The sequence below is a fragment of the Paenibacillus helianthi genome (assembly GCF_001909055.1).
Taxonomy (GTDB): Bacteria; Bacillota; Bacilli; order Paenibacillales; family Paenibacillaceae; genus Paenibacillus_AQ; species Paenibacillus_AQ helianthi.
The window spans coordinates 57,672-115,342 of sequence record NZ_LVWI01000030.1 but is presented as its reverse complement, the minus strand read 5'-3'; the positions used below and the strand labels follow the sequence as shown (position 1 = coordinate 115,342).

Here is a 57,671-nt window from a genome sequence, read left to right as displayed (position 1 = left end):
CGTACATTACATCAAGCATAATGCTCTCAATAATGGCGCGCAGTCCACGGGCTCCCGTGTTGCGTTTGATGGCTTCCTTGGCGATAGCTTCCAGAGCGAGCGGCTCAAACTTGAGTGCTACATTGTCCATCTCCAGGAGCTTGATATACTGCTTGGTGAGAGCATTCTTCGGTTCAGACAGAATACGAACCAATGTGTTCTCGTCAAGCGGTTCCAAAGTCGAGATAACCGGCAAACGGCCGACAAACTCAGGAATCAGACCGAACTTAAGCAAATCTTCCGGCAATACCATAGACAGATATTCGCCCGTCTTCAGATCTTTCTGACCTTCAACTGCTGCGTTGAAGCCGATGACTTTTTTGCCGATACGGCGTTTGATCATTTGTTCCAGGCCGTCAAAAGCACCGCCCACGATGAACAGAATGTTCGTGGTATCGATCTGGATAAATTCCTGATGCGGATGCTTGCGTCCGCCTTGCGGAGGAACAGAAGCTACAGTACCTTCAAGAATCTTCAGCAAAGCCTGCTGTACACCTTCACCGGAAACGTCACGGGTAATGGACGGATTCTCGGATTTACGTGCTACTTTATCAATTTCATCAATATAGATAATGCCTCGTTCCGCTTTTTCCACATCATAATCGGCAGCCTGAATCAGCTTGAGCAGGATATTCTCGACATCCTCACCGACATACCCCGCTTCCGTGAGGGAAGTGGCATCTGCGATAGCAAAAGGAACGTTAATAATCTTAGCCATAGTCTGCGCCAAAAGTGTCTTACCGGAGCCTGTTGGACCAAGAAGCAGAATATTGCTCTTCGTCAGTTCAACATCTTCGATCTTGCTCTGGCTGTTGACACGCTTGTAGTGATTATACACGGCAACGGAGAGAGATTTCTTCGCTTGCTCCTGGCCAATAACGTATTGATCAAGAATGTCGCGGATTTCCTTCGGTTTTGGAATATCCTTCAGATCCAGCTCTTCCTCATGACCGAGCTCCTCTTCCACGATTTCCGTGCACAGCTCGATGCATTCGTCACATATATAAACGCCCGGTCCAGCTACAAGCTTGCGAACCTGCTCTTGAGATTTGCCGCAAAAAGAACATTTCAATTGCCCTTTTTCATCATTAAATTTAAACATCTAAACACCCCTTTAAGATTTGATCGGTGAAGAGAGCACCTGGTCAATAAGCCCGTATTCCTTCGCTTCTTCCGCGCTCATAAAGTTATCGCGGTCTGTATCCCGTTCGATTTTTTCAAGGGGTTGACCTGTGCGATCCACATATATTTGATTCAATTTCTGTCTCGTCTTGAGAATCCAGTCGGTATGAATCCAGATATCGGATGCCTGCCCTTGAACGCCGCCGAGTGGTTGATGAATCATCACTTCGCTGTTAGTCAGCGCATATCTCTTGCCTGGAGCCCCTGCCGTAAGCAGCAACGATCCCATACTTGCCGCCATGCCCACGCAGATCGTCGAGACATCCGGTTTGATGTATTGCATCGTATCATATATACCCATGCCGGCTGTCACAGAACCACCGGGCGAGTTGAGGTACAGGTGAATGTCTTTTTCGGGGTCATCTGCTGCCAGGAACAGTAATTGGGCAATGACCAGATTGGCGACATCATCGTCAATCGCACTGCTTAGGAAGATAATGCGGTCCTTCAGCAATCTGGAATAGATATCGTATGACCGTTCTCCCCGACTTGTTGATTCCACAACCATTGGTACCAGACTCATGCCACCAACCTCTTTTCTCTGTACAGATTAGTCTTTCCGTTTCAGAAATATTTTAACACGTTCAAGGCGCTATGTCATTTTTTCACTGCTGCAGATATCGCATTGTTCATGTGCATGCCATTATAGCGCAAATCCCATGAGAATGCCAATTCCTATGACTGTGATTATGTATTTGATATCTACCTCCGCCGATAAAAATAAGGCACGTAACAGAAATTACGCGCCTTATCTATGTTTATGGAGGCCGCCTTGCTTGGCCGTTCTAGTTGGAATGCAGTTCTCGAAAATGATTACTCAGCGCTAGCTTCTTCTTTTGCAGCTTCTTCAACTGCCGGAGCTTCAACTTCAATACTGTTCTCTACGAGGAAATCAATAGTCTTGCGCAGCGAAATTTCATCGTTCAGGCTGCTCAGGGAACCATTGGCCGCCAAGATGCTGCGGATTTCTTCAGGAGTACGTTTGAAGGATTCTGCCATGGAAGCGAGTTCCGCTGTTACTTCTTCTTCAGAAACCTCAATGTTCTCAGCCTTGGCGATTACTTCCAGCACCAGGTTGTTGCGTACGCGTTTTTCGGCGTCGCCCTTCATCTGAAGCTCAAGATCTTCACGAGTCTGGCCGGAGAAGCTAAGGAACATGTCCATGTTCATACCTTGCTGGCGAAGACGGTTATCAAAATCGCGAACCATGTTCGCTACTTCACTTGCGATCATAGCATCAGGAATTTCAACATCAGCATTTGCTGCTGCTGCGTCAACTACCGCAGTTTCACGAACGCCTTTGAGTTCTTCCTGTTTGCGGGATTCCAGCTGTGCCTTCAGATCTGCCTTGTATTCTTCAAGGGTATCGAATTCACTTACATCCTTAGCGAATTCATCGTCCAGGGCAGGAAGCTGTTTGCGTTTGATTTCATGCAGCTTCACTTTGAATACTGCTGCTTTGCCTGCAAGGTTCTCAGCATGGTAAGCCTCAGGGAACGTTACTTCAACATCCTTGAAATCTCCAGTGGACATGCCTACTACCTGTTCTTCGAATCCTGGAATGAAGGAATTGCTTCCCAGTTCCAGCGAATGACGCTCAGCCTGGCCGCCTTCGAATTGCACGCCGTCTACAGATCCGTCAAAGTCGATCACAGTGATATCGCCGTTAGCTGCTGGTGCGTCTTCCACAACAACAAGCTCAGCATGACGCTCTTGCAGACGTTTCAGTTCAGCATCCAGCTCTTCTTCAGTAACTTCTGCTTTCTGAACTGGAACTTCTACGCCTTTGTACTGGCCCAAAGTCACTTCTGGCTTCACTGTAACTTTTGCTTTGAAGATGAACGGCTGGCCTTTGGCGAACTGCTCGATATCCACTTCAGGACGGTCTACAGGGAAGATGTCGGTTTCTTCAACCGCTTCACCGTAAGCTTCAGGAAGAAGAATGTCGATGGCATCCTGATACAGGCTTTCTACACCGAAACGGGATTCAAAAATCGGCCGTGGCACTTTACCTTTACGGAAACCAGGTACGTTCGCTTTCTTAACTACTTTATTAAAAGCTTTGTCGAGCGCTGCAGCTACACGTTCTGCTTCTACTTCGACTTCAAGAACTCCAAGGTTCTTCTCTATTTTTTCCCAGGTTGCTTTCATATTATACTTTTCCCTCCAAAAATAGGTTACATGTTTTCTTAAAAATAATCACGTAATTCACGCACAGAATAACCATTATATTATATACAACATTGATCTATTTATCAAGTAGAGAACTCTTAACAAATCCTTTGAGAGAGCGGTATGCCCCTTCGAATTGAAAGCGCATGCTGCCTGTGATTCCGTACATGGCCCGCGTTTCCTCCTCCTGACGGGTTCCGTTCAGGCTCTCAGACACCATCTGATGCAGCGCACCTGCCCATATATCTAGCTGCGCGTCCTCTCCCTCAAGAAGCTTGCGGTATTCATCCGAACCATAAATTGACATCATGAACTGACCCCACAGCTCCTGGGCAAAATAATACAGTGTCGGCTCATGCACCTCCGCCTGCTCAGCTACCCGTTCCAGCACCTGGGTCACCTGAGGCGGAAATTCTTCATTGGCCAGCGGTACCGTTTCGATCTCAATATAGGACAGCTCACCGGAGCGCAGCAACCCGACGGTACCTTGAGCTCCGCGTCGGCGGAGTGTCTGCAGGGTCCTGAACTGCAAGAGCGGATGAACCGCGGTCTGCTCCAGCCAGCCGGTAAGCGACTCGTCAATGTGACCACCTTCGAGATAGGACAACTGCTCCAGCGCTAGAATCGTCGCCTCCGACAAAGGCTCGTGCATTACCTTGTGCAGCAGCTTGTTAGGATAATCCGCGTCCTCTTCAAGCTTGGATTTAGCCAGTATCCGGGCCATGTCTTCTTCCTTCAGATCCTGCTCGCCCGTAGAGTTCTCCGAATTGTCATCTCCGTTATGAGCCGCATAGGGGAAGGCTGCCTCCAGCCATTCCAAAAGTGACTGCCATTCCTCGTAGTGCCGCTCTTCCTGTCCCTGGCATTGCAGCAGAAACCGCAGCAGTTCCATCGCTTCCCCGTAACGTTCACTCTCCAGCATTACCGTCAACTGAATCTGATAATAATCCAGCGTCTTCGGAAACAGTACGATATTCTCTTTGGCGGGGGAATTCGAATGATTAATGAGGGCACCTCCTTTTCTCCGAACCATGATCAATTGTAGATTATAGCATATCCCACCGCTGTTTCAAAAAAAAAAGTTGAAAAAGTTATCTATATATGATAACATAATTTTTGCTTGCTTTTCAGTGTCACATCATGTCCCGGTAGCTCAGCCGGATAGAGCATGCGCCTTCTAAGCGCACGGTCGGGGGTTCGAATCCCTTCCGGGACGTCATAGAACAGCCTCCCTTCGGGGAGGCTGTTCGTGCGTCCGGGGATGAGAACCCCAAGGTTGGTTCGTTGGAGCCTATGCCCCGTGAGCACACGCTTCGCAATCAGCCGGGTTTTGGCTGCATCCTTTCCGGGACATTACACAACAGCCTCCCTTCGGGGAGGCTATTTGTACGTGTTCCCAATTTATGTGTTATGCGGACTCCAGAGTCGCTATTTGCACAATAGCACTGTTTTCGGGGTGGTTGCGGACTGGAGAGACGTTAATCTGGCTGAGGCAGCACAAAACGGGGGAATTCCGCTCCAATAACGCCTTCTCTGTCCGCAAGTGTCTGCCAAAGGGTTTTCCCAGTAAATAGTGTCTACTGTGTCCGTAACATTGGAGATTGGAAAATTCTTGTACCCATATAGTTGAACCGGGGGATTTCGGGGTCAAAATCCAGAAACAGATGCTCAGAGCCGTTAGCAGCCTTGAGCACCTGTTGTGTAAGCCGCGAGCACCTAAGGAAAGGCCAGCTTGCCCATAATAGTCTGCCGCTCAGCACCTGTAGCGGACGGGAGATTATTCGCCACTCCGTGCATAAAATCATTGCCCAGCAAAGCGAAAATAATAGCTTCCTTCGCATCATCGTTGTAGCCTAGTTGGCCTGAGGTGAGTACCTTTTGATCCGGCAGCATTGCTTGCAGCATGTCCAGCAGCGCAGCATTATGCGCGCCGCCACCGCTGACAATGACCTCGTCTATCCGGCATAACGGGAACACGTACCGGTTGTAGCCTTCTGCTATCGTCCGCGCGGTAAAGGCTGTAGCCGTTGCTACAATATCCGCATCGGCTAAACTTCGTTCTCTCGCCTTGGCGGCAAATTCCTCGGCGTAGGCTTTGCCGAATACCTCACGGCCTGTAGACTTCGGAGGCTGCAGCCCAAAGTACGGATGCTGTATCACTTCCTCTACAAGTATCCAGTCTACTGTCCCCTGCATTGCCCAGGTTCCGCCATCATCGTAAGACCGTTCACCGCCGCTCAGCAGGTATACGACCTGATCGATGACCATATTGCCGGGTCCGGTATCAAAAGCGAACACATCTTCCGGCCCCGCTGCCGGTGGCAACGCCGTACAGTTGCCGATACCCCCAATGTTCTGTAATAATCTCCCCTTGCCGGGATCGCGGTACAGAATCAGGTCTCCGTAAGGAGCCAGCGGTGCCCCCTGCCCTCCCACCGCCATATCTGCCGGACGGAAATCTCCGACAACCATGCATCCGGTCCGTTTCGCAAGCACGGACAAATCGCCGAGCTGCAGTGTGGATCTTATAAGATAGGGGTCCTGAATATCCGGCTGCGGAATATGCCATACGGTCTGCCCATGCGAACTAATCAGGTCGATCTCCTTCATCTCCATTCCGGCATTGCGAACGGCCTCAATGGCTGCCTCAGCGAAACGTTCCGCCAGATACACGTTCATGCCGCACACCAGATCAACCGATGAATGCTGCACTGTGCACAGCTCCTTAAGCCGCTCCCTGAGTTCATCATCATATGGGGTGCTGAAATAATGCAGCAGCTTAACCTCAGCCTGTAGACCGCTTCCTTCTATAGAAACGATCGCGGCATCTATGCCGTCCAGCGAAGTGCCGGACATCAGTCCAACAACCACAGAGCTCGGCTTGTGGTTCCAGAGCGGGCTAATCATGATCCCATCCCCCAGCCAGCAGGATATTCCCCGCCAAGTGAAACGGGCAATTTGCCCTGGAACGCAATGTGTCCGAGGAGCGCTTGGGCTGCGCTCTCCAGCGCAAGCGGGCGGCTCTCATAAGTTGCGGCGTAAGCCTGAACACCCGGCATAGCCAGCAGATCGTATGGATTGCGCAGGGCTACAATCACGAGCGGCTTTCCAAGACCAAGCAGCAGCTCCACCAGCTCAATCTGCCCGGCATGAAACTGGGCATTGTACGTGCCAACGACAATCTGCACGACTTCCTCTGTACGTGCTTCCTCCAGCAGCTTTGCCGCATAAGTCCCGATTTCAGCAGCAGGAACCACACGGTCAATACTGTCCAGCCCGTGTCTTGCGAGCATTGCCCCCAGCCCGGGTGCGGCTGAGAACGACTCATCGACCAGCGTTGCCACCACAGGGGCAGCCGTAATCACCAATGTCCTCCCAGTCTTCTTCAGGGGAAGGATAGAACTGTTATTGCGAACCAGCGTTATGCTGGCTTCACTGATACGCCGTGCCACTTCAAGATGAGCCGCAGCTCCAAGATCAGCAAGCTCCCCGCTGAAATCCGAGTTTCCTGAAGCAGCCGTAGCTCCCCCAACGGCACCAGCCTCTAGTCCGACAACCACTCCTGCACCAGGATTATCGCCGGCTGCACCCATAGAACCGTCCATCCCCACGTTCTCCTTGCCTTCGGCAATCACTCCCCGCTTTACCTTCAGCGCCAGCAGCCGCAGGACGGATTCATCAATCCGCTCTTCACTGATGCGGCCAACCGTTACCGCACTGCGGATCGCCTCCATCGCTGCGAGCTGTCGGTCGGCACGGTGGCTGACCAGAACCATATCCGCGCCTGCTTCAACAGCCAGCACCGATGCCTCCACCGTTCCGTAGTGCTCAGCAATAGCATTCATCTCCATACAATCGGTCATAATGATCCCCTGGTACCCCAGCTCTTCACGCAGCAGCCCGGTCAGAACCGTCTTGGACAGTGTAACCGGCAGCTTCTCGCGCTCAAGTGCCGGAAAGTAAATATGTGCCGACATCATGGCATCCACACCTTCGGCGATGGCTCTGCGGAACGGCACCAGTTCCACCTGATCCATCCGCTCCCGGCCGTGCGGGATCATTGGAAGGTCAAGATGTGAGTCAACGTCAGTATCGCCGTGACCCGGAAAATGCTTTGCTGTAGCGGCAACGCCCGCTTCTTGATAGCCGCGAATCATCGCCGCGCCATAATCAGCCGCCAATTCCGGCGACTCTCCGAAAGAACGGACTCCAATCACCGGATTCTGCGGGTTGTTGTTGACATCCAGCACAGGGGCATAGTTCAAATTAATGCCCATCGCGGCCAGCTCGCGGCCACTGATAAGTGCCGCCTGGTAGGCATCTTCCAGTGATCCGGCAGCGGCGATCGCCATCCCGCCAGGCATAAGGGCGATGCCGCCGGTAATCCGGGCAACCATCCCGCCTTCCTGGTCCATCGAAATCCAGAGTGGAGCCTTGCCCCCTTCGGCTGCAGCCTTCTGCAGATCCGCAGTCAGCAAGGCAACCTGCTCCGGCGACTCCACATTGCGGGCAAAATAAATCACACCGCCAATCCCGTTGTCAGCCACAAGCTTAAGCACTTCATCCGATGCCGCAGTTCCATCGAATCCGCACATCAGCATCTGGCCGATTTTATCGTTCAGACTCATTGCGGCGACCGCCGCATCAAGACCGGTTTCCAGCCTTGCCACTTCACGCCAAACGATTGCCATCACTGCGCCTCCCCAAATTCAGTTATCTGGTTACGATTTAAGAATATAAAAGATAAGGCTGACGCATAGCCAGCCACTTAGCACTGTCACTTCGCCATTCCTCAGCAATTGCCTGCAATCCTTCCACTGTGCCGATAGAGCGGCGTACCTCCTCTCCGCCAGTCAGCAAATCAATGAAATATCTCGTCCTGCCCTCCGGCGGAGTGAGCCATTCAAAATACTCAGGATACAGCGTGCTCACCTCATGCAGCAGAGTAAGCCCTGTGTGCACCGGCTCATACCTCTGCGGGTCTGTCACGAACAAGCGCACCCCACCGCATAATTCACCCTGATGCTTCGAGAACGCCGGTGTTGCATGCAGGGGATGGAAATGCACACCGGGAAGTTCATGCTTCCGCATCGCTCCAGCAAGACAGGCGCCATCCAGCCAAGGTGCTCCAATCCACTGGAACGGAATCGTCGTCCCGCGTCCTTCCGACAGATTGGTCCCCTCAAAAAAGCAAGTGCCGCCATACACCCGCACCGTCTCGATAGTCGGCATGTTGGGCGAAGGCAGCATCCAGGGCAGCCCCGTATCCGTAAATTCCATTTCCCGGGTCCAGCCCTCCAGCGGAATCACATCCAGATCACAGTGAAGACCTTTCCTGTCATTAGCCATCCGCGCGAATTCGCCAATCGTCATTCCGGTACGGATAGGCATGGTCCATGCGCCAACCATAGATTCATAGCCTTCCTGTAAAAGCCCTCCCTCGCAGCCAATGCCGCCAAGCGGGGACGGCCGGTCCAGCACAAGCAGGCTTATGCCATGCTCTGCACAGGCCTCCATAACATACAGAAGTGTCGACAGATACGTATAGAACCGTACCCCCAAATCCTGGACATCAAAAACAATGGTGTCCAAGCCCTCCAGCATATAAGAAACCGGCTTCTTATGCTCCCCATACAAGCTATAGACGGGAATGCCCAGCACAGCATCGAATTCATCCCCGAACCTTACTCCAGCCTGATGCTGGCCGTAAATACCATGTTCACAGGCAAAAAGAGCGGTAAGCCTGGAGGAAGCAAGCCCTCTGCAAACCTCCACCGTAGAATGAAAATCCGCTGTGATGCCTGTTGGATTCGTCACCAGCCCAATCCGCCGTCCGTCCAGCAGGGGATGAGAAAAGCCTGCGGCAAGCCGGTCCGCTCCGCTGCGGACAGCCCTCCTTACAGGAGCCTGCCTTCCGCGTAAAACCTGGCCGTCACCGGAACGCTGGTCCGCTCCATTGCTTCCCTTTCCGGTCATATCAGCCTGCCTTCCGCATAGGCCGCATTTGTCTCGGGAACACCATCAGCTCCGGCATCCTCGTCAGGGTGAAGCACATTATAAGCCGCTTTATGCAGATAAACGGCAAGCATGCCATTAAACAGCGAGGCAAAACCGACAACCGTAACCACGAGCATTACACCAACGACCAGCGCTTGAAAGAAGGCACCGATGGTATAGGCAGGATAGCGGAGAAAGAGCTTAACACTCTCCCCCATGGCCTTGAAGATACCCAGCTTATTCTGGAGCACCAGCTCCAGCGTATAGAATTGGGAGACAAAGGCCATTGCTACAAAATAAGTCTGAAAAATGGCTATCGTCCAGTTCACCACTCCGTCGCGGCCGCCGTAGAACCACCAGGTGGACCCTAAAACCAGCACCAGCAAGGAGCAGAACAGGCCGAACACGACGGCTGGGACAAAGCCCTTGCGGGCACCCGACAACATCTCTTTGACCGACAGCTTCTTTCCTTCCGTTCTCCGGTGATACGCATAGAATACGCCATAGAACAAAGGCATATATAGAAGCGGAATTAGGATAAACGCCAGCGCCATAGGCGTGAAAATCACCACCGGCACCAGCATGGCTGAGCTGGCCAGACTAAGCAGTGTGATAGGCACAATCTCCCTAAATGACTCCACTCCCGTGCTGACTAATACCTGATTCAGTTTCTGCATGACTTGTCTCCTCCTTCTGTGATTTGATCCGCTGCTTTACCAATCGATTCTCTCTTCCGTTGCCGGATCGAAATAACGCGCTTTGTTCAGATCGAAGATGAATTGCTTGCTGAGATTGCTGTATGCCTTGGTTTCCGGATGGACCTTCGCGGTAACGGTTCTGCTGCCTATTCTGAAGTAGACCAGATTCTCCGAGCCGAGATGCTCGACAACCTTGATATGTGCCTGCATCTGATGTTCTGTGGATACACCTGGTGCGAAATCTTCGCCATAAATATGCTCCGGGCGGATGCCAAGAATAATTTCACGCCCGTTGTAGCTCTTCAGCCCTTCCGCAGCATCTTGTGACAGAACGAATTCCGCTCCGTCAATCCGGATACGTTCTTCTTCCACCCGTGCATCAATGAAATTCATGGCCGGAGAACCAATAAAACCGGCCACGAACATATTCCGGGGGTTCGCATACAGCTCGGTTGGAGAAGCCACTTGCTGAATGACTCCTTTATTCATGACCACAATCCGTTCACCGAGCGTCATCGCCTCCACCTGATCGTGGGTCACATACACAATGGTGGCGCCGAGGCGTTTGTGCAGTTCACCCAGCTCAACCCGCATCTGAATGCGGAGCTTGGCATCCAGATTGGACAGCGGCTCGTCGAAGAGGAATACCTGCGGATCCCGCACAATAGCCCGGCCCAGCGCCACACGCTGACGCTGGCCTCCGGACAGCTCGCGCGGCTTGCGTTCCAGCATGTCGTCAAGTCCGAGAATCGATGCGGCCTCCTGGACCTTTTGCTCAATATAAGCCTTCGGCTTCTTCAGATTCTTCAGGCCAAACGACAAATTCTCACGGATCGTCATATGGGGATACAGCGCGTAATCCTGAAAAACCATTGCGATATCGCGGTCCTTGGGATGAAGATTATTGACGATGCGTTCGCCGATCACAATATCCCCGCTAGTCTGCTGCTCCAGTCCTGCGATCATCCGTAGCGAGGTGGTTTTGCCGCAGCCTGAGGGGCCTACGAACACAACAAATTCTTTATCGTTAATCACAAAATCGGAACCCGCCACCGCCGTAAAGGTCTGCTTGTTCTGATCGTCAAATTGTTTGCGCACATTCCGGAATTCAACTCGTGCCATTGCTCTTCCCCTCCAAAAATAGAATTTCTGCTATAACTCAGCCTTTGACGGCTCCGATAGTAATGCCTTGCAGGAAGTAGCGCTGCAGAGAGAAGAATAAAATCAGCATCGGCAAAGCTCCTACGCTCGCCCCCGCCATAATGGCCCCAAAATCCGTCGATTCCGCGAACACGAAGGATGCCAGGCCCACCTGTATGGTCCGCATCTCGGTAGAGTTCGTAATCAGAAACGGCCAGAAGAATTCGTTCCAGGAAGCGACGAATGTGAAAATGGCCAGTACGGCAAGCCCCGGCTTCGCCAGCGGAAGGATCACCTTCCAGAAGATCCCGAATTCACTGCAGGCATCGATCCGCGCCGCATGAATCAGCGAGGTCGGCAGCGAAGACATGTACTGCTTCATAAGAAAAATGTTGCCGACCGTAATAGCCGTAGGCAGGATAATTGCGGTATAGCTGTCTCCGAGATTGAACACATTGACGATCAGAATATAGAGCGGAATCAGCGTGACCTGGGCCGGGATCATCATCGTACTGAGCAGCACCCAGAAAATCGCGTTGCTACCGGGAAATTTCAATTTCGCAAAAGCATAGCCCGCAAGGGAAGCAAAAAACACATTGGTAATTGTCAGCACCGAGGAAATGAACAAAGAGTTGAGCAGCCAGCGCCAGGCCGCTGTTTTGGCGAAAAAACGTTCATACGGCGCAAATGAGAAGGCCTCCGGCAGCATGCTGGGACGGAAACTGGCGGTGGCCGCCGAGTCCTGCACAGAGCCGACAAGCATCCAGTACAGCGGAATAATGGTCACAATGCTCCACACGATAAGACACGCAGCCGCGATCAGCAGAAAGATGGTCTTTGATCTGGTTTTCATAACAGGTTTGCTCCTTCCGCCCTAATACTCGACGTCACTCGAGAAGTATTTAAATTGAATGACAGAGACCAGGATAATCAGAAAGGCCAGCACAAACGACTGCGCGGAAGCCAGGCCAAATTCATAGAACTGGAACGCCGTCTGGTAGATCAGATAAGCAATCGTTGTTGTCGCAAAGTTAGGTCCGCCCTGGGTCATCATATACACGGAGATAAACACCTGGAAGGAAGTAATAACTCCCGTTACGAGCAGATACAGCGTGGTCGGTTTGAGCAAAGGCCAGGTAATCCGGGTGAATTTGGTCCAGCCGCTGGCATGGTCAATGTCCGCCGCCTCATACAGCGATTTCGGAACTCCGCCCATCGAGGCCAGATACAGGATGATTCCGGCTCCGTGCGAGCCCAGCCAGTTCATGAGGATCAGCGAGAACAGCGCGGTTTTGGACTGCCCCAGCCAGATCACCGGGTCCAGGCCAAACCATTCCAGAAACCGGTTCAACAGCCCGACATTCGTCGGATCAAAAATCGCCAGCCACACGATGGATATCGTTACGCCCGAGGCGACTGCAGGCAGGTACAAGGTGGCCTTGAAGAAGGTCTGCCATTTGGTTTTCATCTGATAAATCAAATAAGACAGCACAAAGGTGATGATGATATTGACGGGAACCGTGCACACCGTAAAAATGACAGTATTGCGCATCGATTTCCAGAAGGTTGCATCCTGAAACAGCCGTTCATAATTATCGAAGCCGATCCAGGTCGAGTTCATAATGTTGTACTGCTGAAAGCTCATGATCAAAGCCGATACCACCGGATATAGTGTAAACACCAGAAACAGCAGGACCGGTGCCAGGATAAACAGGTAGGCCCAGCCGTATTCACGCCATAATCTGCCGGCGGAACTGCGCACCCGGTTTGGCGCGATTGTCGTCATCCCTTATCCCTCCTCTATTCAGAGAGGACGCCCTATCCGTAATCTGAAGGACGCCCCCGATAAAAGAACTATTTGCCCAGCATTTGGCTGCCTTTACTCTTGAAATCTTCAGCAACAGCTTCCGGTGTTTTCTCTCCGGAATACAGCGCCTGCATGTTAGGAGTGACTACCTGCTCTTTAAATTGCTTCATTTTGGCGGCAATGGCTGTATCGAGCTTCAGGGTTACAGGCATCGCCATATTCTTGGCCATGATCTCCGATGCCTTAATGGTCTCTTCTGTGCCAAGTGCTTTGCCTGCATACTGCTCTGCCTGGGATTTGCGTACAAATGGCAGCACCAATTCATTGGAGGAGTTTCCGGCTTTCGCTCCGCTCAGGTAATCCAGGACAAGGAAGGTATTTTTGGCATGCTGCTCGCCTTTGTCGTTCTTTTGTTTAAAAGCAATGTAGCCTTCTGCTCCCATAGTCGTTTTCGCAGGAGCATCATCCTTATGGGGAACCGGGAGCAGGACAAAGTCGATCTTCTCGCCTTTGACCGTACCGGCGTCAATATCCTTGTTGCGGTTCTGAATCATGACATCATAGTAGGGAATAGCCTTGGAGATTATAGCCGCTTGTCCGGCATAGAACATATCGGAACGTTTGGCTGGAGCAATTGCTGAAGTCTCTTTGGGCAAATAACCTTTATCCAGCAGGCCTTTGATGAAGCTCAGCGTACCCAGGATACGGTCATCGTTCCACTGGAAAGCACCTGATTCGTCCAGGACATCCGGCATATTATTGTTGCGGGACAGCATCTCAATGAAATCGAGCGAGGTTCCGTCTGTGACCAGCGGGTATTGGGTGGAGCCGTCCGGGAGTTTCTTGGTCAGCTTGGCAGCCGCCGTTTCAAACTCAGACCAGGTCCAGCCGTTCTGCTGGATGGCCGCCCAGTCAATTCCGGCTTCTTCGAGAATGCGCTTATTCCCGCCCCAGCCCCATTGGAACTGGTACAGCGGAAGGCCATACTGTTTACCGCCTATTTGCGCAAGCGCAAGTGTTCCCGGCAGGTAGTCATTTTTGATCTCATTGGTCATGAACGGGTCGAGATCCAATGCCAGTCCGGTGTTGACATAAGTGCCATCTACACTGTGAAAATACAGATCAGGAGGACTGCCGGCGTTCAGGGCAACATCGAATTTCTTCGGACCCTCTGCCCAAGACAACACTTCCGTCTTAACGGTGATGTTCGGATGTTCCTTCTGGAAATCAGCAACCAGTCCTTTGAGCTCATCCTCGTAGGTACCATGAACCGGATAGGTCCAGACCGTAATGGTGTCCTTGGCATCCGGACGGTTTGCTGCCTCCTTGCCTCCGGAGTTGCTGCAAGCGCTAATCAGCATCATGACCAGAACCAAACCCAAGCATAAACGTTTCTTCATTATTGTCTCCCCTTTGTTTTCCAGGCTATAGCCGTTTGATATGTTGTCTGCTTCTCTCCAAATAAGTAACGGACTGCTCATAATTCCGGCTCGCAACAGCAAGATATAGAATATCAATCAGATTAAGCTGGGTGATCCGGGAAGCCATCGCTCCGCTGCGGATTTCATTCTCGGTAGCGGAGGTGCATAGCGGGATGTCTGCGCTCCTGCTCAAGGTAGAGCTGCCATACTTGGCAATACTGATGACAGTCCCTCCATTTTCTTTGACAATAGAAGCGGCCCGGATGACCTCTTTGGTTTCTCCGGAGTATGAAATACACACAGCCACATCTTCTTCCGAAGCTGTGATCGCGCTCGTAAGCTGAACATGAGGGTCGGCAAAGGAAAAGCTGGTCTTATTAATCCGCAGAAACTTCTGCTGGGCATCCATCGCAATCAGATTGGAAGCGCCCACGCCGAAAAAATAGATTCGCTTGGCGCGGTCAATGGCCTCCACGGCCCGTTCTACCATGTCTTCATCCAGAATCGTCAGCGTGTCCCGGATCGATTGAATATTATTATTGGATACGTTCTGCATGATCGCCGCAATGGTATCATTCGGGCGGATTTCCTGATAGCCGATGATTGCCGGATCTCTGCCCTGCAGATCCCCCGCCACCTTGATCTTCAGATCCTGATAACCCTTGAAACCAATAGTCTTGCACAACCTTACGATGGCCGCCTGACTTGAACCACTCTTCGCTGCCAAATCCGCAATTGAGAGTTGAATCATCTCATCCGGGTTCTGCAGGATATAAGCAGCAATCTTGTGTTCAGAAGGACTTAATGCATCATACATTTCCCTTAGTCGAATTAATCCGCCGTTCATTAAATCCAAGCACCCCCTCATGTAATGGCCGACCTTACACAAACACTGCACAAATTGATGTTAGATAATATAACTTGTTCCGTTTGCTATTCTCCCAATTACTTGGAATGAATTCATTATATGAGCTGTGAAATAAAATTTCAACAACTTTTTTATTTGTGAAATTTTGTTTTACTTTACGGGCCGATTCTCATATAATTAGGAAAAAATCAAAGTGGTGAGTGATCGATGAAAGTGTACTTAGGCCTTGATGGTGGCGGCACAAAGACCGATGCATCCGCTTTGAATGAGGCGGGAGAGCTACTTGCACGCTATATCGGCGGCCCCTCCAATCCTCATAGCGCGACCTTAGGTGTAGCGCTTACAAGAGTCATGTCAGCTATTGACGGATTGCTGGAACGTTTGCAGACAGACGTAGCTGACATGACTTCGATCTGTCTTGCAGTGTCAGGTTTTTCGACAAAGGAGGAACAAGCCTGCTTAAAGAACGCTGTTCTTCAGCATTTGTTGAAGCGCGGAATATCCATCCCGGTATTCATCCAATCTGAAGGACAAATATCATTGATGGCTGCGCTGGGCAACAGCTTCGGAACACTGATTATTTCGGGGACAGGCTCGATCTGCTATGGCTACAGCCCGGATGGCTCCTGCCATCGTACAGGCGGATGGGGGCATCTTCTTGGGGATGAAGGCAGCGGCTACCGGATTGGACTCCGTGCAGTCCAGACCGTAATGCGCAGCCATGACGCTGCTCAGCCTCCTACCGTAATGACCGGTATGATTATGGAAGAATACTGTTTACAGCAGATCACTGATTTGAAGGAATATATTTATCATCCTTCTCATACCAAAGCTGAGATTGCCGCCTTCTCGAAGCTCTGTATCGGAGCGGCTGAAGCCGGGGACCCCGCCGCAACTGCCATTCTCTCTGAAGAGGCGGAAGCTCTTAGCGATACGGCGGCTGCGCTGTTGCGCCAAAACCCGGTGCTGATGACGCTTCCTGTAGTCCTCAGCGGTTCGGTCTTCAGGTATTCTCGCGTTTTTTATAGACTCTTCTGCCAGCGTCTGCTGAAATTCAGCAGTGCCCTGGAGATTGTGGATGGGAGCCACGGAGCTCCGCCGTCCACGGGGGCGGCAAGGCTGGGGAAGCTGCTGCTGGACGAAACGGACGGGAAATCGAAACATCACCACAGACAACAATAGACAGACAGGAGGACGAAACCTCATGAACGATATTTTAGCGAATTTGATGACAGAGCAGCCCAACGATAAGACCACGGATATCGACAGCCTCAGCTCTGCTGAAATTATGCAGTTGATTAACAATGAAGACCGCCTCGTCGCGGAGTGCATCCAGGGCCTGATCCCGCAAATTGCCAGAGCGGCGGATTATATTGTATACGCCTTTCGGACGGGCGGCAGACTGTTCTATGTCGGTGCCGGAACCAGCGGGAGAATCGGTATTCTGGATGCTTCGGAGTGCCCGCCCACCTACGGCACCCCTCCCTCCATGGTGCAGGGACTTATTGCCGGCGGTTTCCGGGCGGTTAAAGATCCGGTGGAAGGTGCGGAAGACAGCTTGGAATTGGGCGCACAGGACATCGACGAATGTGTCGTCACCGATAAGGATGTAGTGGTCGGAATCGCTGCCAGCGGACGCACCCCCTATGTACTGGGAGCGATGAAACGGGCTGGGGAGCTAGGAGCCGTCGTCATTGGGCTATGCAATAACACGGGTACACCGATGGCCGGGGTCGGCAAGCTGACGATTGAAGCCGTAGTAGGACCAGAGGTTGTTATGGGCTCCACGCGGATGAAATCAGGCACAGCACAAAAAATGATCCTGAACATGCTGACGACAACCGCCATGATTAGAATCGGAAAAGTCTACCGGAATCTGATGGTCGACCTGAACCCCTCCAATGAGAAGCTGGTCTACAGGGCAAAGCGTATTATTGAGCTGGCGACCCATGCTTCTGAGGAGCAGATTGAGGCCGCGTTTACGCTTGCTGAAGGTCATGTGAAAACAGCCATTATTATGATTCTAAGTGATGTTGATGCTGGCGAAGCACGGCGGCGGCTTGCAAAAGCGGATGGATTCGTGCGTGAAGCATTGCAGTAGAAGCGCAGACGGGGGAATTACAGCAGATTGTATAGTGAACTTCTGGCGCAGCAATAAACAACCTTCCTTCCGGAGGGCTGTTTATTTGTCGGAAAGTGGAACTGGCAGAGCGAGGCGAGGTGCGCGGCTCCCCTCTGCCAGCATTCACTTGGATTCCATCTGTAATTTCAGCATACGCACCGTTTCGGCGTCAAAATTCATATTCTCTACAGGCTCGGTGATTTCGGTCGTATACCGGTCTACGGTAATTTTACCATGATACATTTTGCGTACGGTAATGCTGTGCTTGGCCTTAAGCAGGGATTGCGCGCCGCTCTCACCTCCGACGTAATAAGCAGAAATACTGCCTCCCGACTCCAGCTTGGAGCCGCGGCAGACGGAAAATGTCTTCAGAAACGTAATATTTCCTGAGGAAAACAACTCGCTCTGCACAATTCCATCTCTATGAATCAGAATGTCTCCATTCGATTTCAGTGTGCTGTTCTGGCATTTGCCGATATTGACCTCTACTTTGGACTCCTGCATCCGGGCCACACCGGAATGCAATTCTTCCAGCATCACGATCACTCCGCTCAGCGAAGCTTCCGTCAGGAAATCCACCAGTTGAACCGGCTTCAAAAACAGATTCAGGAAATGCAGTGTCTGGCCCAAATCCTGATGATAATTGGCCTGAACGGTTGTCAGTACCGAGAGCAGTTCCTTAATAATCTGCGGAATCTTTTGAAACTTGCTCTCTAGCAGCAGCAGCACTGCTTGTCCGAAATTCACACTTTGATTGCGGCTCTGCACCGCCTGGTTCAGCAACCAGACCGCCTTTTGCAAATTTCTGCCCTCATCAATCAGCTGTTTGGAACAGTTATAGATCCGGTTGTACATTACGCCAAAGTACCCCGAATACAGGTTACTATTGACCACATTCCCTTTAACCACAATACTGCCGGTAGCTGTAATTGTAGAATTATAAATACTTCCGGCTACATACACATTACCCAGGGACTCAATAATCATATTGTCTTCGACATCCCCGCGAATCACCACATCTCCTGAGAATACGATATTGCCTGATTTGATATTCACGTTGCCGGGAACGAGGTAGGAGGTACAGATATCGAAACTTTTGATTTTGTCACCTGTGACTCTTGGCCTTCCTTCATACAGTGCCCGCACCTCGTTATTAATCAGCAGCACAGTGTTATTCCTAGCGAGCACAGTAATGTCATTCGGGGGAGGCGGGTAGAGAATTTCTCCATAGACATCATAGCCGGGAATCCCTTCGGCAATCGGAATCTTGCGGGCGATAACCTGCCCTCTGATCGCTGACGGAATACGAAGGTGGCTGCGGTAGTCTACCTGGCCTTCGATTTCATTAAATTCATTCTCAATGGTTTCGGAAAAAAACAAATCCAAACGTGCATTCTCCCCGGGTACAGCCGCTCTTCCTTTGGATGCGGGAATGGGCTGATAGGTGGGATTCTGCAGTTCTCCATGTATGCCGGAAATGTTCAGATTCTGAATGATTCCCCGCTGCTCAAAATCGACAATAATCTGATTCAGCCCCAGTTGACCGGTTACCGTCTCCAAATCAATGGAAGCATCGACTTTAAGCACACTCGAAGAATATTGATTGTTTAGCCGCCAGCGAAATTTCTTTGGGGAATATAGAGTAAAAAAAGCCATCAGCCGGTCTTCTGAAATGGTAATTGCATACAAGGGAGGCTCAGACAGCTCCCAATCGATAATATCCTGCGACGTAACAGGGGTCGGCTCTTCAATGGCTTGTCCATTGACATGGATCACGACGGGAAGAACGGCCGAGATCACGGCTGGCGCTCCGCCCGGGAGGGGGTCCTGAACGAATATCTTGTCTGCTCTTACTAACAGACGCCCCGATAGTTCATCATCAGGAGTCCCCTCACTAATGAACGATTCTTTAACAAGAAACTCATGTTCACCATCATTAGGTGTAAGCTCCAGCGTATTGATCAACTTGTTCAGATCCTGCTCGGACATACGTTTGGGCATCTTACGCACCTCCTTATAAGGTACAACTGATGAAAGGGGGATTCGTATGGAAATGGGATTGCTTTCATTTTAGTATTATTTACAATTTTAAGCAATTAACAATTGAGCATAAACAGAAACGGATGCCCCCTTTACCCAGGTCGGCATCCGTTTCTGTATTCATTAGAACGTATAAATGAGAGATCTGCTGCCGCTTAGCGTCCCCGGCGGCGTCCGAGCCACAGCGGGAACCGGAAGATGAAATTAATCAGCAGTACCACGAACACAAGCACGGCTGCGGACTTGTCGGCAATCTGCCGCGCATCCTCAACGATGGCCTCTGACTGTACATACCACAGATGAACAGCCAGTGTCTCGCCTGGCGAGAACAGATTGAAATCCCACATCTCGCCGGAAGTGCTGAGGCCCGCAGTCAGAATAATAACAGCCGACTCCCCGAAGGCGCGTCCTGCCACCAGACAGACACCGGTCACGATAGCTGGCATGGCTACCGGCAGCACCACCTTGCGGATAACATGGAACTTGGTCATTCCCAGGGCATAGCCTGCTTCACGGATCTCTCCGGGAACGGCGCGTACCGCTTCTTCCGTAACGCGGGCCAGCATCGGCAGATTGAGCAGTGCCAGGCTGACACCGCCGCCGAGAATGGTCAGTCCGACGTTAAAGTATTCGGCAAAGATCGCGAGACCCAGCAGCCCGAATACGATGGAAGGAACCGAGGATAGCGACTCCACGCAGATGCGCAGCGCTCCGGTGAACTTATTATCCGGCGCATATTCCGCCATATAAATTCCGGCCCCGACACCAATCGGAATCGAAATCAGCAGCGAAATGAACAAAATATAGAAGGAGTTGAACAGCACCGGGCCAATACCGCCGCCAGCGTCCATTTCCTCCGGCTGCTTGATCAAGAAGTCTGGTCTGAGCGATGGCACGCCTTTGCTTAGAATGGTGAAGAGCAGCCAGAAAATCAGCAGCATGACCAGAGCGCCCAGGGTGTAAAAAGCAATGGTTGCCAATTTGTTGTTACGTTGTGAACGGGCCGAATGGCGTGTTCGGGTAAAATTCATGCTGCATCCCTCCTTTTCCGGCCTAATATGCGGATGATAAGGATCAGCACAAACGAAATCAACAGCAGCAGAAAGGCCATCATGTGCAGCGCATAGTTCCAGGTGGAGTCAAATTCCACATTAGAAATCTGCATTACGATGTTACTGGTCAGCACGGATGAGGGAGTGAACAGGGTTTTGGCCAGCTGCGGCGTATTACCGATAACCATCACAACTGCCATTGTCTCTCCAACCGCACGGGTCATGCCCAGAATAATTGCCGAGATAATGCCTCTATTGGCTGCGGGCAGAACTACACGCATAATCACCTGCAGACGCGTGGAACCAAGGGCATAAGCGGCATCCCGGTATTTGCGCGGAACGGCAATGATGGCATCATCACTGATCCGGCAAATAGTAGGTAACACCATCAAAGCCAGGACAAGCGCTGCCGCAAGCAGGCCGTCTCCCAGCCCTTCCCCGCTGACTCTGCGCAGAAAAGGCAATAGCACGGTCAACCCCAGATAACCATAGACTATCGAAGGAATCCCGACAAGCAAATCCAGCACCGGCCGGATAAAACCCTTGAGCCATTTCGGAGCAATCTCCGCACACAGCACAGCCATTCCTACCGACACGGGAACCGCAATGAGCAGTGTCAGGGCCGTCAGTGATAATGTATTAACAATAAAGGCAGCGGCGCCAAAGGCTTCCTCTTCCGGGCTCCAGTTGAATGAGAAGAAGAACTCAAGCGGCGAGAGATGAGCGAACAGAAGCAGCGCCGTTTTGCCGATGAATACAATGACAAGTCCAAGCACCAGACAAAGTGCAAGGATACTGAACAGAAAATAATAACGGAACATGGTGTTGCTGAATAAATGCCTGTTGTGGCGTTTGGTGCTTATACTGCTTTCTGCAAGACTGCTCTTCTGTGCCCGCGATGCCAGGTTCTGGACCGGTGCCCCCATACTTTCCCTCCTGTAAGCGGCCACCCCCGCATGAACTCCGGAGCTGGCCGCTGTTACCGTTCAATATATGTTCATGATTCTAAAAGACTTACCATTAACCCTTCATTGCGGAAATCGGAATGAATTTCAGCTTCTTCAGGGAACCCTGCTGGAACTTCTTGCTTTGTACATAATCGATGAATTCTTTGGTAACGCCGCTTGGCTGGCCTTTGGTCATATAATATCCGTAAGCCCAAATCTTGTAAGATCCATTGATAACATTATCTGAAGTTGCTTCAACACCGTTGAATTTCACAGCCTTAATGTCGCCGCCACTTACATAGACAAGGTCGATATAGCCGATAGCGTTAGGGGTTGTAGCAACAGCAGTTTTCATGTCGCCGCTTGATCCGGTTTCTTTATAGTTTTTCTCTTTCTTCGTGATATCCCCGCCAGCCAGTGCCTTAGCCTGATAGTTAACACGTGTACCGGAACCGAAGGCACGGGTAACGACTACAATGTTGGCATCCGATCCGCCGACATCTTTCCAGTTGGTGATTTTCCCAGAGAAAATGCCTTGCAGCTGTTCGGTAGTGAGGTTATCTACACCTACATTTTTGTTAACAATGGTGGCAAAAGGAATAACGGCTACTTTGTTAGCTACTTGTCCTTCAAAAGCCTTGAAGCCGGGAACGTCCATGCTTGCATCCCAGTCGCATGCACCGATATCGGCAATCCCTTTCTTCACAGCTTGTGGTCCAGTGACAGAACCTTTACCGGAAGCAGCGATTTTGACTTTCGGATGAAGCTTCTGGAATTCCTTGGCTGCCTGCAGCGTCAGCGGAAGCAATGCGGTGGAGCCGTTGACTGTAATTTTCCCCTTAAGTGAATCTGCAGCAGCCGCGATTCCGGCAAAAGATGCAGTTACCGCGATAACCGCGGTCAAAGCTGTAACTGTGAATTTTTTGAAAATCTTCATGAATAATTTCTCCTCTCGGCGATTCCGCCGTTATATGATGTGGGTGTTGCCTCAGTCGTTTATTTGGAGAGCTGAAGTGCTTTGCCGCCCTGGATTAGGAGCACTTTGCCGTCGCTGACAACAGCAAGCTTGCTGCCATCTTTAGATACGGATACTTCTGATACATCTTCGGACGTATGGAACAGCACTGTTTTGCTGCCGCTGGCATCAATGGAATAGATAGAAGTGCTTCCGTCCGCTGCTGTACCGGAGACGATCAGACCTGTGGATACCCCAGTTGACCATGAAGGTTCAACATCAAGAGCGATGTTCGTAATAGTACCGTCCACTGCGATGGATTTCAGGGTGTTGGCTGCATTGCCATCCGGATCTGCACTCAGGTACACGACTCCGCCATTAGCCAGAATTTCCGGATACAACTTATTGTCCAGCGCTGTAGTCAGAGCTACAGGCTTCGCATCTTTGGTAGCGAGATCCAGCTTATACAGCTGTTCTCCGGCTTTGCTGAAATCTACAGTAAGCGAATCTTCTGTACTGTCAGCATCATTTTTGGCGACCCCGGTTACGTTAACAATGTAGACAACACTCTTGGCATCAGCAGACAGACGCAGTTCTGATTTATTCTCCACTTTATCTTCAAGCAGTGCTTTAACGGCACCAGTCTCTACCGAGATTTGAGCGATCTTCTCCTGCTTGTCACCCTGGATGAAGTAGATGGTCTTGCCATCTTGCGACCAGACCAGATCCGTCTTCACGCTGGTATCCGTTCCAAGTGCAGAGATGGCTCCGCTGGCAAGGTTGATCAGCTTCAGCTGGCCTGTCTCATCGGTGAACGCGCCCCAGTTCTGATCTGTGGAAACTGCGAAATCCAGTGCGCTTTCATTGGAAGAGAAAACCTCGTAGTCGCCAGGGTATGTGCGGAATTTGAACAGCTGCGCTGTTTCGGAATCGCTTTTGTTCGCAATAATGCTCCCATTGGCACTCCAGTGCAGCGTATCAAACTGACCTTCCGGACGGGCAAAGCTCAGAATCGTCTGACCTTCAGCCTGCAGTTCTCCGCCAAGCGAAGTAACCAGCTTCGTCAGCTCTACATACGTTTTACCGTTATAATCGACAGGTGCGATGGTGAATTGTTGTGCCACACCATCTACTTGATAGCTTTTTGAGCCTGCTTGAATGACTACATTATGTAATCCCTTGCTGTCGTTCAATTGAAAGCCTCCGCTGCCTAAGATCAGCTTGGCGCCAAGCTCCCCTGCCACTTGACTTAGCGAATACAGCTTATAGCCTTTGCTGTCAATAGTGCTAAGGGTCACTGGCGTTCCGTTCACAGTCCAGGTGGTGCTGCCTTCTTTGACTGCTGAGGTCTTAACGGCGGCAGCATTAGCACTGCTGCTTGTTGCCAAAATACTTCCCGCTCCTCCTGTTACGAGAAGTGCTGAAGCCAAAGCCGCGCTGAACCATTTTCTATTTCTCAATTAGATTCACCCTTTTCCTATAGGTAACTGCTAATGTTATTTTCATCTACGAGTGTCAATTCTGTTCGAGAGGAATGTTATGGAAATATTAACTGCACAAATAAGACCGCACCTGAGCAATCAAGGTCGGCCTTAAGGTAAATTTTAGGTTAAATACGTTAATTCTCAATCCATGTTACGATAATTTCGGTACTGCCGGGATTCGAAGCCGAGCTGGTGCCTATAATAGAATAGGAATATGCATTAGGGACCTTGCCACTAATAATCATGTTTTTCCTGTCCACAATCTGTGTCCCGAGTTTCAGCGATTTGTCATTCACATACTTTTGATAAGTGCTGCCGAGTTCATCCATGCTTTCCCGGGTTTCATAGATCAGCATGGAGGACTTTTTTCCGTGGGCTGCCTCACCCTCAGTAAATGTAATACCCGCACCGGCTGGAATCGGCAAATCCCCGGGAAGATACTGTGACTTGTCTACGCCTTCTTGCGCCAAAGTGCGAAAATGCCCTTCACCCGTCTCACTTCCGGGATTGCTGCATGCACCAAGTCCTGCCGCGGCCACCCATACCAGCAAGCCCAGCACAACCTTTCTGTAGGTCATTTTCCAGCCCCTCTTCTATGGAAAGTTTATTATTAGTATATTTACTGATACCCATAATTACCCTAAACTTCCACAGATTAAAACTCCTTTTTGGTTAAACTTTAAAAAAATCTTTTCATTAGGGTTTCACTGCTGAAAAAGCAATTTACATCTGTAACGGATTGATTTAGAATAATGAGTGAGTACTCACTCATATCCATGGAATCGAGGAGATTGACATGAACCAAGTGAATCCTGTGATTGCTGTAACCCATGTCCACCGCGCATTTGGCAGCAGAGAGGTGCTGAAGGATATTACACTTCAGGTGGAGCAGGCCGAAACCTTCGGTATCCTTGGCCCTTCCGGCTCAGGTAAAACTACGCTCGTGAAGCTGCTGACCGGCATTGATGAAGTTACCTCAGGGGAAGTGAAGGTGCTGGGAACCCTTGTGCCCAAGCTCTCCCTGCTGCAGCAAATCGGCTATATGGCGCAGTCGGATGCACTTTACACCGAGCTAAGCGCCAAAGAAAATCTGGAATTCTTCGCGTCCCTTTATGGACTAAAGGGCGGAAACCGTGTCCGGCGGATCGCCGATGTGATGGAGATTGTAAATCTGCAGGAGCATCTGCGTAAACGCGTGGATCAATATTCCGGCGGAATGAAGCGGCGCCTGTCGCTGGCGATCGCCTTGTTGCATGAACCCCCGCTGCTCATTCTTGACGAGCCTACGGTGGGCATTGATCCGGTATTACGCCAGTCTATCTGGAAAGAGCTGCGTGCATTGAACGGAAAGGGTACCACTATTGTGCTGACTACCCATGTGATGGACGAAGCGGAAAAATGTGACCGGCTCGCGATGATCCGGGACGGGCAGTTGCTGGCTGTGGATTCTCCGAAGGGTCTGCTGCAATCTGCAGGCGTTGCTTCGATGGAAGACGCTTTTCTATATTATGGAGGTGCCCGGCGATGAGAGTACGCGCAATTACCCTGCGGATCCTGCAGCAATTCATTCATGATAAAAGAACCATGGCGCTCATGTTCATCGCCCCACTTCTCGTGCTCAGCCTGATGAGTCTGGTATTCAATGGAAATGCCTATGAGCCAAAGATCGGGGTCTCCGGCGGTGCGATCCCTTTCACCAGCGCACTTGAAGCGCAGAACGCGAAGGTTGTTCCATACAAATCAGCGGACCTCGGCAAAGCCGACCTTCAGGAAAGTGAGCTGGATGCCCTCGTTACTCTAAACGGAACTTCACCCGAGGTTATTCTTGAGGGCAGCAATCCGACCGCAAACCGGGCGGTGATGATGGCTGTGTCTGCAGCCATCCAGAATTTTCATCCGGCAAATGCGGGACAAGGCCAGATGAAACCGCAGATCAGCTATCTGTACGGCGCTGAGGATATGAAGACCATTGACCGCTTTGGTCCGATTATGATTGGTGTATTTATCTTTTTCTTCGTCTTCCTGATTGCCGGTGTTTCCTTCCTGCGGGAGCGGACTACCGGAACACTGGAGCGTCTGCTCTCCACGCCCCTGAAGCGCTGGGAGATTGTGCTTGGCTACGTCTGCGGGTTCGGTATCTTCACCGTGTTCCAGGCGCTGCTGATCTCCTGGTTCTCTATCCAGGTGCTCGGCATTATGATGGCGGGGAGCTTCGGCTATGTGCTGCTGCTGACCCTCCTGCTCTCGATGTCGGCTCTGACTTTGGGCACGCTGCTCTCGGCATATGCCGCCAATGAGCTACAGATGATCCAGTTCATTCCGCTGATTATTGTTCCGCAGATTTTTCTGAGCGGGCTGTTCCCGCTGGATACCCTTCCCCTGTGGCTGCAGCGTGTGGGACTGGCAACGCCGATCTATTACGGCTCGGAAGCGCTGACGAATATCATGATCCGCGGCAAAGGCTGGAACGCCATTGACCTTGATGTCTACGCGCTGATTGGCTTCTCCCTCCTGTTCATGCTGCTCAATGTGCTGGCTCTGCGCAAGCATCGTAAAATGTAAACTTTAATTTTCCTGTGATAGACTATATTGAAGGAAAAGTTTTGGGAGGACAACCGCATGCAAAAGAACAAAGCGGCAGAGCAGCAAGGTCAGGAAGAGTGGATCGCGGAGCTGCTGACCCTCAGTGAAGAACAAAAGATGACACCCAAGCAGCTGGCCATTCTGCAGGCGGGAATTGAGATTTTTTCCGAGAAGGGCTACGCCGCTGCCTCCACCAGTGAAATTGCCCAAAGGGCGGGAGTGGCAGAAGGTACCATATTCCGCTACTACAAGACCAAAAAAGAGCTGCTGCTGTCTATTGTAAGCCCGGCTATGGCCAAGATGATCGCACCTTTCGTGCTTCGCAATTTCGGCGGAGTGCTGGATGTTCCTTTTGAGAGCTATGAAGCGTTCCTGCGGGCCTTTATGGTGAACCGCCTGGAGTTCGCCCGCAAAAATTTTAAGATCCTGAGAATATTCGTACAGGAAATCCCCTTCCAGCCGGTTCTCCGGGAACAGTTCATTGAAAATGTTATGAACAATATACTGGAGCGGGTAACGAATATCACCGATCATTTCAAAGAAAAGGGCGAGGTGGCAGGTGTTCCCACCCCTTCGATTATACGCTTCACTATCTCCTCCGTAATCGGGTATCTGTTGGCACGCCTGCTGCTGATGCCGGACAAAGACTGGGATGATGAAGCTGAGATCAACCTGACTATTGAGTTCATGCTGCATGGGATCAGCGGTCCGGCAATACGGCGTGAGAATCAATGAACAGAAAATATTGTTAAAACCAATTTCATCAAATATCCGTCCTATTTTTTGGCACCTGTCGGCCAATCGAATTAAGCATATCGCCCGCGACCCACGGCCATCCTCTACCTGCAGAACTGCGGGCCCAGGATGGCTTTTTGTATTCCTGCTTTGAAGGCGTACGCATGTTCTGCTAATATGGAAGCTATAGTAATTCAGCATTTAAGGATATGTTAGAAGGAAGTGATCATGCGGTGAGTTTTTATGTGCCGGAACGGGTAATCCGGCTGCTGTGCGGCAAGGCAGCTTTTGAACGGGGCTCAGAGGATTATGAAGCTGGAAAGGTCCGGCTGGCCGCCGTAGAGAATAATGAGGGACTGGAATATTCGAAATATCAGGCTACTGTCTACGGACTGGAGCCTTACGATATCACGCTTACCATAGACAGCGACGGAGACGTGAACGGCAAATGCTCCTGTCCCGCGTATTCCCACGGTGGACCGTTTTGCAAGCATATTGCCGCAGTTCTGGTATCTGTCCTCTATGCCGAAGAAGACGTGGATGGACAATCATCTGGAATGGAGCCGGATGAAGACCACAGGAATCCACAAAACGTAGCTGATGACTCAAATGACCGGTTTCTTGTAAGCAGTATGCTGGGGTTGTTCGAGAACAACCGCCAACGCCCGAGCGGCGCTGGAGCTTATGTAGATGTTAGAATCCCGCTGGAGATGGAATTTATCTGCAAACCCTTTGCCTATAACTTTGGCAACCGCATGCTCGGCCTTGAACTGAAAGTGGGCCCCAAACGCCTTTACATTGTCCAGAAAATAAGAGCGTTTCTGGAACGCGTCCACCGCGGCGAACCCTTTGAATTCTCCAAGCATTTCATGTATGACCCTGCCCTGCACTGCTTCAAGAAGGAAGACAATGCCGTGCTGCTGAAGCTGATCGAGATTCTTCTGAATGAACGGATCTACCAGGGCAATGCCGCGCCTTATTCCTCTTATTCAGGAAGTATGGGCGGAGAGCGGGTGCTGGCCATTCCGCCTTTTTTCTGGGAGTCACTTCTGCCTGTTCTAGGGGCATCCTCTTCTGTTCATTGGCAGGCAAGCGACACGGTCACCGCAGGCATTCCCATTGAGAACGGGCTCCCTAAGCTTAGTTTTCAATTTGATGAGGCTGAAGAAAAGGGCTACCGGCTGGACATTACAGGACTGGCACAACTTACGGTCATGGAGGATTACGGGCTTGTGCTGTCTGAAAGCAAGCTGCTGAAGCTGCCGGTGCAGGAATGCATACGTCTGTCTGAACTGAAGAGAATGCTGGCCGAGTCCAGAACCAACGGGATCGTTATCGCTCCAGGACAGATGGAAACTTTTATGGACAAAGTGATTCCCGGCCTCAAGAAGCTGGGGCAGGTTCATATCGCTGCTGCCATTGCTGACCGGATTGTACAGACTCAGCTGCAAGCCAGGCTCTATCTGGACCGGGTGCGGGATCGGCTGCTGGCCGGGCTTGAATTCCAGTACGGAACGATTGTTGTCAATCCGCTGGAGGAGCAGATGCGTGACCGCGGCGATGAAGTCATCCTCATGCGGGATAGTGAAACCGAGCAGCGGATTCTGGATCTGATGGCCCATGAGTCTTTTGCCCGAACGGACAGCGGCTATATTATGAACGACGAGGAAGGGGAATATGACTTCCTGTACCATACGATTCCATTGCTGGAGCCCTTGCTGCAGGTATACGCGACCACCGCCGTCAAGTTGAGGGTGCCTACCGGCACGTACGTCCCCAAGGCCAGCTTAACGTGGAATGAAAAAACCGACTGGCTTGATTTCAAATTCGGTATGGACGGCATTCCCGAATCAGATATAGTACTGGTGCTGAAGTCCCTGCAGGAGAAGCGCAAATATTACCGCCTGCCGGACGGGGCGCTGCTGCCGCTGGAAACCGCCGAGTTCCAGGAAATTATCGCACTCATTAATGAGCTTGGAATGGGGACTGCCGATATCCCTGGCGCAGAATTCTCTCTGCCTTTAATCCAGGGGCTTCATTTGGATGCCGATACCGGCAAAGGAGGTACCGATGCTATCCGCATTGGACGCTCCTTCCGCCGTCTTCTGGCTAACATGCACAGTCCGGAGAATCTTGACTTTCCGCTTCCGGAGACACTGGCTCCGGTGCTGCGGGATTACCAGCAGTATGGCTTCCAGTGGCTGAAGACGCTGGCTCACTACCGTTTCGGGGGCATCCTCGCAGATGATATGGGGCTGGGCAAAACGCTGCAAAGCATCGCTTTCCTGCTCTCAGAGCTGGAAGATATCCGCAAGACCGGGCTGCCTGCGCTTATTGTTGCACCTGCCTCGCTGCTCTACAACTGGCAGAATGAACTGAAGCGCTTCGCTCCGCAGATCCAAGCGGCTATCGCCGACGGGAACCTGACCGAACGGAGCCGGACGCTGCGGAATGCGGCAGGCTGTGATGTTGTAATCACCTCCTATCCGCTGCTGCGCCGTGATGTCGAGCTGTATGTTAAGCATTCTTTCCATACACTCGTTCTGGATGAAGCGCAGGTCATCAAGAACCATGCCACCCAGACGGCACAGGCGGTAAAAGCATTGCAGGCGCGCTACCGCTTCGCCCTCACCGGAACGCCGGTCGAAAATGCGCTGGAGGATCTCTGGTCGATCTACGGCGTCGTGTTTCCCGGATTGTTCCCGGGCAAAAAAGCCTTTCACGATTTGCCCCGGGAGACTGTCGCCAGGCGGATCCGCCCGTTTCTGCTGCGCCGCCTGAAAAGTGATGTACTTAAAGAACTGCCGGAAAAGATCGAGTCCCTTCAGGCCTCCGAGCTGCTGCCGGAACAGAAAAAGCTGTATGTTGCCTATCTCGCCAAGCTGCGGAAGGAAGCGCTCAAGCATCTGGACAGCGATGAGTTCGGCAATGGGTTCGGCAATGGGCGAATCAAGGTGCTTGCCGGACTTACCCGTCTGCGCCAGCTGTGCTGCCACCCTGCACTTTTTGTGGATGGCTATACGGGAGGATCGGGCAAATTCGAGCAACTGCTGGAGATTATCGAGGAATGCCGCAGCTCTGGCAAGCGTATGTTGATTTTCTCGCAATTCACCGAGATGCTTGGGATGATCAGCCGCGAAATGGGCTTGCAGGGGATTTCACATTTCTACCTGGACGGCCATACTCCTGCTTCTAAGAGGGTTGAACTGTGTGGACTTTTTAATGAAGGAGAAAGGGACCTGTTCCTCATCTCGCTCAAAGCCGGGGGGACAGGCCTGAATCTGACCGGAGCAGACACCGTCATCCTCTATGATCTGTGGTGGAATCCCGCTGTCGAGCAGCAGGCCGCAGACCGGGCACACCGGATCGGACAAAAGAAAGTAGTGCAGGTGATCCGGCTGATTGCTCAGGGCACGGTAGAAGATAAAATGTACGAGCTGCAGCAGAAGAAGAAAAATCTGATCGATGAAGTCATCGAGCCGGGTCAGGAAGCCTTATCTTCCCTAACGGAGCAGGATATCCGCGAAATTCTGATGATCTGATCCACATCAGGAACTAATCATCATTTCCTAAATAACAAAGCAGGGACCTCCTCTCGTATACCGCCGGAAGGTCCCTGTTTCTGTTCTCATTTTCTAATTTGATTTCGTATTATGCCTCCTGACTTGTTTTCTCGTGTTCCACTACACGATGTGCTCCGACCAGCTGACCAGACGATTGTTTGCCCCACACGGATATTCCAACAGTCTCCACATCTCCAGAACCGGTTGTAAACACAAACTCGAAGGCATCCAAATCAGCAAAATAATTTCTCGTCACAACTTCATCGGGTCCGATATTAATCACTTCATTTACATACAACGTTCTTGTTGTGCCAAGCACATACCCTTGAATGGTTACAGTGACAGCACCTACTGTATTTCTGCATACCATTTTCACCGTCACCAGCTGTGTGGGTCTAACCCCCAGAACCGCATTGTTCTCCAGGGGTCCAGTTGATAAAATAGCCATCTTGTCCCACTCCTCCTTTCTTGTATTCACCATTCAGTCTATGAAGCTAAGACTCTTGCAGTGTTTGATCCTAGTCGCACAATATATTCATATTCGAGCAAGCGGCTAACCGTGTGGACAGAAGACAGGCTCCATTCACCGATAGCAGCGCAAGAGCATAGAGTGTATAAATAGATTGTTTTATGGAAGAAGGGAGATTCCATGCCCCCTCCTGGAAAGGGGAAAAAGACCGGTGCCAAAAAACAACCGGCTAATCCCAACAAACAAATTCCAAAAGGATTGGAATACACAGTGGCTGTACTGCTGCTGACCGGTAAACTGCGGGTAGATTCTATCCAGATGTATACCGATGCTTCCCTGTTCGTCAGTTTGACGGGAAAGTATAAATCCTTGGGCGATTTAAGCTCCGGCAATGCTAACAATGTTGATAAGCTGCTCAGCTTCCTGGATGATAATAGCAGCTTGACCTTGAACGAAATCATGACCGCCCTGAAGAAAAAAACCGATAACTCCTGAAGCCCGGAAAAATGACGAAAGGGAGGCGCATTGACGGATGGACAGCTTTGACGGAGAGGACTTTGCCGGCGGTATTCTGCTTGTAATCGTAATTGCCCTGCTGATTTACGGCTCGACAGACATTAAAAATCTAACGGGTGCACCCGCTGCGGATTGATCGGTTATTCTCCGGCGCCCTGATGCCTGGTTTGGCCTCACCACAAAATGGCTATTGCTTTCTTCCAAAAATTCGCTATACTGATAAAAATCAATCCACATTCGATGAACGGGAAAGTAGTGATCCAGGACCCTAGTCCCCAGCGAGCCGGGAGAGTGTAAGCCGGTACAGATCCTGTCATGAAGCGCACCCGGGAGATGGACTTCTGAACTGGCAGTAGGAAGCCCCGGCTGAAGGCCGTTAACCTGTGAGGTGGCTGAACCCGGTGTTCGGCAACGAGAGTGGTACCGCGAGCGCTTATGCCCTCGTCTCTTTTAGAGACGGGGCTTTTTTGTGTTTGCCGGACCCCTGGATTTGCAGCTGTAGTGCATTTTTTAAGGAGGGAATCCCATGTTAAGTCAACTGATTAGCAACCATTTGGAACAAAGTGTAAACCAAGTAATCCGTAGTCTCGGGGCAGAATCTGCAGAACCGGTAACCGTTGCCCTGGAGCAGCCTGCGAATGCCGATTTCGGTGATTATTCAAGCAACATTGCCATGCAATTGGCCAAAAAACTGCGCAAAGCTCCCATGACCATCGCCGGACTGATCACGGCAGAGCTTAAGCAAATGAGCATTACCGGAGGATTGTTCGAACGCATCGAGATCGCCGCTCCGGGATTTATAAATATGTACATCAACTGGCAGGAATGGGCGGGCTATTCCTTTGAGCTGCCTACGGGCAGCGGGGAAAAAGTGATTGTCGAGCATACCAGCGTCAATCCGAATAAGTCTATGCATATAGGCCACCTGAGAAACTCCTGTATCGGGGATGCGCTGGTAAGAATTTTACGGAAAACAGGGTACAACGTGGAGGTCCACAACTATGTGGATGATCTGGGCAATCAACTGGCGGATACGGTAGTGGGCTTGCTTCATGTGCCGCTGGCCGGTGAGCATGTCCGTTTCGGGGATTACTGCTGGGATATCTATGCCGCCATCAACAAGGAGTATGCACTGCAGCCGGAGAGAGTCCATAAACGGACGGACATTCTCCATGAACTGGAGGAAGGCCACGGTAATACAGCCTGGCTCGGCCAACTGGTTGCTGAACGGATCGTAAAAGAGCATGTCGCAGAGATGGACAACTTCGGCATCGGGTATGATCTTCTGGTCTGGGAGAGCAGTATTTTAAAGGAGGGCTTCTGGTCATCCGCCTTCAGTCTGCTGAAAGAGACCGCAGTATTCGTCCAAGAAACAGAGGGTAAGCTAGCAGGGTGCTGGATTCTGAAACAACCGGGGGCTGACGGGACGGAGAGCGATTCGGAGGATCATCAAAAGGACAAGGTGCTGGTGCGTTCTAACGGAATTTTGACCTACACTGCCAAGGATATTGCCTATCATCTCTGGAAATTCGGATTGCTGGACAAGGATTTCAGCTATAGCGAATTCAACTCGGGACTGTGGACAACTGGTTTAACTGGAGGTCCTATGGCTTTTGGCAAGGCGGACAGAGTGGTCAATATCATCGACTACCGGCAGGAGTACCCGCAGGCGATGGTGAAGCAGGCACTTGAAGTACTGGGGTATGGGGAGCAAGCAGAGAAGCTGAATCATGTCAGCTACGGTGTAGTTTCACTCAGTCCGGCTTCCGCCGCTGAGCTTGGCATCGATACTTCAGAGGGCAAAAGCTCCTACGCCATGTCCGGCCGCCAAGGGATTGGCGTCAAGGTGAGCGATCTGGTCCAGCTCATGGAGAGCAGCATCGAAGCCGCCCGCTCCGACAAAACCGGCCTCTCCAGCCGGCTCATCGCCACCGCCGCAATCCGTTATTACTTGCTGCGCTTCAATCTGGGCACGGAGATTGTGTTCGATTTCAAGCAGGCCACAGAGATTTCCGGTAATACCGGGGTCTACCTGATGTACACCTTCGCGCGGGCGGGCCGTGTGCTCAGCAAAGCAGATTCCCCCGCGGAACAGGAAGCGGTTCCCCAGTTCCCGGCACAGCTGGAGAAAGCTGAGCTAGCGTTGCTTAGACAGCTCAGCACCTGGGAGGACACTCTTTATACGGCGAGCCGCGAGCTGACGCCTGGTAGTATTTGCAACTACGCTCATACCCTGGCCTCGCTGTTCAACAACTTTTATTCTAACTGTCCGATCCTTAAGGGAGAGGATACCTCCATCCGATTCCGGATCTGGCTGACTCTGCGCTTCCAGAACACCCTCGGCGAAGTCTTGGATGTACTCGGACTGCCGAAACCCGACCGGATGTAATAAGAACGGGCTGATTGCGAAGAGAATGCTCTCGATGCTGATGCTTCAACGAACCATCCGGGCTTCTCATCCCCCGGACGCACAAACAGCCTTCCCGAAGGAAGGCTGTCCAGTGACGTCCCGGAAGGGATACAGCCCATTCGGGCTGATTGCGAAGAGAATGCTCTCGATGCTTATGCTCCAACGAACCATCCGGGCTTCTCATCCCCCGGACGCACAAACAGCCTCCCCGAGGGAAGGCTGTCCAGTGACGTCCCGGAAGGGATTCGAACCCCTGACCGTGCGCTTAGAAGGCGCATGCTCTATCCAGCTGAGCTACCGGGACACATGTGAAAATGCAAAGCTTATAAGACATATGTATTAACGCAACGTTATCTATTATACCTTATTCAGCAAATTTTTCAAGAGGCCGTTTAAAAGTTTGCCACTCCTTCTCTTCTTACCGGCATTTCTGCCCCCGGAGCGAATATAGAGGAAGTCTATCTGCTTCATCCTCAAAACACCGCTGCCGGGGCAGGTTCAGCGGCATGAATTCCGCTGCCGCTGCTCTTTAGCCTACTCTTTAGGACAGCTTATGGAAATGTGCCTCCAGCTGTTTTTTCAGATCTCCAAAAATGAGCAGCTCCTGCTGAAACTTCGACCGTTCATCCTCCGGAGTCATAATGGTGCTGCCGGTGAAACCGCTGAACGTTACGTCCTGAAATGCATCATGCAAATTGTTATCAAACCAGTCGGTTGCGGTATCGGCATCATTCGTCAGAATGCGTACAATTTCATAGCCTTCCTCGCGCTGGTCTTCCACAATGTACACCAAAAGGGCAGAATCGCCCACAGCCCCCGGCAATACGCCAACCTCTGCACATGGTGCGCCGTCGTATTCGGTCATTCTGCGGATTTTGGCGTCTTTAATATAATACACTGGTCATCATCCCTCCTGGCAAATTTTCCTCTTCTCTAGTGTTCGGATAAGGACATACATTTTATGCCTTCCTTCGGCATATATCTGTATTACTTGGCAAAAAAGAAACAAGTGGAAACGGCTCCGCCGACCCAAAGAAGCCTATACTTCCGAAGGAGCGATACTTTGTATCGCATTGAGGAAGCCGTTTCAGCGAGAAATATAAGGATCATTTATTGCGTAAAGCATATAAATTCTTATATTTGGACAACAATCGCACAAAAGAGAGGATGAAACATCATGTGCGGAATAACCGGATTTATCCAGTGGCGCGGCGACCTCACACAGCACTCGCAACTGCTCGTAAAAATGACTGAAACCCTGGAGAACCGCGGACCGGATGCAGCCGGAACCTGGATCTCTGGCCCATGCGCTTTCGGACACCGGAGACTTAGTGTGATCGATCCCGAGAATGGCGCCCAGCCGATGATCGCCCGCCATGACGACAAGGTGTACGCGATTGTGTATAACGGCGAATTATATAATGCCCCTGAGCTCAAAATCGAACTCAAGCAGCGCGGGCATCATTTTCTCACGGAATGTGATACAGAGGTTCTGCTCCAAGCCTATATCGAGTGGGGACCGGACTGCACAGAGAAGCTGAATGGTATTTTTGCTTTTGCCGTGTGGGACAGTTTGCGCGATCAGTTGTTTTTGGCACGCGACCGTCTGGGGGTAAAGCCGCTGTTCTACAGTCAGGTCGACGATGTGTTTGTCTTTGGCTCTGAGCCCAAAGCGCTGCTGCAGCATCCGAAAGTGAAGCCCAATGTCGGACCGGAGGGGCTTGCGGAAATTTTCATCATCGGACCGGCCCGTACACCGGGACAGGGGATATATAAAGATATATTCGAGCTTCGTCCAGGTCATGCCATGATTTATAGCCGGAATGGAATCCGCAAATATGCCTATTGGGAGCTTACCAGCTACGAACACACTGACAATGTGGATGAAACGGCGGCCAGGGTCCGCGAGCTGCTGCAGGATACTTTGGAGCGCCAGCTGGTTTCCGATGTTCCGGTCTGTTCCCTGCTCTCCGGAGGGCTGGATTCAAGCGCGCTGACCGCACTCGCCGTAGACTATTACAACCGGACCGGCCAGGGCCAGGTAGATACCTATTCCGTAGATTATGTCGATAATGACAAGCATTTCAAAAGCCACACCTTCCAGCCCGGTGCAGACGGCCCCTGGATTAAGCGGATGGTCGATGAACTGAAGACGAATCACCACTATGTGGCGTTTGATACCCCCGAGCTGGTGGCAGCGCTGGATAACGCCCTCTATTCGCGGGATTTGCCAGGGATGACCGATGTGGATTCTTCCCTTTATTTATTTTGCCAGGAGATCAAAAAGAATGCGACCGTCGCCATTTCCGGCGAAGCAGCCGATGAGATCTTTGGCGGTTACCCGTGGTTCCACCGTGAAGAAATGCTGTCTTCAGGCACTTTCCCTTGGGCGGTCGCACCAAAAATGCGTTCAGAGCTCCTGTCACAGGAGATCCGTGAATGGATACGTCCGCTGGAATATCTGGGTGACAGATACAGCGACGCGGTAGCAGAGGTGCCAAAACTTGACGGCGAGACCGGCAAACAGGCGCAAATGCGCGTGATGTCCTACCTCAACATTACCCGCTTCATGCCTACCCTGCTGGATCGCAAGGACCGGATGAGCATGGGCGTAGGCCTGGAGGTCCGCGTGCCTTATTGCGATCACCGTCTCGTGCAATATGTATTCAACATTCCCTGGGAGATCAAGACTGTAGGCAACCGGGAAAAAGGCATTCTCCGCAAAGCCTTGGAAGGCATTCTCCCGGACGATGTGCTCTACCGTAAAAAAAGCCCATACCCCAAAACACATAATCCGGCTTACTTAAATGCTGTCCGGACGCAGATGCTGAACATTCTGGATGACTCTTCCTCCCCTATTCTTCCATTAATAGACGCCGCCAAAATCCGTGAAATCGCCGCATCACCGGAATCTTCCAGCAATCTTCCCTGGTTCGGCCAATTGATGTCTGGTCCGCAGCTGTTTGCTTATCTATCCCAAGTCAATCTCTGGCTGCGCAAGTATAACGTTTCGATCGGGTAAAACATCTGCCGGGTTAGCATTCACGCAGATCTATCGCTCTGCAGGTCTGCCCCTAGCCTACGGGGCAGCGGCCATTCTAGCTCATACCCTGATTACCGGCAGTGCGCCGGATATGCGCCAGTTCGGCTTAACCTCTGATCTGCCGCCGCAGTTTGGTGGCTGGATGACCGCACTCGTGTGGATGCTTACCTTGATTACCGCCAGCACAGTAAAGGGCGGAATTGCCCTGCCCGAAAGGCAGCTGTTCTGCCGCGTTCACCTAACCGTAGCCTGTGCGCTCCCGCTCAGTCTATTAAGCGGCAGAGCCTGGTGCTGCCTGCATCATTTCCGGCAGAGCTGCCGCTAATCCATCCTCTTAAGCCAAAGAGCAAGTCCCACGAAGGAGACTTGCTCTTTGGCTTTCAATATTGTACCCAATGCCTTTTATGTGCTTAAAAGTTGAAATTATCCGGGTCCGGACCGAAGCGGTGATTCTGATTCAGATCTTCAATCGCTTTGACATCCTCATCGCTGAGGGTGAAATCGAAGAATCCCGCATTCTCCACGATGCGCTCGGCATGTACGGATTTTGGAATCGTGACGACACCTTGCTGCAGATCCCAACGGAGCACAATCTGCGCTACGGTCTTGTTGTATCTACCGGCTAGTTCTTTCAACAGCGGCAAATCCAGATTCCCCTGCATGAGCGGGCTCCAGGCTTCTACCTGAATATCATGCGACTTCGCATACTTCAGCAGCTCGCGCTGGGTCAGAAGCGGATGGAATTCCACCTGATCCACCGCAGGCACCACTCCCGTATCGTCGATGATATCCTGCAGATGATGCGGCTGGAAGTTGCTCACGCCAATGGATTTGACAAGCCCCTCCTTTTGCAGATGCACCAGAGCTTTCCAGGAATCGCGGTACTTACCGGCCACAGGCCAATGGATCAGGTACAGATCCACAACATCCAGGCCAAGCTTCTTGCGGCTGACCTCAAAAGCCTTCAGTGTCGACTCATACCCCTGGTCACCGTTCCACAGCTTGGTCGTAATAAACAGCTCATCCCTGTCCGCTCCACATTCACGGATGGCTTGCCCGACACCCTCTTCATTCTTGTATCCGGCAGCCGTATCGATACTTCGATAACCGGTCTCCACCGCCGACTTCACCGCCTGAATCACTTCTTCCCCGTTCTTGGTCTGCCATACTCCAAGCCCCAGCCAAGGCATGGTTGCCCCGTCATTTAACGTAGGCCCCCCGGAAAAGGGTCCGTTTGCTTCTGTCATGATTAGCCCTCCAGTCGTAATGGTATTAAGCGGAAACGGCCCGCCATCCTATCCTCGGCTAGTGTCCGTCTCAGCGAGAAATATAAGGATAATGTAAACCGCTGCATTTCAGCGTGCTTATCCCTGAACAAACTTCCTTTAACCTTATAATCGGCATAGTAATCAGCCATTATCAAAATCAGTATAGCAGTTCATGCCTTAGATACAAAAAATGGAGTGCAGCTGCAAACACAGCCACACTCCATTTGCCGTTCATTTTATTTCCCGATCAGCTTGAAATCATCGAAATGGAACTCGGGAGAGACGATGCAGGAGACCAGCACCGGCTCTTCGCCGAGCGGCCGGGCGGCCTGCCATACGCCTGGCGGAATAACTACCTGCGGCTGCTGGCCGGCTGCAATGTCAAGGCCCAGAACGACCTCAGTCACATTCTCCGGCTTGTCACCGCTCCCTCCCAGACTCAGAACTATCGGGCTGCCGGAATGCCACAGCCAGATTTCAGACGAGAGCACCGTGTGCCATTCTGAGGCTTCGTCCGCATGCAGCAGAAAATAAATGGAAGAGGCCGATGCCCTTGGCCCGGAGTAGCTCTCACCCAGGGTGTCCTGCGGAATTTCAAAAGGGGCATTCCATAGTCTTTTATACCAGCCGCCTTCCACGTGAGGCTGCAGCCCCAGCGCTTCCACCAGTGGCGAAATTTCTTTTTGCGTCACCATATTCTCTCCTTAAAGTTTTGCCAAGCAAAACTGGCTTCGTAAGCACACACCTTAAGTTTTGCCCAGCAAAACTGACTTCGTAAGCATGCGCTTCGTTTTGCTTTTACTTTAACGGAATGTGACGCAATTGTAAAATATCCCTCTTACTTGCTCTCCTTGCTCGCCTTGAACACCTCAGCCATAGCGCCGAGCGTGCCCAGCGTATCCACAGCACTGGTAGGCAGGAACACCTTGTTAGCCGCTCCCTTGGAAATTTCGGTCAATGCCTCAAAAGATTGATATGCGAGCACCCGTTCATCGAGTCCAGCGCTGCTGATCAGCTGAATACGGGCCTTCTCGGCCTCGGCTACCGCTTGAATCGCTTTGGCCTGACCAAGTGCTTCCAGCTCCTGTGCCTGGCCTAAGCCCTCAGCCTGACGGATACGCGCTTCCTTATCGCCTTCTGCCTTCAGGATCTTACTCTGCTTATCACCTTCGGCACGCAGGATCATATCCTGCTTAGCGGCTTCGGCCTCCAGCACAATCGCACGTTTGCTTCGCTCCGCCTTCATCTGCTTATCCATCGCTTCCTGGATATCGAGCGGAGGCTTAATATCAATAACCTCTACGCGTTCAATCCGCACGCCCCATTTCTCCGTAGCCTCATCCAGCGCAAGGCGGATATCCGAAGAAATTTTTTCCCGGCCGGATAAGGTTTCATCCAGCTCCAGCTTACCGATGATCTGCCGCATGGTGGCTGTGGAAATGTTGCGCACCCCGTATACATAATCAGAAATGCCATAGGTTGCCTCTTCCGGGCCTACCACCTGATAGAAAATAATTGTATCGATCTGTACCTGTACATTATCCTTGGTAATCACGGTCTGCGGCGGCACATTGGCCTGTTGAATCCGCAAATCATGATACGTCCGTACCTGATCGATAATCGGAATAAGGATATTCAGCCCCGGTGTAAGCAGCCGGTGGAATTTACCGAGACGCTCTACAACCCCTACACGCTGCTGCGGTACGATTTTGATGGTCAGCGCGATAAATACGACAACAACAAAAATAATAATCCCAATAATAGCCCATTGCATTAGTACATATCCCCCCATTTTACTACTTCAATAATTGTGGAGCTTCTTCCGACTACTTTGACCACTTCATCCTTGCCCAGCGCCTCTATTGAGGTTGCGCTCCAGGTGTCTCCGCCTACCTTAACCTGACCGAATTGCCCCGGCTCAATCGGTTCTACAACGAGCCCCTGCCTGCCGACAATTTCAGTCCCTGTATCCTTGAACCCCCGCGAATTGCGGAATCTCGCTACCAGCGGCTTGGAGCAAATCGTCAGCCCCAGCGCAACGATCGAGCCTGCCAAGACCTGCAGCAATACCGCGTCAGGCAGCATAAGGGAAACAAGACAAGCTGCAAGAGCACCAATGCTTAACCAGAGCAGGTAAAACGTAAGCGTCATCATTTCAACGACAAACAGGACACCGGCTGCAATTAACCAAAATACCCAGACCACCATCGGTGAACCCACCACCTTCCGCTATATACTACTATAACGAAATAAACCGTATGACGTTGCATAAATTTTATTAGCCCGGACACAGGCATTACATATCAATATATTACAGCGCGTGGAACTTATGAGCGGCTATTTCTTTTCTTGTACAAAAATCCGTATGTATGGTTCGATCGCCAAGTGATCCGCTGGAAATTCCAACTGAACAAAAAGCTTGCAGAGTCGGCTCAGCCTTCTCTGCAAGCTTTTTGCTGTTGAAGATAAGCTGTTAATTCAACAGCCAGAGAGCAGGCGTCAAAACCGGCTCCCAGCCTGGCAGCGAGGTATGGGCCTGGCGGCAGGTGTACACATTACCACCATAGCTCACTTTATCGCCCACTTTGTAGGCGACTCCTGCTGCCCAGGCGGTTACTCCTGGAGTCGCTGTTGGAGTTGGGGTAACCGTAGCAGTAGGCGTTGGCGTAGCGGTTGGTGTCACTGTAGCAGTAGGCGTTGGCGTAGCGGTTGGTTTCACTGTAGCGGTCGGGGTTGGTGTCGGTGTCGGCACCACTCCGCCGCCCAGATCGGTACTCAGCTTGTTCTGCAATGTTTTGTTGCGGTCGCCGCTGGTCTCCCAGAACATCGCTCCTGCCAGGCCTTTGGTTTTGATATAGCTCGTTTTATAACTGAAGGATTCCACGTCATCATAGCTGATGAATGTTTGTGCAGACGGATTATAGAGATAGGGCACTTTTGAGGTGTTGTTCCAATAGCGGGTATAGCCGTTTTTGTTAATATAATTGGCTTCGAGATCGTAGAAGTCATAGCTCCCCTTTTCCCATGTGCCTGTGGACGAAATACCGGCTGACACCTGATATTGCCCGTTTCCTGTACTCGGCGCACCGCCCCAGCCGCGTCCATAGAACGGCATGCCCAGAACGAGCTTATTCGCCGGGACTCCGCTTGCGAGATAGCTTGTGACGGCTTTGTCTATATTATAGTTCGCCGGCTCAGTCAGACCTGTTGAGGCTGCCGCCGGATCGTAGTAGAGCGGAGCATTGTGCCCTGTAGTCGTATTCCAGCTGCCGTTGAAGTCATAGGTCATAATGTTGATCCAATCGACAACGGCAGCAATGCCGCTAAGGTTATTGTTCTGAATGTATGCCGGGCCTGCGCCGGAGGCAATGGTCAGCAGGTAGGTTCTACCGTCGGCAGTTCCGGCGGCATTCAGCTTTTCACGGATTTTCTGCAGCAGCAGCACGTAATTCTGCTTATCCTCCGGGCGGTAACTGTTGCCTGCAAGACCGCTGCTAACCGGATATTCCCAATCCAGATCGACACCGTCCATTTGATACTTGCGAATGAAATCGACTGCAGAATTCGCAAATACTTCACGGGTCGCCGCTGTAGCGGCAACATCGGAGAACCGGTTCGACCAAGTCCAGCCACCGACGGAGATCACTGTCTTGAGGTTCGGATTCTTCGCTTTCAGTTTCCAGAGCTGCTTCAGATTCCCTTTAATCGGATCATCCCATTTGTCATCTCCGAAACTTTTCTGGGCATCGATCCAGGGATCACCCAGCACAATCGTGCCATTCGGGACGCTGATCGGCTGGCCTTGTTCATTCTGGCAGGTCCAGGTGACCGGATTCGGTCCGGCCGGGTCGGGATTGCCGTGAATCCCGTTCCAGCAAATATCGGCAAAAGCATAGTTGATCACATTCATCTTACTGGGATCAATATCTGTAACGTTGTAAGCCCGTCCGTAGGCAGCCCACGAAGCATAATAACCGACGAGCTTGTAGCCCGCAGCCGCATTTGCAGTTTTGACATGGGTACCTATCGTTGAAAAGAGTGCAATCACAAGAGCAACAGCCATCCCAAGCGCAAAGGTTTTACGAAATCTGCTGTTTGCCAACCTCATTTTCATTTACCTCCCTAGGTTCTATGCATAGCTTGTAATCCTGTTTCACAGACAAGGCTCCTTGTGTCACCTCCAGATTGGAATGTACCTTCATCCATTGTCTCTATTAGATTCACGAGATCCGGATACTAGATGAGTACACAAAAAAAGCGCACGAAAAATGATCATCTGTGCTCTTAATCTTGTAATGCTCTCATAGCCTGCAATTTCGGTAACGTTGTCTGGTGTGCGAAGCTGGTCTTGTGCTTGAGAAGTTTGTTCTATGCGTTGTTGTCGGGCAATACCTGCCTACAAAACGATTGAGAGGGATGTTGTACATAGAATAAGAGGATTCTTAACAAAGGAAAGGATGAAGGTAATTCTTATTTTCATACAAAGCACCGGATTAAGCTAGGGAGAAATTTCCATACTTAGGGGATAATATCATCTAGTTTCCATTTATCACTGCATAAAAAAAGTCTGCCGCAGCTCTCGCGGACAGACTTTCTGAAGGGGACAGGCGAGGCATAAAAAGCTGGGATAGAGCAAGATGCCCGCCTGTTTTTTCTTTTGTTATTGGCCTTGAAGTTCCTGCTGCGCCGCAAGCTTCCCAGTTAATAACCGCAATGCCTTGCCCCGGTGGCTGATGGCCTGCTTTTCTTCCAGCGTCAGTTCGGCCATGGTTTTTTCGTACTCTGCCAGGTAAAAGAGGGGATCATAGCCGAAGCCGCCGGCCCCCGCCTGCTCGGAGGTAATCCAGCCCTCCACAGTTCCCTCAGCGGTCAATTCTTTGCCCGTAGAAGGATCGTACAGGGATAAGGCGCAGACGAAGCGGGCCGTACTAAGCAGCGGCTGTCCGGTGTCCTCGCCCTGTTTCAGCTTCTCCAGCTCGTTCAGCAGCTTCAGATTATTCTCAGGATCACTTGCACCTTCACCTGCATAACGGGCCGAGTAGACCCCCGGTCTTCCCTCCAAGGCATCCACACACAGACCGGAGTCATCTGCCAGAACAGGGAGGCCGAGGGCATCCCCGACGGCTTGGGACTTCTTCAGCGCATTCTCGGCAAAAGTCGCCCCATCCTCCACCACATCGGGCAAATCCGGGTAATCGAACATGCTTTTAACGGTTAGGCCGAGCGGAGCAAATGCATGCTGAAACTCCCGCACCTTGCCCTTATTCTTCGTCGCGACAATCAGAATACCGCCCCCGGAATCCATTGCTATACCTCTTGTCCAGGCTGGCCTGTGGGGATCTTGAGCGCGATCGCTCCGAGCACTTCCTTTTGTACGGCAATCAGTTCGTAGATCCCTTTCTCACCCAGACCCAGCAGTTGATCCAGCTCCTGACGGGTAAAAGGACGCTCTTCTCCGGTACCCTGGACTTCTACAAACGCCCCGCCTCCGGTCATGACCACGTTCATATCGACTTTCGCTTTGGAATCCTCTTCATAATTCAGATCAAGCAGAGTCTCGTCGCCGACAACCCCGACACTAATCGCTGCAAGATAGTCCGTAATTGGAAATACGCTCAGTTTATGCTGATGCGCAATTTTGTTAATCGCAAAGGCCATAGCTACAAAAGCCCCTGTAATCGAAGCTGTCCGTGTTCCGCCATCCGCCTGAATAACATCGCAATCCAGTGTAATGCTGCGCTCGCCAAGAGCGTGCAGGTTCACTACGGAACGCAGTGCCCGCCCGATCAGACGCTGAATTTCCATCGTGCGTCCGGTCAGTTTGCCGCGTGCCGCTTCACGCTGGTTGCGCGTCTGCGTGGCACGGGGAAGCATGGAGTATTCAGCGGTTACCCAGCCTTTACCCTGTCCTTTCAGGAATGGAGGAACCTTCTCGTCCACCGTGGCTGTACAAATGACCTTGGTGTCCCCCATTTCAATGATCACGGAACCTTCCGCGTATTTATTGGTTTGAGTGGTTATTGTCAGCGGCCTAAGCTGATCTGCATTGCGCCCGTTTGATCTCATCTTTTCTGCCTCCTACATCTCTAGCTCTAAGTTTGTTGTGTGGCCTCAGCGTCCGCCCTCTTACATTCTACGCAGAAAGGGATGCCGTCCCCATAAAGATCAGGACGGCATCGCCTTGAAATTTCATCTATAAGATTCGGAAAGCTAAGCACAAATACCTGCAACGCTTACGGCAAACAGCCGGTTCAGAGTTCGCTGACTCCAAGTAGCAGCGTAGCAAGCTTTATTCTACCAAAGAGCAGGCACAAAAGCATCTTTTGACCTTACTTTCGATTTTACAGCGGTAGCACATTCACATATTCCGGGGCCGATACCGGCTGCCCGTAGTCAACGTTATTGGTGCCGGTTACTGTTTTTTGCCCGTTCATGCGGATTTGCACCAGCGCATCGTCGGAGTTCTGTGCAACCGTAAGTACAACGGATTCAAGCATTTCCGCCGGTACTCCCTTGCCGTCCGCGAACATATCATCATTCAGAGAAACAGTGACCACCCCGTTCTGTCCCGCTTCCACCGAATCCAGCACCGTTTCCTGAGTCATTACCGTCTCCAGTCCTTTCTGTGTTTCCGGACCGGCAATCAGTTCATTCAGCGCTGCCTTCAGGGTATCCTGCCCTGCGGGTACAAAGCGGGTAACCGGTACATAATATTGATAACTGCCGTCCGAAGCTGCTGCTGAAAAATATACCGTGACCGCGCTGGAATTCATCAGCAGCGGTCCGTTTTTGGGGAGGTTAATTCCGAGGGTGCGGGTTAACGGGCGGTCCAGCGGCGTGCCCTGCAGCGGCATCTCCGTAAGTTTTTTCCCGTCTACCCACAACTGCACGCCCTGAATTCCGTCCTGTCCGGTCAGCGTCCAGGTGACCGCTTCAAGTATTTTGCGTTCATCTGCCGGTTCGTAATCATTAAACTTGGAGTTGAACTCAACCACGGCCAGCTTAGCCTTGTCTACGGTGATGTTCTTCACTTCCGTTCCGGCAGGCAGCACACCCTTGAAGCCCTCGGGTAGTGCAGAGGCATAGTTTCCTTTGCGGACCAGTGCGGTCAGGGAGTCCTTCAGCATAGCGGTATCGTCGCCTTCCGGCAGGCTTAGAGATACCGGGGCTAACAGGCCATTTCCATCCTCCAGGAAGACGGTTGTCCGCTCTCCGGCTGCAGCAGCAGACGAAGTATCCGTACTCACTCCAGCGGAAAGGTCAGCTCCATCCAGTGCTGCGGGCCCGAGCAAACCGGTTTTCAATGCCCCGTCACCGCTGACTTGCAGCATTTGCGCTTCGACCTCACCAGGCGGAGGATCCACTGATGCCGATTCCGATCCGAACATACTGCAGCCGGACAAGGTTAACGGAACCGCGAGCAGGCAAGCTGCGGAGAGCCCGCGGATGTGTTTCATATGCTTCATGAATGATTACCCCTTTCAACGCTTGAGATCAGTTGTACTGCTATGTATACGAGCCCTCTGCTCAAAAAATAACAACAGCTTATCCTAAATTCCCGGAATCTGGACAATTGCAGCACAGGCAGGTTACAATTTTCTAAGCTATCCAAACTAAGACACATTTACGGGGTGACTGATCATGGCTGATGCTAATGCAAAAATACCTTACAGTCTAAACAGCAAAAAGGTCGCGGAAGCAACCAGGTTCTGGCTGCATAAACGCGGAGTAACCTTGGAAGAAATCGCCGAGCTGGTAATGCTGCTGCAGAAGAAATATTATCCGAACCTTACAATGGAAGAGTGTGTCCATAACGTAGAGATGGTGCTGAGCAAACGCGAGGTACAGAACGCCGTTCTGACAGGTATCCAGCTGGATGTGCTGGCAGAAGAGGGCAAGCTGCTCTCCCCTCTGCAGGACATGATAGAAAATGATGAGAGCTTGTACGGCGTCGATGAAATTCTGGCTTTTTCCATAGTGAACGTATACGGGAGCATCGGCTTCACCAATTACGGCTATGTGGACAAGCTGAAACCAGGGGTTCTCGAACGGCTGAACGACAAAACTACCGGCCAAATCCATACCTATCTGGACGACATTGTAGGAGCGGTGGCTGCTGCCGCCAGCTCGCGTATCGCGCACCGGAAACAGGCCGAACGTGAGCAGGAGCTTGGTCATCCGCATGCGCCCGAGGATCTTGAGGAAGCCTCACGGAAGGCAGCGCCGGAGAAAGAAAAAACACAGCCGGAATAGCGGTCAACGTGTTAATTGGTATACCAACTTCGGACAGCCCCCCTAGAACTGGTCTGCTCCGGATAATAGATGGTAAGGAAGGTGAGCACAGGATGACCTATCCCTTTGTGATCAGCCCCATGCTGGTACAGGATTTTGAGAGTGAAGATGAGCTCATTGAGCGCTGCAAGGAATGGAACCTATTATCCACCACAGCAACCCGGGTCAAAACCTATCTGTACAAGCGGCAAGGGCTTACTTTGCCCTGTGAGATTGTAGGATATGTTGATCCTCAGACCGTTGTGATACAGTTCGAGAACAAGCAGCAGCACTGCATTCATCCTGCTTATCTAAAAGAAATGCAGACTGCCGCCTTCGGTTCAAGAGCAGGCACTGTTTCCGAAGCGGCGAAGACGGAGGAATCAGGGAATGATCCTGAAGAAGCTGTGGCGGAAGAGGGGGCAGCAGATGTTGTAGATTCAGCAGCCGGCCCGGAAGATAGCGGAGACGAAGAGGCCACACCATCAATGGCTGTTAGCTCAAGGGCTGAAGAAGCTGTAGCCATTGTAGCCGGCGAACCGCCGGAAGCTCCAAAGAAGAAACCGGCCAAATCCCCAAAGAAGGCGGCCGTAGTTCTGCCTGAAGAGAAGCTGCAGATGACGGCTGTCGTCAAAGAGTTCACAACCGTGCCCAATCATTTCTCCGATAACGATGACGAGGTTATCATCTATGAGGGAGTGGCTGTGGAGGGCCACGACCTGGCTATCGATGAAATCTGGTCCAGCCACAGCGCAACGTTAAAAAAACTGGAATTGGCTGTTGGCGATACCGTGTCCTTTGAAGCAAAGGTCGTGGCCAAGAAGCTCACTCAGCATCCTGTGAAGTACAAAATCAACAACCCGTCCAAGATGAAAAAGGTAGAATAATCGTTACGGTTCAGTACAAATTGACTGTTCGGGCGGTCCAACAACGGCATTCCTGCCGTTGCTTCTGAGCAAACCAGCCCAGGGTGCTTCAACAACGGCATTCCTGCCGTTGTTCCTCAAAAAGGCCAGGCCGCGTATGCATGGGGTTCCCCCTGTGTCATACGTGGCCTGGCCTTTATAATGTTGCTGCTGGTTTACACGCAGCTTACTCCACTGCCGCGAACGTGGTCACTCCGCCGCTCTCCGGCCGGATGACCTCCGCCCGCTCCCGGCGCACCAGCTCGGCCAGATGGGCCAATGCCTCGCTCATGGCGAACCGCATCTGGTGTGCGTTCGACACGCGGCTGCGGAACAGCGCTTCGCATACCGCGAAGCCGCTGAGCGGGCCACCCTCAAGCAGAGCGGCAGTCGTATCCAGCCGCTCCTCATGATGGCGCAGCAGGCTGTCCGCCCGCTCCGTGAAACCCGCGAACGGTTTCCGGTGGCCCGGAAACGCCTGAGTTACCCGGAGACTACGCAGCTCGCGCAGCCCCTCCATGAAGGTCAGCAGCGGCTGCGGATCGCTGCCCGGCTGCAGGCTGACATTGGGCGAAATCTGCGGCAGCACAGCATCGCCGCACAGAACTTGCCCGCTGCCGCCATGATAAAAGGACACGTGCCCCGGTGCATGTCCACCGGTCAAGATCGGCTGCCACTTGCGGTTCCCCATGTGGAACGGCTCCATGGTATTGAGATAGGTCACCTCTGGCTGAGGGGTGACCTGGGGCAGGAAGCGTTCCAAATGCTCCCGGATTCCCTGTATCCACTCCTCAGGCATGCCGTTGCTGAGGAAAAATTGCGGCAGCGCTTCATTCAGAGTAGCCGCCTCTCCCCAGGTCAGCCGGGCTTCGGCATGGGCCCGTCCCGACATCCAGACCTTACCTCCACTGCGGGACTGCAGCCATCCTGCAAGACCGTAATGGTCCGGATGATGATGCGTGACCACAATATCCCGAATCTCACCCCATGAATAGCCCAGCTCCTTCAACACATTCTCCCAGGCAAGCTCCGCTTGGGGCGTATGCGGACCAGGGTCGATAACCGTAAGCTGTCGGTTCCGATCAGGGAGAATATAGCTGTTCACCTGACGCAGCGGCAGGTCCATCGGAACCGAGACCTGAATAATACCGCCTTCCCATGAGTTCATACCAACCTTTTGCATGCTATCGCTGCCGCCTTCCCCTGGGATCAGGTCTATCTTCCTCACGCTATCGTCACCGCCTTCCCCTGAGGTTAGTTCTGTCTTCCTCATGATCCCTTCACCGGACGTACACCCGTAAAAATCATCCGCCCGGAGCTCTCCGCCACATACTCCTCTTCCTCATAGCTGCCGTGGACCGCCTCCAGTTGAAGGCCTGCGGCTGCAATCATCTCGCGGAATTGATCCAGCGGATACAGCTTGACGCGCTCATGGTACTTACGTGAAGCCCCACAGGACTTCGAGGTCAGGATGATATCCTTCTTGACATAACCATCCTCAATCCGCCGCGACTCATCAATCAGAGTATCCCCATCCTCACGGACGGAGTGCGGAACCAGATGGCGGATGACATGAGCCGGATTCAGAAAATCCACTATGAATTTGCCGCCCGGTACAAGCATGCGGCGGATTTCCCGCAGCACCTTCACCTGCTCCTCATCCTCTTCAAAGTAGCCAAAGGAAGTAAACAAATTCACCACAGCCTCAAAGCCGCCCTCAAGCGGCAGCTGACGCATATCTGAACGTATCCAGGTCACGGCTTCGGCTCCGGCCTGTGCCCGCGCTTCACGCAGGAGCGCCTCAGACAGGTCCACACCGGTAACCTCATATCCCGCTTCCGCGAGCGCCAGAGAATGGCGTCCCATGCCGCAGCACAGATCAAGCACCCTGGCCCCCTGAGGCAGCTCCAGCCATCCGATCATCCGCTCCACCTCACGCCGCGCCCCGCCAAAATCCCGGTGTCTGTATACAGTTAAGTAATCCTCACCAAAACTCTCCTCATACCACTCACCCATGTTCCTTCTCCTCCCGCAGCAGCACCTGCACAAACCTCTCTATGTATGCTACGCGTGTATTCGAACCAAGCTCTCCCGATTCCAATGGCGATGTCCCTTATTTTTCTCAGAATAACGGGTTTGAACATATCACCTAATGTAACGCAATTGTACCGTCTTTTATAGCTAAACTCAAAAAAGAGTCGCCATTTCGCCATACTTCCCGCGTCATGGCAACTCTTTAGACCACTCTAGTTCTGTCGCTGCAGATATACTCTTGCTTCATAAGGACGAAGCTTCAGATTTCTCAGGTCTTCCTCATTAATTGGCGTGTAATTAGAGATCAGCAGCTCCAGCTTCTGTGACTGAAATTCCTCCGGCAGCTCAAACACCGGCTCCCGCTCAAAGAAATTCAGCACCACCAGCAGCCGCTGATCCTCAAGTGTGCGGGTGTACGCATAAATTTCCGGGTGCTCTCCCAGTAGCAGGGCGTATTCACCGTAGACAATGACCTGATGTTTTTTTCTCAGCTGGATCAGCTTCTTGTAATAATGATAGATCGAGTCAGGGTCTTTGACCGCACTGGCTGCATTAATCTCCCGGGAATTGGAGTTCAACCGGATCCACGGTACGCCTTCCGTAAATCCACCGTCCTCTCCATCGTTCCATTGCATCGGCGTGCGGGCGTTGTCCCGGCTTTTTTTATGAATTGCGGCCATGATATCAGCTTCGGGAACGCCATTCGTGCGCTTTTCCTCATAATAATTCAGTGTTTCTACATCCCGGTAATCATCAATCGAATCAAAGCCCGCATTGGTCATCCCGATCTCCTCACCCTGGTAGATATAAGGGGTTCCCTCCAGCATATGAATAAAGGTAGCCAGCATTTTGGCTGAGGGGATGCGGTAATACATATCGTTGCCGAACCGGGATACCGAACGCGGCTGGTCATGGTTGCACAAATAGTTGGCGTTCCAGCCACTATTATGCAGGACCGTCTGCCAGTTACTGATGATCTTCTTGAGTTCCAAGAGACTCCAGGGGACCGTATCCCACTTTCCTCCGCCCGGAGCCGCGCAGTCCAGATTCATATGCTCGAATTGAAAGGTCATGTTCAGCTCGCGGCGTCCGTCACCGACATAATCCAGTGCCTGCTCCGGGCCAAGCCCCGAAGTTTCGCCAACCGTCATAATATCGTAAAAGTAGAGCACCTGCTCGTTCAGATTGCGCAGCAGCGTGTGCACATGCTCCAGATTGGAGAACATGTCATACGCCCGCACAGTCGTCGTACCCTTAGGATTCAAGGCGTCGGGATACCCGTCCTTCTTCACAATATGGGCGATTGCGTCAAAACGGAAGCCGTCGATTCCTTTCTTCAGCCACCACTGCACCATTTCATGCAGCTTGTCGATCACGGCGGGATTCTCCCAGTTCAGATCCGGCTGAAATTTGGAATACAGATGCAGGTAATATTCATCCGTCTTGGGGTCGAGCTCCCAGACCGAGCCGCTGAAATAAGACTCCCAGTTGTTCGGCGGACCGCCGTTTTTACCTTTTCTCCAGATATAATAATCCCGTTTGGGATTATCCTTAGAGCTTCTGGATTCAATAAACCAGGGATGCTGATGGGAAGTATGGTTCAGCACCAGATCCATCATCAGCTTCATCCCGCGGGAGTGCATCTCCCGCAGCAGCCGGTCAAAATCATCCATCGTCCCGAATTCCTTCATAATGTCGCAATAATCACTAATATCATAGCCGTTGTCATGGTTCGGCGATTTATAAATCGGGCAGATCCAGATGACATCCACGCCCAGATCCTGCAAATAATCCAGCTTAGACATAATTCCGCGCAAATCACCGATCCCGTCACCATTGCTGTCCATGAAGCTGATCGGATAAATCTGGTACACTACGCTTTCCTTCCACCATTTCGGGTTCACAAGGATTCCTCCGCTTCTGCGATTCCTGCTTGGATAAGAAATATGTTCCGGCATAAAGGACTTCCCGGCCTCTTGCGGACACATTAATATATCTTAACCACTCCAGAGGAAGGGAATAACAAATTTCTTATAAAACCTTCATTTCAGCAAATAAAGCGGCAGCAAAAAAGACAGGAACGCCTTCGTATAGAAGTGCTCCCGTCTTCTGATTGGATTATGGCCCACTATGCTCAGCAGAATTGTGCTGTTGATTCAGTTTGCAGCGTGACTGCCGAAGTACTCTATTTACCTATGGAGGCATGGACATTCGTCTCGTAGGCTGCTATTTATTCCCCGGAAAATTGGATGTTCCTACCGTCTGGGCAAGCTGAAATTTGCACCTTTCCTCTACAACAGCCCCACCATTCTCAAGCCCTCAAGAATTCCATTCTCACTGACTGGCTTGGTAACATAGCGCGCAACAGCCTTCACTTCATCTTCTGCATTGCCCATCGCGATACCATGACCCACAAAGCCCAACATCTCCAGATCATTCAGTCCATCACCAAACGCATAGATATCTTCCTTCCGGACCCCGAGCGATTTCATCATTTGAGCGATGCCCCCCGCCTTCGAGCCATTTCCCGGCAGCACATCCATACACAAGGGATGCCAGCGTATAAAATGAAATTGCGGATACGTCTCCTCGTATAACACCTGATTTTCCTCTGGACAGAAAATCAGCGCCTGATAGATTTCGTGCTGCAGAAAATACTCCGCATCATGTGTCGGAAACGCCAGCTTCAGCGACCCGATACTGGTTCTGATATACTCATGCTCCGCAACATTCACCTTCATGCCTACGGCATCAATATAAGCCACCGGATGATCATTTTTTTCGGCAAACAAGGTTAGAGCCTGCAGGGAAGAGGTATCCAGGGGGTTGCGGTAAATTACTTCTCCTTCAAAAACAACATACTGCCCGTTGAGCGACACATAAGAATGAATGTCCAGCTCTTCACGCAAATCCTCGAACATGTATGCGGCTCTGCCTGTGGCAATTGCTACATGATGCCCCTGTCTTTTCAGTTCAGCAATAGCTTCCTTCGTGGAAGCGGGGATGTTCTTCTCCTCATCATAGATTGTACCGTCAATATCAAAAAAGATTGTTTTCTTCGTCATAGCTTCTCCATTCTCCTTATCCTTGCTCTCTCTGCTTAACGTTCCTGCTCAAGATTGTAGAGGCTTGTCGTATGCGATGCAAGCTATCTTTGCTCAAAAACCGTAAATTCCAGAGCGCAACCGGAGTGTAAAAAGAAAAAACGGCCTCCTCCTCTCCTGCAGGATGGCAGCCGTTTCTCCTAGGCAAACTTTAAAATAGCTTTACTGAAATCCGATACTAATGAGGAATATATAACCCTCCCCAACATTTAGATATCAAGCTTATGGTTGCAGATCCATTTCACCATTTCAGGATCACGATGAGAGAAGAACAGGGACTGTTTCGTATCCAGCGCAGCAATCGACGCCATATCCTCTGGATCTAATGCAAAATCAAAGATATCGAAGTTTTCAATTATTCTTTCTTTACGAACAGACTTTGGAATCACAACGACTTCTCTTTGTGTCATCCAGCGTAAAACCACCTGAGCAACGGATTTATTATACTTTGCAGCGATGGATACCAGTACCTCATTCTGGAACAGGTTGTTTTTCCCTTCAGCAAAAGGCGCCCAGGATTCGATCTGAACATGATGCTCTTTCATAAAGTTTGCATTTTTAGTTTGTTGATTAAAAGGATGCGTCTCAACCTGGTTTACGGCAGGAGTCACTTCATTATGAATAATCAAATCGATCAGACGATCCTCATGAAAGTTGCTGACACCAATAGCCCGCACCTTACCTTCATGGTACAGTTCTTCCATTGCGCGCCAAGAGCCGAATATATCTCCGTAAGGCTGATGAATTAATTACAAATCCAAATAATCCAGCTGCAATCGTTCCAGTGATTTTTCAAATGCTTTTTGGGTGCGGTCATATTCAAGCGCCTGAGAGTATAAAAAACAGGCAGTGTCCGCCTCCCCCAAGGAAGACACCACTGCCTGCACTTCCCATACTCCCGACTGCGAGAATTCCTAACGTTGGACTCAGCCATTGCCGGAATCTTGCCGGTAGATAAGACAACCTCATTTTCACCGTAACCGGCAATACTCCTTATGCTTATACAGCATTCTGAGCCCGCTGCTGCTCCTCCATCAGCCACTGCACCAGCATATATTCCGGGACCGTGCCTTTATGGGACTCCGCGTATTCTCGGACACGCTCCAGCAAATGCCCTGCGGTATCCGGGGTAATCTGGAGGCCCCACTGGTCCAGCACATGGGATACGCCGCCGGTGCCGGAATGCTTGCCGAGTACAAATTGGTGACTCCGGCCCACTTCCGCGGGATCAAAGGTCTGGTAAGTAGCTCTCTCCTTCATCAGCCCGTCCACATGAATTCCCGACTCATGGGTAAAAGCCAGCTGCCCGACAATCGGTTTGGCATCGCCAACACTTCGTCCGGAAGCAGCAATCACCTTGTCGGCCAAGCCTTTCAGCAGATCAAATCTGACGTTACTCTCTCCGCCATACAGATGGTGCCAGGCCATAGCGACTTCCTCCATGGCTGCGTTGCCGGTCCGTTCTCCGATTCCGGCCACTGTGGTGCTGGCCCAGACTGCCCCTGCGGCTACGCCGCTGAGCGTATTCGCGCAGGCCAGGCCGAAATCGTTATGGCAGTGCACCTCCAGCTCGACATCTGCAGGAACCTCACCAAGCAGCGTGCTTACCCGCTCGGCGATCTGTCCCGGATGATGCGCTGAGACGGTATCCGCATAACGGAACCTGCGGATGCCCTCCTTATATAGAGAATTCACCAGCTCAACCAGAAAACCCATGTTGGCCCTGGACGAATCCTCCATTCCCACCGACACCGTCATCCCGAGCGACCGGGCGTATTCCGCTGCACCCAGCAGCTTGTTCAGTCCCTCCGCTGGCGTTAGCCCCAGCTTGCCATGCAGCTGAATCTCCGATACCGGAATAGACACATGGCTCCAGTTCACTCCGGTAGCCCGTGCCTTGTCAATATCCCCCGGTACCGAGCGATTCCAGGTCATTAGCTTCATGGGGAGATTCAATTCGGCAATTGCCGCAATATCCTCCTGCTCCCGTTTACCCATGGCAGGAATTCCTACCTCTGCCTGTTCAACTCCGCTCTCCGACAGCAACTTTGCGATTTCCAGCTTTTCCGCCCTCGTGAATGAAACTCCAGCCGCCTGTTCGCCATCCCGCAGTGTCGTGTCACATAGCTTGAGACTTTTCACGGTGTACCTCCTTCTCCGCAGCAAGCGCAATTCGGATTACGGGAAATATGGACGCTGTAACAGGCGAAGTCGAGTGAGCTGAAGCGATGCATCACGCCCGCATAAGTTGTCCCTACCCCTGTAATCCATTTTACGGCTTCCAGCGCAGCCATACAACCTGCAATTCCGGATGTCGCTCCCAAAACTGGAAATCCAAGCGGCTCCCACTGAGGCTGCACATCCGGGTATAAGCACTCGAGGCAGGGTGTAACACCAGGAATAACGGTGGTAAGCGAAATTTCAAATCCGTACATTGCAGCTTCCACCATAGGTGTGCCGGTATCTACACACAGGCGGTTCAGAGCATACCTCTCTGGAAAATCATAACGGGCGTCGATTACAATATCTGCGTCCAGTACCCAGGGTTTGGCAAGGTCATATTCAATTCTTGCATTATATCCCTCGATCTCGACATGCGGGTTCAGGCGCTTCAAATGGGTTATAGCTGTACTGATCCGTTCCATCCCCAGATGATCTGTGTCCATTAGAATCTGCCGATTGAGATCAGGCGGGACAATTATTCCTTCATGGGCCAAAATAAGCTTGCCAACGCCCGCCGCGGCCAGATACATCGCTGCCGTTCCTCCAAGTCCGCCAATTCCGGCCACCATGACCGTCGCTTCCTTCAGAGCCTTCTGCCCGTCTTCACCCAGCAGCTTCAACTGCCGGGCATACCGTTCCAGCTCCAAACCTCCGGCAAGCTGCTTCATGCCCGATTCCCCCTGTGACTGAACATTAGATTTCTGATCCCTAGCCTTCCAGACTCAGCAAACCGTGGAAGGCAGACATTTCATTATACTTCTCCAGAAACGCAAGGCCTTCCTCGATACATTCCACTCCATAACGAATAGTCTTCTCCTCGGAGGTGAACGGGAAAGGAGCACCGGCCCGCAGACTTTTGAGCACCAGAATCACACGCCCGGTGTACAGCAGCCCCCGCCCAAAGCCCTCTTCATTAATCTCGGCAGTACTTTGCACCATGGTTCCGCTCTTCTCTTCCATGACCCCGGCGATCGCCTGGAACAGAACCGGAACCTGCTGGCGAACCTTCGGTGATACGGCACAGTTGAATTCGGATTTATCCTTGTCCTCGGCCGAAGCCAGGAACAGCTTGGTTATCTTCTCCTGCGGGGACAGCGAAGCATGACGTCCGAAGAAGTCGGCTGTATCCAAAAGATTGCACAAACGGCGGACAAAAGCATCCGCCGTATCCTGATCCAGTTCTTTTACCGCCTTGCGGCGGCGGGGTTGCACCGACGCCTCCTCTTGGAAAGTTCCCGCCTGAAATGCCAACCTGTCATTAGCCAACGGTTCCATTCGCTTCCTCCCCTTCACCTGTGCCTTCTTCTTCTTCTTCTGCACGTAGGACTTTGGCCAGCCACATCGGCGGCTTGCCCTGAAGCATCTCAACCAGACGTTTCACCTGCTCATCAATCGGGCTGCCGAAGGGAACCTTGACCGGCATTATCTTGCGGCGTGTCACCCGCGCGGCGGCTGAAGCGCCGATCTGCATGATGAAGATCAGCGTACAATCCTCTACCGCCGCCAGGCGGCTGTCAATTTTCCCGGCTTCATCCTGATTCAGAACAACCGGCAGCTTGCGTAGCTCAAGCAGTTCACCGCCATTTTTGGTCACATTATATACGGCGAACATAGGACTTTGCCCGAAATGGGCATTCACCCGGTTTCCATCATCTGTGGCGAATGCTACTTTCACGGCGGCCCACCTCCCTCTGCATTAACAAATTCCCTGCTTTATTACTCCATTCCATAGCCCCTCTATATCCAACAGAGACTGACATATATGCCCCCAGCTCATTCCATACCGGAAACCCTGCCGGCATAAATGCCGCTTCCATCCGCTGCGCTCCGGCAATACCATGCGAATTGCTGATCCATAGATCAGCGCCTGTGCCCAGCACTTCGGCATCGTCCAGATCCCCTACCCATACCTCGCGCTCCATCCCTGCAATCAGCGGTGTTTCATAGGAGGCGATCAGCGCTTTCTGCTCCACACCCAGCTCCTCAAGCCACCCGGAGACCGAGTACAGGTGGTCTGGCTCCAGCGCAGCCACAACGGACATTCCGGCGAACTGGAAATGCGCGTCAAGCATGCTATCGAGCAGATTTTCCCGCTGCCAGCAATACCGCAGCGGCACCGGCTCTCCGCTGATCTGGTGCAAAAAATGCAGCAGTTCATCCGAAGCCTTAAGCCCCATCGCACTCTCGAATACCTTGTACGGCGTACCGAGCGCATTATGAAGTCTCCTTGCCGGACGCTCCATACTGCCGCCGATCGCGATCGTCAGCCCGGACTGCAGGCTCTGCAGCATGGAATCCAGCGGCACACCGCCACGGGTCAGCGGGGAGAAGCCGGTCAGCAAATGCCCTGACAAGGAAGTTGAAATATCCGGCAGCGCAATAACCTCGAATCCGAAAGAAGATATCATCTCCTTCAACTCCATCACATCCGCAGGTGTCAGAAATGATCCGGGCAGCAGTGTAATCTGCCGGGTATTCACGCTTCGTGAGCCCTTATGCCCTACTTGCTGGATCATCTCATCGATCATGGACTCCACGGTAGCGCTGAAGCCGGATTCAAGTGACCCGCGGAAATCCGGCAATACCACGGAAAAAGCAAGCCCCCCACGCATATTCCGTTCCC

50 protein-coding genes, 2 tRNA genes, 1 pseudogene and 1 other annotated feature (2 of these 54 cut by a window edge) are annotated in these 57,671 nt (G+C 51.7%); of the genes and pseudogenes, 13 read left to right on the top strand and 40 right to left on the bottom strand.

All coding sequences use genetic code 11. The annotated features are described in order from the left end of the window. The 4 genes from clpX to A3844_RS07820 form a co-directional block, all read right to left on the bottom strand. Nucleotides 1-1,141, bottom strand: partial view of an ATP-dependent protease ATP-binding subunit ClpX gene (gene clpX / locus A3844_RS07835; RefSeq protein ID WP_020430248.1) — the 5' portion only. The gene continues 116 nt to the left of window position 1, outside the view; 1,141 of the gene's 1,257 nt are visible here — the first part of the coding sequence; its start codon is at nt 1,139-1,141; its stop codon lies off the left edge, out of view. A 12-nt stretch (nt 1,142-1,153) separates the two neighbouring features. After that, nucleotides 1,154-1,744 carry an ATP-dependent Clp endopeptidase proteolytic subunit ClpP gene (gene clpP / locus A3844_RS07830; protein ID WP_025708435.1) on the bottom strand — a complete coding sequence of 197 codons (591 nt, stop codon included), beginning with the start codon at nt 1,742-1,744 and terminating at the stop codon, nt 1,154-1,156. Between the two features lie 290 nt (nt 1,745-2,034). Continuing rightward, nucleotides 2,035-3,372, bottom strand: coding sequence for a trigger factor (tig, locus tag A3844_RS07825; protein ID WP_074107084.1), 1,338 nt, complete (start codon nt 3,370-3,372; stop codon nt 2,035-2,037). A gap of 97 nt (nt 3,373-3,469) precedes the next feature. Further along, nucleotides 3,470-4,426 (bottom strand): hypothetical protein, encoded by a 957-nt coding sequence (locus tag A3844_RS07820; RefSeq protein ID WP_178381921.1) that lies wholly within the window; start codon nt 4,424-4,426, stop codon nt 3,470-3,472. A gap of 109 nt (nt 4,427-4,535) precedes the next feature. Between A3844_RS07820 and A3844_RS07815 the strand changes: the two genes are divergently transcribed. Then, nucleotides 4,536-4,609, top strand: a tRNA-Arg gene (locus A3844_RS07815). Between the two features lie 500 nt (nt 4,610-5,109). Here the strand turns inward: A3844_RS07815 and A3844_RS07810 are convergent. The 9 genes from A3844_RS07810 to A3844_RS07770 all read right to left on the bottom strand — a co-directional run bounded on the left by A3844_RS07810 (nt 5,110) and on the right by A3844_RS07770 (nt 15,303). Further along, a complete protein-coding gene (locus tag A3844_RS07810) occupies nt 5,110-6,300 on the bottom strand; it encodes an anhydro-N-acetylmuramic acid kinase (protein ID WP_074107083.1) in 1,191 nt (396 codons plus the stop codon). Beyond that, nucleotides 6,297-8,084 (bottom strand): beta-N-acetylhexosaminidase, encoded by a 1,788-nt coding sequence (gene nagZ / locus A3844_RS07805; RefSeq protein ID WP_074107082.1) that lies wholly within the window; start codon nt 8,082-8,084, stop codon nt 6,297-6,299. Before nagZ ends, A3844_RS07810 begins: the two co-directional genes overlap by 4 nt. A gap of 37 nt (nt 8,085-8,121) precedes the next feature. After that, on the bottom strand, nt 8,122-9,369 hold the full coding sequence (locus tag A3844_RS07800) for an exo-beta-N-acetylmuramidase NamZ family protein (RefSeq protein WP_083606752.1): 1,248 nt from the start codon (nt 9,367-9,369) through the stop codon (nt 8,122-8,124). Beyond that, nucleotides 9,366-10,067 carry a hypothetical protein gene (locus A3844_RS07795; protein ID WP_074107081.1) on the bottom strand — a complete coding sequence of 234 codons (702 nt, stop codon included), beginning with the start codon at nt 10,065-10,067 and terminating at the stop codon, nt 9,366-9,368. Before A3844_RS07795 ends, A3844_RS07800 begins: the two co-directional genes overlap by 4 nt. A 36-nt stretch (nt 10,068-10,103) precedes the next feature. Continuing rightward, nucleotides 10,104-11,210 carry an ABC transporter ATP-binding protein gene (locus tag A3844_RS07790; protein WP_074107080.1) on the bottom strand — a complete coding sequence of 369 codons (1,107 nt, stop codon included), beginning with the start codon at nt 11,208-11,210 and terminating at the stop codon, nt 10,104-10,106. A 37-nt stretch (nt 11,211-11,247) separates the two neighbouring features. Further along, nucleotides 11,248-12,081: a carbohydrate ABC transporter permease gene (locus A3844_RS07785; RefSeq protein ID WP_074084195.1), complete on the bottom strand. Its 834-nt coding sequence runs from the start codon at nt 12,079-12,081 to the stop codon at nt 11,248-11,250. A gap of 21 nt (nt 12,082-12,102) precedes the next feature. After that, complete coding sequence (locus A3844_RS07780; protein ID WP_074100626.1) at nt 12,103-13,014, bottom strand: carbohydrate ABC transporter permease; 912 nt, start codon at nt 13,012-13,014, stop codon at nt 12,103-12,105. Between the two features lie 68 nt (nt 13,015-13,082). Then, complete coding sequence (locus tag A3844_RS07775) at nt 13,083-14,435, bottom strand: ABC transporter substrate-binding protein (RefSeq protein WP_074107079.1); 1,353 nt, start codon at nt 14,433-14,435, stop codon at nt 13,083-13,085. Nucleotides 14,436-14,460: 25 nt separating this feature from the next. Then, a complete protein-coding gene (locus A3844_RS07770; protein ID WP_074107078.1) occupies nt 14,461-15,303 on the bottom strand; it encodes a MurR/RpiR family transcriptional regulator in 843 nt (280 codons plus the stop codon). Between the two features lie 228 nt (nt 15,304-15,531). On the opposite strand from A3844_RS07770, the gene A3844_RS07765 reads away from it, so the two are divergent. After that, complete coding sequence (locus tag A3844_RS07765) at nt 15,532-16,506, top strand: BadF/BadG/BcrA/BcrD ATPase family protein (RefSeq protein ID WP_074107077.1); 975 nt, start codon at nt 15,532-15,534, stop codon at nt 16,504-16,506. A gap of 22 nt (nt 16,507-16,528) precedes the next feature. Beyond that, complete coding sequence (gene murQ, locus A3844_RS07760; RefSeq protein ID WP_074107076.1) at nt 16,529-17,425, top strand: N-acetylmuramic acid 6-phosphate etherase; 897 nt, start codon at nt 16,529-16,531, stop codon at nt 17,423-17,425. A gap of 144 nt (nt 17,426-17,569) precedes the next feature. Here the strand turns inward: murQ and A3844_RS07755 are convergent, their stop codons facing one another. From A3844_RS07755 to A3844_RS07730, 6 genes are all read right to left on the bottom strand, one after another. Next, a complete protein-coding gene (locus A3844_RS07755) occupies nt 17,570-19,447 on the bottom strand; it encodes a FapA family protein (RefSeq protein WP_074084189.1) in 1,878 nt (625 codons plus the stop codon). 194 nt (nt 19,448-19,641) lie between these two features. Beyond that, a complete protein-coding gene (pstA, locus tag A3844_RS07750; RefSeq protein WP_074084188.1) occupies nt 19,642-20,517 on the bottom strand; it encodes a phosphate ABC transporter permease PstA in 876 nt (291 codons plus the stop codon). Beyond that, on the bottom strand, nt 20,514-21,464 hold the full coding sequence (gene pstC, locus A3844_RS07745) for a phosphate ABC transporter permease subunit PstC (protein ID WP_074084187.1): 951 nt from the start codon (nt 21,462-21,464) through the stop codon (nt 20,514-20,516). Before pstC ends, pstA begins: the two co-directional genes overlap by 4 nt. 94 nt (nt 21,465-21,558) lie before the next feature. Continuing rightward, nucleotides 21,559-22,422 (bottom strand): phosphate ABC transporter substrate-binding protein, encoded by an 864-nt coding sequence (locus A3844_RS07740; protein ID WP_074084186.1) that lies wholly within the window; start codon nt 22,420-22,422, stop codon nt 21,559-21,561. 59 nt (nt 22,423-22,481) lie between these two features. Then, nucleotides 22,482-23,900 carry a TolB family protein gene (locus A3844_RS07735; protein WP_143192035.1) on the bottom strand — a complete coding sequence of 473 codons (1,419 nt, stop codon included), beginning with the start codon at nt 23,898-23,900 and terminating at the stop codon, nt 22,482-22,484. A gap of 158 nt (nt 23,901-24,058) precedes the next feature. After that, nucleotides 24,059-24,502, bottom strand: coding sequence for a hypothetical protein (locus A3844_RS07730; RefSeq protein ID WP_074084184.1), 444 nt, complete (start codon nt 24,500-24,502; stop codon nt 24,059-24,061). A gap of 218 nt (nt 24,503-24,720) precedes the next feature. On the opposite strand from A3844_RS07730, the gene A3844_RS07725 reads away from it, so the two are divergent. The 4 genes from A3844_RS07725 (at nt 24,721) to A3844_RS07710 (ending at nt 30,784) form a co-directional block, all read left to right on the top strand. After that, nucleotides 24,721-25,452, top strand: a complete 732-nt coding sequence (locus A3844_RS07725) for an ABC transporter ATP-binding protein (protein ID WP_083606751.1) — start codon at nt 24,721-24,723, stop codon at nt 25,450-25,452. Further along, entirely contained in the window at nt 25,449-26,486 is a 1,038-nt protein-coding gene (locus tag A3844_RS07720) for an ABC transporter permease (protein WP_074107074.1), read from the top strand. Before A3844_RS07725 ends, A3844_RS07720 begins: the two co-directional genes overlap by 4 nt. A 57-nt stretch (nt 26,487-26,543) precedes the next feature. Further along, nucleotides 26,544-27,242 carry a TetR/AcrR family transcriptional regulator gene (locus tag A3844_RS07715; protein WP_074107073.1) on the top strand — a complete coding sequence of 233 codons (699 nt, stop codon included), beginning with the start codon at nt 26,544-26,546 and terminating at the stop codon, nt 27,240-27,242. 233 nt (nt 27,243-27,475) lie between these two features. Beyond that, nucleotides 27,476-30,784, top strand: a complete 3,309-nt coding sequence (locus A3844_RS07710; protein ID WP_074107072.1) for a DEAD/DEAH box helicase — start codon at nt 27,476-27,478, stop codon at nt 30,782-30,784. Nucleotides 30,785-30,893: 109 nt separating this feature from the next. Here the strand turns inward: A3844_RS07710 and A3844_RS07705 are convergent, their stop codons facing one another. Then, on the bottom strand, nt 30,894-31,253 hold the full coding sequence (locus tag A3844_RS07705) for a hypothetical protein (protein WP_074084179.1): 360 nt from the start codon (nt 31,251-31,253) through the stop codon (nt 30,894-30,896). 201 nt (nt 31,254-31,454) lie between these two features. Between A3844_RS07705 and A3844_RS07700 the strand changes: the two genes are divergently transcribed. Continuing rightward, entirely contained in the window at nt 31,455-31,769 is a 315-nt protein-coding gene (locus tag A3844_RS07700) for a hypothetical protein (RefSeq protein ID WP_074084178.1), read from the top strand. 252 nt (nt 31,770-32,021) lie between these two features. After that, nucleotides 32,022-32,242, top strand: a binding site (T-box leader). Between the two features lie 74 nt (nt 32,243-32,316). Continuing rightward, complete coding sequence (locus tag A3844_RS07695) at nt 32,317-34,179, top strand: arginine--tRNA ligase (RefSeq protein ID WP_074107071.1); 1,863 nt, start codon at nt 32,317-32,319, stop codon at nt 34,177-34,179. 251 nt (nt 34,180-34,430) lie between these two features. Here the strand turns inward: A3844_RS07695 and A3844_RS07690 are convergent. Together A3844_RS07690 and A3844_RS07685 are read right to left on the bottom strand one after the other, a co-directional pair. After that, nucleotides 34,431-34,504 (bottom strand) — tRNA-Arg (locus A3844_RS07690). A gap of 237 nt (nt 34,505-34,741) precedes the next feature. Beyond that, on the bottom strand, nt 34,742-35,098 hold the full coding sequence (locus A3844_RS07685) for a hypothetical protein (RefSeq protein WP_074100614.1): 357 nt from the start codon (nt 35,096-35,098) through the stop codon (nt 34,742-34,744). 279 nt (nt 35,099-35,377) lie between these two features. Between A3844_RS07685 and asnB the strand changes: the two genes are divergently transcribed. Both asnB and A3844_RS32725 read left to right on the top strand, forming a co-directional pair. Beyond that, nucleotides 35,378-37,222, top strand: coding sequence for an asparagine synthase (glutamine-hydrolyzing) (asnB, locus tag A3844_RS07680; RefSeq protein ID WP_074107070.1), 1,845 nt, complete (start codon nt 35,378-35,380; stop codon nt 37,220-37,222). A 112-nt stretch (nt 37,223-37,334) separates the two neighbouring features. Further along, nucleotides 37,335-37,568: a hypothetical protein gene (locus A3844_RS32725; RefSeq protein ID WP_074107069.1), complete on the top strand. Its 234-nt coding sequence runs from the start codon at nt 37,335-37,337 to the stop codon at nt 37,566-37,568. Nucleotides 37,569-37,653: 85 nt separating this feature from the next. Here the strand turns inward: A3844_RS32725 and A3844_RS07670 are convergent, their stop codons facing one another. The 8 genes from A3844_RS07670 to A3844_RS07635 form a co-directional block, all read right to left on the bottom strand. Beyond that, nucleotides 37,654-38,490: an aldo/keto reductase gene (locus A3844_RS07670; protein ID WP_074084174.1), complete on the bottom strand. Its 837-nt coding sequence runs from the start codon at nt 38,488-38,490 to the stop codon at nt 37,654-37,656. Nucleotides 38,491-38,747: 257 nt separating this feature from the next. Next, entirely contained in the window at nt 38,748-39,206 is a 459-nt protein-coding gene (locus A3844_RS07665; RefSeq protein ID WP_074084173.1) for a cupin domain-containing protein, read from the bottom strand. A gap of 143 nt (nt 39,207-39,349) precedes the next feature. Beyond that, on the bottom strand, nt 39,350-40,285 hold the full coding sequence (locus A3844_RS07660; protein WP_074084172.1) for an SPFH domain-containing protein: 936 nt from the start codon (nt 40,283-40,285) through the stop codon (nt 39,350-39,352). Continuing rightward, nucleotides 40,285-40,719 (bottom strand): NfeD family protein, encoded by a 435-nt coding sequence (locus tag A3844_RS07655; RefSeq protein WP_074084171.1) that lies wholly within the window; start codon nt 40,717-40,719, stop codon nt 40,285-40,287. Before A3844_RS07655 ends, A3844_RS07660 begins: the two co-directional genes overlap by 1 nt. A gap of 265 nt (nt 40,720-40,984) precedes the next feature. Continuing rightward, entirely contained in the window at nt 40,985-42,619 is a 1,635-nt protein-coding gene (locus A3844_RS07650) for a glycosyl hydrolase family 18 protein (RefSeq protein WP_244169724.1), read from the bottom strand. A 552-nt stretch (nt 42,620-43,171) separates the two neighbouring features. Then, nucleotides 43,172-43,816, bottom strand: coding sequence for an XTP/dITP diphosphatase (locus A3844_RS07645; RefSeq protein WP_074100612.1), 645 nt, complete (start codon nt 43,814-43,816; stop codon nt 43,172-43,174). 2 nt (nt 43,817-43,818) lie between these two features. Further along, nucleotides 43,819-44,577, bottom strand: coding sequence for a ribonuclease PH (rph, locus tag A3844_RS07640; protein ID WP_074107067.1), 759 nt, complete (start codon nt 44,575-44,577; stop codon nt 43,819-43,821). 275 nt (nt 44,578-44,852) lie between these two features. Next, a complete protein-coding gene (locus A3844_RS07635; RefSeq protein ID WP_074100611.1) occupies nt 44,853-45,977 on the bottom strand; it encodes a GerMN domain-containing protein in 1,125 nt (374 codons plus the stop codon). Between the two features lie 175 nt (nt 45,978-46,152). Between A3844_RS07635 and A3844_RS07630 the strand changes: the two genes are divergently transcribed. Further along, nucleotides 46,153-46,764, top strand: a complete 612-nt coding sequence (locus A3844_RS07630) for a phosphatidylglycerophosphatase A family protein (protein ID WP_074100610.1) — start codon at nt 46,153-46,155, stop codon at nt 46,762-46,764. A gap of 92 nt (nt 46,765-46,856) precedes the next feature. Continuing rightward, on the top strand, nt 46,857-47,669 hold the full coding sequence (locus tag A3844_RS07625; RefSeq protein ID WP_074107066.1) for a hypothetical protein: 813 nt from the start codon (nt 46,857-46,859) through the stop codon (nt 47,667-47,669). Between the two features lie 205 nt (nt 47,670-47,874). On the opposite strand, the gene A3844_RS07620 is transcribed toward A3844_RS07625, so the two are convergent. The 10 genes and pseudogenes from A3844_RS07620 to nifN form a co-directional block, all read right to left on the bottom strand. Continuing rightward, nucleotides 47,875-48,960: an MBL fold metallo-hydrolase gene (locus A3844_RS07620; RefSeq protein WP_244169723.1), complete on the bottom strand. Its 1,086-nt coding sequence runs from the start codon at nt 48,958-48,960 to the stop codon at nt 47,875-47,877. Further along, nucleotides 48,957-49,703: a class I SAM-dependent methyltransferase gene (locus tag A3844_RS07615; RefSeq protein WP_074084164.1), complete on the bottom strand. Its 747-nt coding sequence runs from the start codon at nt 49,701-49,703 to the stop codon at nt 48,957-48,959. Before A3844_RS07615 ends, A3844_RS07620 begins: the two co-directional genes overlap by 4 nt. A 230-nt stretch (nt 49,704-49,933) precedes the next feature. Beyond that, complete coding sequence (locus tag A3844_RS07610) at nt 49,934-51,625, bottom strand: glycoside hydrolase family 13 protein (protein ID WP_074100642.1); 1,692 nt, start codon at nt 51,623-51,625, stop codon at nt 49,934-49,936. Nucleotides 51,626-52,012: 387 nt separating this feature from the next. Further along, nucleotides 52,013-52,786 carry a Cof-type HAD-IIB family hydrolase gene (locus tag A3844_RS07605; RefSeq protein ID WP_074107065.1) on the bottom strand — a complete coding sequence of 258 codons (774 nt, stop codon included), beginning with the start codon at nt 52,784-52,786 and terminating at the stop codon, nt 52,013-52,015. 248 nt (nt 52,787-53,034) lie between these two features. Then, nucleotides 53,035-53,637: pseudogene (locus A3844_RS07600) on the bottom strand (aldo/keto reductase); the annotation flags it as partial. A gap of 187 nt (nt 53,638-53,824) precedes the next feature. Next, entirely contained in the window at nt 53,825-54,967 is a 1,143-nt protein-coding gene (locus tag A3844_RS07595) for a homocitrate synthase/isopropylmalate synthase family protein (RefSeq protein WP_074084162.1), read from the bottom strand. Continuing rightward, nucleotides 54,964-55,716, bottom strand: a complete 753-nt coding sequence (locus A3844_RS07590) for a HesA/MoeB/ThiF family protein (protein WP_074107064.1) — start codon at nt 55,714-55,716, stop codon at nt 54,964-54,966. The genes A3844_RS07595 and A3844_RS07590 overlap by 4 nt, the downstream gene beginning before the upstream one ends. A gap of 40 nt (nt 55,717-55,756) precedes the next feature. Then, nucleotides 55,757-56,323 carry a DUF269 domain-containing protein gene (locus A3844_RS07585; protein WP_074107063.1) on the bottom strand — a complete coding sequence of 189 codons (567 nt, stop codon included), beginning with the start codon at nt 56,321-56,323 and terminating at the stop codon, nt 55,757-55,759. Next, the gene (nifX, locus tag A3844_RS07580) at nt 56,307-56,723 is read right to left on the bottom strand and encodes a nitrogen fixation protein NifX (protein ID WP_074107062.1); all 417 of its coding nucleotides are present in this window, start codon (nt 56,721-56,723) and stop codon (nt 56,307-56,309) included. Before nifX ends, A3844_RS07585 begins: the two co-directional genes overlap by 17 nt. Next, nucleotides 56,698-57,671, bottom strand: partial view of a nitrogenase iron-molybdenum cofactor biosynthesis protein NifN gene (gene nifN, locus A3844_RS07575; RefSeq protein ID WP_074084158.1) — the 3' portion only. Its footprint extends 355 nt past the window's final position; only the last 974 of its 1,329 coding nucleotides appear in the window; its start codon lies beyond the right edge, outside the window; it ends in the stop codon at nt 56,698-56,700. Before nifN ends, nifX begins: the two co-directional genes overlap by 26 nt.

Bases quoted from the DNA above. Each gene is read 5' to 3' on its own strand.
- A3844_RS07625 (WP_074107066.1), top strand. From the start codon at position 46,857: ATGACCTATCCCTTTGTGATCAGCCCCATGCTGGTACAGGATTTTGAG.
- A3844_RS07705 (WP_074084179.1), bottom strand. From the start codon at position 31,253: ATGGCTATTTTATCAACTGGACCCCTGGAGAACAATGCGGTTCTGGGG.
- A3844_RS07650 (WP_244169724.1), bottom strand. From the start codon at position 42,619: ATGAGGTTGGCAAACAGCAGATTTCGTAAAACCTTTGCGCTTGGGATG.
- A3844_RS07665 (WP_074084173.1), bottom strand. From the start codon at position 39,206: ATGGTGACGCAAAAAGAAATTTCGCCACTGGTGGAAGCGCTGGGGCTG.
- A3844_RS07605 (WP_074107065.1), bottom strand. From the start codon at position 52,786: ATGACGAAGAAAACAATCTTTTTTGATATTGACGGTACAATCTATGAT.
- A3844_RS07620 (WP_244169723.1), bottom strand. From the start codon at position 48,960: ATGAGGAAGACAGAACTAACCTCAGGGGAAGGCGGTGACGATAGCGTG.
- A3844_RS07800 (WP_083606752.1), bottom strand. From the start codon at position 9,369: ATGACCGGAAAGGGAAGCAATGGAGCGGACCAGCGTTCCGGTGACGGC.
- rph (WP_074107067.1), bottom strand. From the start codon at position 44,577: ATGAGATCAAACGGGCGCAATGCAGATCAGCTTAGGCCGCTGACAATA.
- A3844_RS07780 (WP_074100626.1), bottom strand. From the start codon at position 13,014: ATGACGACAATCGCGCCAAACCGGGTGCGCAGTTCCGCCGGCAGATTA.
- A3844_RS07765 (WP_074107077.1), top strand. From the start codon at position 15,532: ATGAAAGTGTACTTAGGCCTTGATGGTGGCGGCACAAAGACCGATGCA.
- A3844_RS07645 (WP_074100612.1), bottom strand. From the start codon at position 43,816: ATGGATTCCGGGGGCGGTATTCTGATTGTCGCGACGAAGAATAAGGGC.
- A3844_RS07585 (WP_074107063.1), bottom strand. From the start codon at position 56,323: ATGGAACCGTTGGCTAATGACAGGTTGGCATTTCAGGCGGGAACTTTC.
- A3844_RS07630 (WP_074100610.1), top strand. From the start codon at position 46,153: ATGGCTGATGCTAATGCAAAAATACCTTACAGTCTAAACAGCAAAAAG.
- A3844_RS07660 (WP_074084172.1), bottom strand. From the start codon at position 40,285: ATGCAATGGGCTATTATTGGGATTATTATTTTTGTTGTTGTCGTATTT.
- nagZ (WP_074107082.1), bottom strand. From the start codon at position 8,084: ATGGCAATCGTTTGGCGTGAAGTGGCAAGGCTGGAAACCGGTCTTGAT.
- A3844_RS07785 (WP_074084195.1), bottom strand. From the start codon at position 12,081: ATGAAAACCAGATCAAAGACCATCTTTCTGCTGATCGCGGCTGCGTGT.
- A3844_RS07720 (WP_074107074.1), top strand. From the start codon at position 25,449: ATGAGAGTACGCGCAATTACCCTGCGGATCCTGCAGCAATTCATTCAT.
- pstC (WP_074084187.1), bottom strand. From the start codon at position 21,464: ATGGGGGCACCGGTCCAGAACCTGGCATCGCGGGCACAGAAGAGCAGT.
- A3844_RS32725 (WP_074107069.1), top strand. From the start codon at position 37,335: ATGCGCCAGTTCGGCTTAACCTCTGATCTGCCGCCGCAGTTTGGTGGC.
- A3844_RS07590 (WP_074107064.1), bottom strand. From the start codon at position 55,716: ATGAAGCAGCTTGCCGGAGGTTTGGAGCTGGAACGGTATGCCCGGCAG.
- A3844_RS07725 (WP_083606751.1), top strand. From the start codon at position 24,721: ATGAACCAAGTGAATCCTGTGATTGCTGTAACCCATGTCCACCGCGCA.
- A3844_RS07655 (WP_074084171.1), bottom strand. From the start codon at position 40,719: ATGGTGGTCTGGGTATTTTGGTTAATTGCAGCCGGTGTCCTGTTTGTC.
- A3844_RS07730 (WP_074084184.1), bottom strand. From the start codon at position 24,502: ATGACCTACAGAAAGGTTGTGCTGGGCTTGCTGGTATGGGTGGCCGCG.
- A3844_RS07790 (WP_074107080.1), bottom strand. From the start codon at position 11,210: ATGGCACGAGTTGAATTCCGGAATGTGCGCAAACAATTTGACGATCAG.
- A3844_RS07740 (WP_074084186.1), bottom strand. From the start codon at position 22,422: ATGAAGATTTTCAAAAAATTCACAGTTACAGCTTTGACCGCGGTTATC.
- asnB (WP_074107070.1), top strand. From the start codon at position 35,378: ATGTGCGGAATAACCGGATTTATCCAGTGGCGCGGCGACCTCACACAG.
- A3844_RS07810 (WP_074107083.1), bottom strand. From the start codon at position 6,300: ATGATTAGCCCGCTCTGGAACCACAAGCCGAGCTCTGTGGTTGTTGGA.
- A3844_RS07795 (WP_074107081.1), bottom strand. From the start codon at position 10,067: ATGCAGAAACTGAATCAGGTATTAGTCAGCACGGGAGTGGAGTCATTT.
- A3844_RS07715 (WP_074107073.1), top strand. From the start codon at position 26,544: ATGCAAAAGAACAAAGCGGCAGAGCAGCAAGGTCAGGAAGAGTGGATC.
- clpP (WP_025708435.1), bottom strand. From the start codon at position 1,744: ATGAGTCTGGTACCAATGGTTGTGGAATCAACAAGTCGGGGAGAACGG.
- A3844_RS07820 (WP_178381921.1), bottom strand. From the start codon at position 4,426: ATGGTTCGGAGAAAAGGAGGTGCCCTCATTAATCATTCGAATTCCCCC.
- A3844_RS07755 (WP_074084189.1), bottom strand. From the start codon at position 19,447: ATGCCCAAACGTATGTCCGAGCAGGATCTGAACAAGTTGATCAATACG.
- A3844_RS07615 (WP_074084164.1), bottom strand. From the start codon at position 49,703: ATGGGTGAGTGGTATGAGGAGAGTTTTGGTGAGGATTACTTAACTGTA.
- A3844_RS07635 (WP_074100611.1), bottom strand. From the start codon at position 45,977: ATGAAGCATATGAAACACATCCGCGGGCTCTCCGCAGCTTGCCTGCTC.
- tig (WP_074107084.1), bottom strand. From the start codon at position 3,372: ATGAAAGCAACCTGGGAAAAAATAGAGAAGAACCTTGGAGTTCTTGAA.
- A3844_RS07695 (WP_074107071.1), top strand. From the start codon at position 32,317: ATGTTAAGTCAACTGATTAGCAACCATTTGGAACAAAGTGTAAACCAA.
- A3844_RS07700 (WP_074084178.1), top strand. From the start codon at position 31,455: ATGCCCCCTCCTGGAAAGGGGAAAAAGACCGGTGCCAAAAAACAACCG.
- pstA (WP_074084188.1), bottom strand. From the start codon at position 20,517: ATGAATTTTACCCGAACACGCCATTCGGCCCGTTCACAACGTAACAAC.
- murQ (WP_074107076.1), top strand. From the start codon at position 16,529: ATGAACGATATTTTAGCGAATTTGATGACAGAGCAGCCCAACGATAAG.
- A3844_RS07770 (WP_074107078.1), bottom strand. From the start codon at position 15,303: ATGAACGGCGGATTAATTCGACTAAGGGAAATGTATGATGCATTAAGT.
- A3844_RS07775 (WP_074107079.1), bottom strand. From the start codon at position 14,435: ATGAAGAAACGTTTATGCTTGGGTTTGGTTCTGGTCATGATGCTGATT.
- A3844_RS07670 (WP_074084174.1), bottom strand. From the start codon at position 38,490: ATGACAGAAGCAAACGGACCCTTTTCCGGGGGGCCTACGTTAAATGAC.